Source organism: Antarcticirhabdus aurantiaca (assembly GCF_009765365.1).
Lineage (GTDB): Bacteria > Pseudomonadota > Alphaproteobacteria > Rhizobiales > Rhizobiaceae > Antarcticirhabdus > Antarcticirhabdus aurantiaca.
This window is the reverse complement of record NZ_VTOM01000011.1, coordinates 57,672-112,971: the sequence shown is the minus strand read 5'-3', so window position 1 is coordinate 112,971 and position 55,300 is coordinate 57,672. Positions and strand designations below refer to the sequence as shown.

The 55,300-nt window shown below is 69.2% G+C and carries 53 protein-coding genes and 2 pseudogenes; 31 read left to right on the top strand and 24 right to left on the bottom strand.

All coding sequences use genetic code 11. The features are described from left to right. Positions 1-150: 150 nt before the first annotated feature. Complete coding sequence (locus FZN60_RS14640) at positions 151-330, top strand: hypothetical protein (RefSeq protein WP_158874234.1); 180 nt, start codon at positions 151-153, stop codon at positions 328-330. A gap of 11 nt (positions 331-341) precedes the next feature. Here the strand turns inward: FZN60_RS14640 and FZN60_RS14635 are convergent, their stop codons facing one another. Continuing rightward, complete coding sequence (locus FZN60_RS14635; protein WP_158874233.1) at positions 342-1,058, bottom strand: SOS response-associated peptidase; 717 nt, start codon at positions 1,056-1,058, stop codon at positions 342-344. Between the two features lie 45 nt (positions 1,059-1,103). Here FZN60_RS14635 and FZN60_RS14630 point away from each other — a divergent pair, with 45 nt between their 5' ends. From FZN60_RS14630 to FZN60_RS14600, 7 genes are all read left to right on the top strand, one after another. Then, the gene (locus FZN60_RS14630) at positions 1,104-1,562 is read left to right on the top strand and encodes an NUDIX hydrolase (RefSeq protein WP_158874232.1); all 459 of its coding nucleotides are present in this window, start codon (positions 1,104-1,106) and stop codon (positions 1,560-1,562) included. A gap of 91 nt (positions 1,563-1,653) precedes the next feature. Next, on the top strand, positions 1,654-2,103 hold the full coding sequence (locus FZN60_RS14625) for a TIGR02301 family protein (protein ID WP_158874231.1): 450 nt from the start codon (positions 1,654-1,656) through the stop codon (positions 2,101-2,103). A 101-nt stretch (positions 2,104-2,204) separates the two neighbouring features. Continuing rightward, positions 2,205-2,465, top strand: coding sequence for a hypothetical protein (locus FZN60_RS14620; RefSeq protein ID WP_158874230.1), 261 nt, complete (start codon positions 2,205-2,207; stop codon positions 2,463-2,465). 78 nt (positions 2,466-2,543) lie between these two features. Beyond that, positions 2,544-3,380 carry a hypothetical protein gene (locus tag FZN60_RS14615; protein WP_158874229.1) on the top strand — a complete coding sequence of 279 codons (837 nt, stop codon included), beginning with the start codon at positions 2,544-2,546 and terminating at the stop codon, positions 3,378-3,380. Positions 3,381-3,472: 92 nt separating this feature from the next. After that, positions 3,473-4,345, top strand: coding sequence for a CAF17-like 4Fe-4S cluster assembly/insertion protein YgfZ (gene ygfZ, locus FZN60_RS14610; RefSeq protein WP_158874228.1), 873 nt, complete (start codon positions 3,473-3,475; stop codon positions 4,343-4,345). A 56-nt stretch (positions 4,346-4,401) separates the two neighbouring features. Further along, positions 4,402-4,965 carry a YfbR-like 5'-deoxynucleotidase gene (locus FZN60_RS14605; protein WP_158874301.1) on the top strand — a complete coding sequence of 188 codons (564 nt, stop codon included), beginning with the start codon at positions 4,402-4,404 and terminating at the stop codon, positions 4,963-4,965. Positions 4,966-5,062: 97 nt separating this feature from the next. After that, positions 5,063-6,316: an MFS transporter gene (locus FZN60_RS14600; RefSeq protein ID WP_158874227.1), complete on the top strand. Its 1,254-nt coding sequence runs from the start codon at positions 5,063-5,065 to the stop codon at positions 6,314-6,316. Here FZN60_RS14600 and recO read toward each other — a convergent pair. The 8 genes from recO to rpoZ form a co-directional block, all read right to left on the bottom strand. After that, positions 6,304-7,044, bottom strand: coding sequence for a DNA repair protein RecO (recO, locus tag FZN60_RS14595; RefSeq protein ID WP_158874226.1), 741 nt, complete (start codon positions 7,042-7,044; stop codon positions 6,304-6,306). The genes FZN60_RS14600 and recO overlap by 13 nt on opposite strands. Positions 7,045-7,229: 185 nt before the next feature. Next, positions 7,230-8,171, bottom strand: coding sequence for a GTPase Era (gene era, locus FZN60_RS14590; RefSeq protein ID WP_158874300.1), 942 nt, complete (start codon positions 8,169-8,171; stop codon positions 7,230-7,232). 11 nt (positions 8,172-8,182) lie between these two features. After that, complete coding sequence (gene rnc, locus FZN60_RS14585; RefSeq protein WP_158874225.1) at positions 8,183-8,890, bottom strand: ribonuclease III; 708 nt, start codon at positions 8,888-8,890, stop codon at positions 8,183-8,185. After that, positions 8,878-9,630, bottom strand: a complete 753-nt coding sequence (gene lepB / locus FZN60_RS14580) for a signal peptidase I (RefSeq protein WP_422569891.1) — start codon at positions 9,628-9,630, stop codon at positions 8,878-8,880. Before lepB ends, rnc begins: the two co-directional genes overlap by 13 nt. A 90-nt stretch (positions 9,631-9,720) precedes the next feature. Then, entirely contained in the window at positions 9,721-10,131 is a 411-nt protein-coding gene (gene acpS / locus FZN60_RS14575; RefSeq protein ID WP_158874224.1) for a holo-ACP synthase, read from the bottom strand. Continuing rightward, a complete protein-coding gene (locus FZN60_RS14570) occupies positions 10,128-10,691 on the bottom strand; it encodes a DUF2062 domain-containing protein (protein ID WP_158874223.1) in 564 nt (187 codons plus the stop codon). The genes acpS and FZN60_RS14570 overlap by 4 nt, the downstream gene beginning before the upstream one ends. 101 nt (positions 10,692-10,792) lie before the next feature. Continuing rightward, positions 10,793-13,015 (bottom strand): RelA/SpoT family protein, encoded by a 2,223-nt coding sequence (locus FZN60_RS14565; RefSeq protein ID WP_158874222.1) that lies wholly within the window; start codon positions 13,013-13,015, stop codon positions 10,793-10,795. 114 nt (positions 13,016-13,129) lie between these two features. After that, positions 13,130-13,552 (bottom strand): DNA-directed RNA polymerase subunit omega, encoded by a 423-nt coding sequence (rpoZ, locus tag FZN60_RS14560; RefSeq protein WP_158874221.1) that lies wholly within the window; start codon positions 13,550-13,552, stop codon positions 13,130-13,132. Positions 13,553-13,821: 269 nt separating this feature from the next. On the opposite strand from rpoZ, the gene FZN60_RS14555 reads away from it, so the two are divergent. Both FZN60_RS14555 and FZN60_RS14550 read left to right on the top strand, forming a co-directional pair. Next, entirely contained in the window at positions 13,822-14,463 is a 642-nt protein-coding gene (locus FZN60_RS14555; protein ID WP_158874220.1) for a LabA-like NYN domain-containing protein, read from the top strand. Further along, the gene (locus FZN60_RS14550; protein ID WP_199266567.1) at positions 14,457-15,131 is read left to right on the top strand and encodes a uracil-DNA glycosylase; all 675 of its coding nucleotides are present in this window, start codon (positions 14,457-14,459) and stop codon (positions 15,129-15,131) included. The genes FZN60_RS14555 and FZN60_RS14550 overlap by 7 nt, the downstream gene beginning before the upstream one ends. Here the strand turns inward: FZN60_RS14550 and FZN60_RS14545 are convergent. The 3 genes from FZN60_RS14545 to dapA all read right to left on the bottom strand — a co-directional run bounded on the left by FZN60_RS14545 (position 15,128) and on the right by dapA (position 17,193). Further along, on the bottom strand, positions 15,128-15,697 hold the full coding sequence (locus tag FZN60_RS14545; RefSeq protein WP_158874219.1) for a peroxiredoxin: 570 nt from the start codon (positions 15,695-15,697) through the stop codon (positions 15,128-15,130). The genes FZN60_RS14550 and FZN60_RS14545 overlap by 4 nt on opposite strands. Positions 15,698-15,769: 72 nt before the next feature. Further along, positions 15,770-16,249 (bottom strand): SsrA-binding protein SmpB, encoded by a 480-nt coding sequence (gene smpB, locus FZN60_RS14540; protein WP_158874218.1) that lies wholly within the window; start codon positions 16,247-16,249, stop codon positions 15,770-15,772. A 62-nt stretch (positions 16,250-16,311) separates the two neighbouring features. Continuing rightward, a complete protein-coding gene (gene dapA, locus FZN60_RS14535) occupies positions 16,312-17,193 on the bottom strand; it encodes a 4-hydroxy-tetrahydrodipicolinate synthase (RefSeq protein WP_158874297.1) in 882 nt (293 codons plus the stop codon). Positions 17,194-17,543: 350 nt separating this feature from the next. Here dapA and FZN60_RS14530 point away from each other — a divergent pair, with 350 nt between their 5' ends. Together FZN60_RS14530 and FZN60_RS14525 are read left to right on the top strand one after the other, a co-directional pair. Beyond that, positions 17,544-19,745, top strand: coding sequence for a lytic transglycosylase domain-containing protein (locus tag FZN60_RS14530; protein WP_158874217.1), 2,202 nt, complete (start codon positions 17,544-17,546; stop codon positions 19,743-19,745). 5 nt (positions 19,746-19,750) lie between these two features. Beyond that, positions 19,751-20,698, top strand: a complete 948-nt coding sequence (locus FZN60_RS14525; RefSeq protein ID WP_246726808.1) for an alpha/beta fold hydrolase — start codon at positions 19,751-19,753, stop codon at positions 20,696-20,698. Between the two features lie 3 nt (positions 20,699-20,701). Here FZN60_RS14525 and FZN60_RS14520 read toward each other — a convergent pair whose 3' ends face one another. From FZN60_RS14520 to FZN60_RS14505, 4 genes are all read right to left on the bottom strand, one after another. Further along, positions 20,702-21,049 carry a hypothetical protein gene (locus FZN60_RS14520; RefSeq protein ID WP_158874216.1) on the bottom strand — a complete coding sequence of 116 codons (348 nt, stop codon included), beginning with the start codon at positions 21,047-21,049 and terminating at the stop codon, positions 20,702-20,704. A gap of 164 nt (positions 21,050-21,213) precedes the next feature. After that, positions 21,214-22,455 (bottom strand): porin, encoded by a 1,242-nt coding sequence (locus FZN60_RS14515; RefSeq protein ID WP_158874215.1) that lies wholly within the window; start codon positions 22,453-22,455, stop codon positions 21,214-21,216. Positions 22,456-22,745: 290 nt separating this feature from the next. Then, positions 22,746-25,379: an AAA family ATPase gene (locus FZN60_RS14510; RefSeq protein ID WP_158874214.1), complete on the bottom strand. Its 2,634-nt coding sequence runs from the start codon at positions 25,377-25,379 to the stop codon at positions 22,746-22,748. A gap of 6 nt (positions 25,380-25,385) precedes the next feature. Then, entirely contained in the window at positions 25,386-26,510 is a 1,125-nt protein-coding gene (locus FZN60_RS14505) for a metallophosphoesterase family protein (RefSeq protein ID WP_158874213.1), read from the bottom strand. A gap of 191 nt (positions 26,511-26,701) precedes the next feature. Here FZN60_RS14505 and FZN60_RS14500 point away from each other — a divergent pair, with 191 nt between their 5' ends. After that, a complete protein-coding gene (locus tag FZN60_RS14500; RefSeq protein ID WP_158874212.1) occupies positions 26,702-27,868 on the top strand; it encodes a pyridoxal phosphate-dependent aminotransferase in 1,167 nt (388 codons plus the stop codon). On the opposite strand, the gene FZN60_RS14495 is transcribed toward FZN60_RS14500, so the two are convergent. Then, entirely contained in the window at positions 27,855-28,145 is a 291-nt protein-coding gene (locus FZN60_RS14495; RefSeq protein WP_158874211.1) for a hypothetical protein, read from the bottom strand. The genes FZN60_RS14500 and FZN60_RS14495 overlap by 14 nt on opposite strands. Positions 28,146-28,543: 398 nt before the next feature. Between FZN60_RS14495 and FZN60_RS14490 the strand changes: the two genes are divergently transcribed. The 4 genes from FZN60_RS14490 to FZN60_RS14475 all read left to right on the top strand — a co-directional run bounded on the left by FZN60_RS14490 (position 28,544) and on the right by FZN60_RS14475 (position 32,181). Continuing rightward, on the top strand, positions 28,544-28,882 hold the full coding sequence (locus tag FZN60_RS14490) for a DUF2147 domain-containing protein (RefSeq protein WP_158874210.1): 339 nt from the start codon (positions 28,544-28,546) through the stop codon (positions 28,880-28,882). 554 nt (positions 28,883-29,436) lie between these two features. Continuing rightward, positions 29,437-29,598, top strand: coding sequence for a hypothetical protein (locus tag FZN60_RS14485; protein WP_158874209.1), 162 nt, complete (start codon positions 29,437-29,439; stop codon positions 29,596-29,598). An 81-nt stretch (positions 29,599-29,679) separates the two neighbouring features. Beyond that, positions 29,680-31,182 (top strand): AMP nucleosidase, encoded by a 1,503-nt coding sequence (locus FZN60_RS14480; RefSeq protein WP_158874208.1) that lies wholly within the window; start codon positions 29,680-29,682, stop codon positions 31,180-31,182. A 9-nt stretch (positions 31,183-31,191) separates the two neighbouring features. Continuing rightward, on the top strand, positions 31,192-32,181 hold the full coding sequence (locus FZN60_RS14475) for an endonuclease/exonuclease/phosphatase family protein (protein ID WP_158874207.1): 990 nt from the start codon (positions 31,192-31,194) through the stop codon (positions 32,179-32,181). A gap of 7 nt (positions 32,182-32,188) precedes the next feature. On the opposite strand, the gene FZN60_RS14470 is transcribed toward FZN60_RS14475, so the two are convergent. Further along, positions 32,189-33,853, bottom strand: a complete 1,665-nt coding sequence (locus FZN60_RS14470; protein ID WP_158874206.1) for an electron transfer flavoprotein-ubiquinone oxidoreductase — start codon at positions 33,851-33,853, stop codon at positions 32,189-32,191. A gap of 137 nt (positions 33,854-33,990) precedes the next feature. Between FZN60_RS14470 and FZN60_RS14465 the strand changes: the two genes are divergently transcribed. The 3 genes from FZN60_RS14465 (at position 33,991) to FZN60_RS14455 (ending at position 38,876) form a co-directional block, all read left to right on the top strand. Next, entirely contained in the window at positions 33,991-34,926 is a 936-nt protein-coding gene (locus tag FZN60_RS14465) for a uracil-DNA glycosylase (protein WP_199266566.1), read from the top strand. A gap of 85 nt (positions 34,927-35,011) precedes the next feature. Continuing rightward, the gene (locus FZN60_RS14460) at positions 35,012-37,423 is read left to right on the top strand and encodes a mechanosensitive ion channel family protein (RefSeq protein ID WP_158874205.1); all 2,412 of its coding nucleotides are present in this window, start codon (positions 35,012-35,014) and stop codon (positions 37,421-37,423) included. Between the two features lie 151 nt (positions 37,424-37,574). Continuing rightward, complete coding sequence (locus tag FZN60_RS14455) at positions 37,575-38,876, top strand: MFS transporter (RefSeq protein ID WP_158874204.1); 1,302 nt, start codon at positions 37,575-37,577, stop codon at positions 38,874-38,876. 152 nt (positions 38,877-39,028) lie between these two features. On the opposite strand, the gene FZN60_RS14450 is transcribed toward FZN60_RS14455, so the two are convergent. After that, entirely contained in the window at positions 39,029-39,334 is a 306-nt protein-coding gene (locus tag FZN60_RS14450) for a hypothetical protein (protein WP_158874203.1), read from the bottom strand. 264 nt (positions 39,335-39,598) lie between these two features. Continuing rightward, positions 39,599-41,173 (bottom strand): annotated as a pseudogene (locus tag FZN60_RS14445) (PhoX family protein); the annotation flags it as partial. Between the two features lie 409 nt (positions 41,174-41,582). Between FZN60_RS14445 and FZN60_RS29290 the strand changes: the two are divergent. Next, positions 41,583-42,008 carry a hypothetical protein gene (locus FZN60_RS29290; RefSeq protein ID WP_158874202.1) on the top strand — a complete coding sequence of 142 codons (426 nt, stop codon included), beginning with the start codon at positions 41,583-41,585 and terminating at the stop codon, positions 42,006-42,008. Further along, positions 42,005-42,331 (top strand): hypothetical protein, encoded by a 327-nt coding sequence (locus FZN60_RS14435; protein WP_158874201.1) that lies wholly within the window; start codon positions 42,005-42,007, stop codon positions 42,329-42,331. The genes FZN60_RS29290 and FZN60_RS14435 overlap by 4 nt, the downstream gene beginning before the upstream one ends. Positions 42,332-42,412: 81 nt before the next feature. Here the strand turns inward: FZN60_RS14435 and FZN60_RS14430 are convergent, their stop codons facing one another. Together FZN60_RS14430 and FZN60_RS14425 are read right to left on the bottom strand one after the other, a co-directional pair. Continuing rightward, entirely contained in the window at positions 42,413-43,015 is a 603-nt protein-coding gene (locus FZN60_RS14430) for a methyltransferase family protein (protein WP_158874200.1), read from the bottom strand. Next, the gene (locus FZN60_RS14425; protein ID WP_158874199.1) at positions 43,012-45,183 is read right to left on the bottom strand and encodes a heavy metal translocating P-type ATPase; all 2,172 of its coding nucleotides are present in this window, start codon (positions 45,181-45,183) and stop codon (positions 43,012-43,014) included. Before FZN60_RS14425 ends, FZN60_RS14430 begins: the two co-directional genes overlap by 4 nt. Positions 45,184-45,250: 67 nt before the next feature. On the opposite strand from FZN60_RS14425, the gene FZN60_RS14420 reads away from it, so the two are divergent. The 9 genes and pseudogenes from FZN60_RS14420 to FZN60_RS14380 all read left to right on the top strand — a co-directional run. Next, positions 45,251-45,673 (top strand): MerR family transcriptional regulator, encoded by a 423-nt coding sequence (locus FZN60_RS14420; RefSeq protein WP_158874198.1) that lies wholly within the window; start codon positions 45,251-45,253, stop codon positions 45,671-45,673. 278 nt (positions 45,674-45,951) lie between these two features. Continuing rightward, the gene (locus FZN60_RS14415) at positions 45,952-46,755 is read left to right on the top strand and encodes a sulfite exporter TauE/SafE family protein (protein ID WP_158874197.1); all 804 of its coding nucleotides are present in this window, start codon (positions 45,952-45,954) and stop codon (positions 46,753-46,755) included. 126 nt (positions 46,756-46,881) lie between these two features. Continuing rightward, the gene (locus FZN60_RS14410; protein ID WP_158874196.1) at positions 46,882-47,232 is read left to right on the top strand and encodes an ArsR/SmtB family transcription factor; all 351 of its coding nucleotides are present in this window, start codon (positions 46,882-46,884) and stop codon (positions 47,230-47,232) included. Beyond that, complete coding sequence (locus tag FZN60_RS14405; protein WP_158874195.1) at positions 47,229-47,756, top strand: arsenate reductase ArsC; 528 nt, start codon at positions 47,229-47,231, stop codon at positions 47,754-47,756. Before FZN60_RS14410 ends, FZN60_RS14405 begins: the two co-directional genes overlap by 4 nt. A 9-nt stretch (positions 47,757-47,765) precedes the next feature. Continuing rightward, complete coding sequence (gene arsC / locus FZN60_RS14400) at positions 47,766-48,173, top strand: arsenate reductase (glutaredoxin) (RefSeq protein WP_158874194.1); 408 nt, start codon at positions 47,766-47,768, stop codon at positions 48,171-48,173. Continuing rightward, positions 48,170-48,610, top strand: a complete 441-nt coding sequence (locus FZN60_RS14395) for a GNAT family N-acetyltransferase (RefSeq protein ID WP_158874193.1) — start codon at positions 48,170-48,172, stop codon at positions 48,608-48,610. The genes arsC and FZN60_RS14395 overlap by 4 nt, the downstream gene beginning before the upstream one ends. Continuing rightward, the gene (arsH, locus tag FZN60_RS14390; RefSeq protein ID WP_158874192.1) at positions 48,610-49,335 is read left to right on the top strand and encodes an arsenical resistance protein ArsH; all 726 of its coding nucleotides are present in this window, start codon (positions 48,610-48,612) and stop codon (positions 49,333-49,335) included. The genes FZN60_RS14395 and arsH overlap by 1 nt, the downstream gene beginning before the upstream one ends. Before the next feature lie 22 nt (positions 49,336-49,357). Next, positions 49,358-50,662: an arsenic transporter gene (locus tag FZN60_RS14385; protein ID WP_158874191.1), complete on the top strand. Its 1,305-nt coding sequence runs from the start codon at positions 49,358-49,360 to the stop codon at positions 50,660-50,662. Then, positions 50,659-51,816: pseudogene (locus FZN60_RS14380) on the top strand (MFS transporter); the annotation flags it as partial. The gene FZN60_RS14385 and the pseudogene FZN60_RS14380, both read left to right, overlap by 4 nt. A 722-nt stretch (positions 51,817-52,538) precedes the next feature. Here FZN60_RS14380 and FZN60_RS14375 read toward each other — a convergent pair. Continuing rightward, the gene (locus tag FZN60_RS14375; RefSeq protein WP_158874190.1) at positions 52,539-52,994 is read right to left on the bottom strand and encodes a hypothetical protein; all 456 of its coding nucleotides are present in this window, start codon (positions 52,992-52,994) and stop codon (positions 52,539-52,541) included. Positions 52,995-53,086: 92 nt separating this feature from the next. Further along, entirely contained in the window at positions 53,087-55,063 is a 1,977-nt protein-coding gene (locus FZN60_RS14370) for a PhoX family protein (RefSeq protein WP_158874189.1), read from the bottom strand. Positions 55,064-55,300 lie beyond the last annotated feature (237 nt).

Here is a 55,300-nt window from a genome sequence, read left to right as displayed (position 1 = left end):
GGCTTTCGCTGTGCCCGCCGCGCCACCCTCGCGGCTGATGAACGGGGGATAACAATCTTGTTCAACGAAGGCTTAGGACTGGTCGCTAATCTGTCTCAATCCGGGGCGCTGAATGGTGCCTCCACGCAAACAGACGGACCTTTGAACCCCATGAGTGCCCAGTCGATCACCTTCCGCTCGCGCGCCGAACGAGAGAAGGAAGTGCTCCTCGTCCAGAACTACCGCGAGATCGGCATCGCCGCGATCGCGGCCGCTTCGCAGGCCGTGCGCTCCAAGCCCAAGGCCGACAACGACGCGGCGGCGCTGCCGGCCCTCGCCGCGGCCGAGTAAGGCGCGCGGGCTCACGCCTCGTCGCCCGGCGCCTCGGCCGGGCGCTGGACCTCCGGGCCCATGTGGGCCGGGTCGTTGACGAGGCTCGTCAGCCTGACCGTTTCAAAGGCCTCCGTCGGCGCGGGGCGCGCCAGGATGTCGGCGACGTCGCCCGGCTCGGCGGTTCCGCAGTCGAGCCAGCGCTCCTGGTCGCCGGACGACACGGCGATCGGCACGCGATCGGCGATCGAGGCGAGCGGACGCGACGCCTCGCGCGTCAGGATCAGAACGGTATCGATCTCGCTGCCGTCCGCCGCCATGAAGGTTTCGAAGAGGCCGGCCAGTGCCAGAACTCGGCCGTCGCGCGGTCGAACCAGGAAGGGCGTCGAGCGCGGCGTTCCCGCCTCGCGCCAAAGATAAAAGGCGCTCGCCGGAAGCAGGCAGCGTCGGTGGCGAAGAGCGCCGCGAAAGGCCGGCCGCTCGCCGGCCGTCTCGCACCGCGCGTTGACGAGGAGCGGCACGTCGGCCGGGTCCTTCGCCCAGCCCGGAATGAAGCCCCAGCGCGCCAGCATTGCCCGCCGCACCGGCGGCTCGGCGCGATCGTAGACGCGCGAGCGGTCCCCGAAGACGAGCAGCACCGGCTGCGTCGGCGCGATGTTGTAGCGCGGCGGGAACGGATCGAGCGCGCCGAGCCGCAGGGCGTCGGCAACGTCATGGGGCGCGTGGGTCAAGGCGAAGCGCTTGGTCATGGTGCCGGCTTGACCCGCCGCCGCGCCATGGGTCAAGCCGGCACCATGACCCATCCCCAATCGCCGCCCCGCATCGTCCTCGGCGTTTCCGCCTGCCTTCTCGCCGACGGCGAGGTGCTTCTCGTCGAGCGCGGGCGCCCGCCCTTTGCCGGCAAGCTCAGCCTGCCGGGCGGCCGCGTCGAGTTCGGCGAAAGCCTCGCCGACGCCATTCGGCGCGAGGTGCGGGAGGAAACCGGCCTCGACGTCGCCGACCTCGGCTTCCTGCGCTTTCACGAGGCGATCGACGTCGAAGCTGGCATCCACGTCGTGATCGCCGTCTTCGCCGGCCACCTGCCGGCCGGTGCCCAGCCGCTCGCCGGTGACGACGCGGCAGCGATCGCGCTGCACCCGATCGCGGTTCTCGACGGCATGCAATCCGCAGGCCGGCTGACCGACGGGCTCGCGCCGATCGTCGCAGAGGCCGCGGCGCGGATCGGGGACGTCGCCGAAATTCGCGGCACCTGACGAAGATTTGCCGTGATCGGGCGGCAAGGCTCGTTTAAAGGCGTTCGCGCCACTCCCGCTTCGCTTCGTTTCTCGGATAAGCCGCCGCCCCATGCGCCTGCCGCTGTCGGCCCTTCTGGTCGCCCTTTTTCTTGCCGGCCCCTTCGCGGCCGCGGCGCAGGAGCCGCCGGACGCGCCTGCCGTGCAGGGCGAGGAAGCGGACGGCGATGCCGCCGCGACAGCGCGTCCGCCCACGTCGAACGCCGCCTACATGGCGCCGCTCTCGCGCCTGTCCTCCATTCTCGGCTCGGTGCATTTCCTGCGCACGCTGTGCGGCGACAGCGAGGCCGGAATCTGGCGGCAGAAGATGAGCGACCTCCTGGCGGCGCAGGCTCCGAGCGAGGCGGACCGGCGCCAGCTCGTGGCGAGCTTCAACAGCGGCTACCGCGCCTTCGAGGCCACCTATCGGCGCTGCACGCCCGCCGCGCGGCTGGCGGTGGCGCGCTACCAAACCGAGGGCGCCACACTGTCGCGCGAAATCAGCACCCGTTTTGGAAATTAACGACCCGTTAGGAATTGCCGCAAAAGCGCCGCGACATTTCCCGGGATCGTGCTAGGGCTTAACAGTCTGTGAAATCGGACGCATCAATTCGGAGACAAGCGATGATCGATCTGCAAGGCGGCGAACTGGACGAGATGATCGTTGCCGAGAAGAAGCAGGTCGCCTGCGAGTACCACAACGAAGCCTGGGCCGACGGCATCTGCGACGGCATCGAGGCCGAGATCCTCGCCGAAACCGCCATCTCCACCGCTCTCACCGAACTGGTGCGCCGCCATGGCGAGGCCGACGTGATCGCACTGCTCGACACGATGCGCGAGCGCCTCAACCACGGCGAGTTCCGCCCCGACCGCAGCCTGCAGTAAGTCGAACCCGACGAGCAGGCGCCCCACCCTCCGTTCTCTGGCCGCTCGGCGGGAGGCGAGCGGAAAGGAGTGCTGCCGATGCTGGACCTCCGTTACGCCCTTCGCGTCGCCGCCGCGGCGGCCTCCCTCCTGTCCTTCGCGACCGCCGCGCTCGCCTTCTCGCAGATCGATCCCGGCGAAGGGGGCGAGCCGACGGCCAAGGAAGGCATCATCGCCGTCCCCCTGCCCCCGCTCGACGACGCGCCGGAGCGGGAAGCGCAGGGCAACGTGGAAGGCCCGCAGCCGGAGCCCGGGCCTGCCGACGAACCGGCACCCGCAGCCGCTGACCAGCCCGCCGAGGCCGTGCCGCCTGCGGGCCCCGCCGCGCCGCCCGCCGGCCCTCCGGCGCCGCCCGCACACGAGCTGCAGGAGCCTGCGAGCCCTTCCGGGGCGGCCGCAATCGGCACCGCCGAGCCCGTGCGCTACGGCGAAGACGAGCTGCCGCGGCCGGTGCGCGACCTTCGCCGCAAGCTGATGGAGATCGCCCGCACCGGCGAGGTCGAGAAGCTGCGGCCCTATCTCGAAACCGGCGCGGAGCCGACCGTCCTCACCTTCGGCGACACGCCGGACGACCCGATTGCCTACCTCAAGGAAGCGTCCGGAGACGGCGAAGGAGCCGAGCTCCTCGCCATTCTCCTCGAGATCCTCGAATCCGGCTACGCCCATGCCGAGGCCGGTTCCGACGCCGAAATCTACATCTGGCCCTATTTCGTGCAGGCGAACCTCGAAGCCCTGACCCTGTCCCAGAAGGTCGAGCTCTTCGAGCTCGTCACCGCCGGCGACTACGAAGCGATGAAGAGCTTCGGCGCCTACAACTTCTACCGGGCCGGCATCAGCCCCGAGGGACGGCTGGAGTTTTTCGTCGCGGGCGACTGAGGGATGCGCGAGCGGAACCGCGTGAGCTTGCCCTCCCCCGGTCCGCGGCTTACCTGCCGGATTGAACAGTCCGTCAGCCCGAGTCCGCTCCCATGTCCTTCGCCCGCGTTGCCGACCGATCGACCCTCGTCGTTTCCGGCGAGCCGGCCGAGGACTTCCTCCAGAACCTCGTTACCGCGGATATCGCCGGCATCCCGCCGGGCGAGGCGCGCCCCTCCGCGCTCCTGACCCCGCAGGGCAAGATCCTCTTCGACTTCCTCGTTTCGCGCGCGCAAGCCGGCTTCAGGATCGAGGTCGCGGCCAGCGCGCGGGCCGACCTCGTCAAGCGCCTGACACTGTATCGCCTGCGCACGAAGGTCGCGATCGAGCCGGAGGACGCTCCCGTCTCCGCGCTCTGGGACGAGGGCGACGCGCCCCGTCCGGGATTCGCGCGCGACCGCCGCTTTCCCGACGAACCGGTCTGGCGCGCCTATGACGAGGCCGCGATCGCCGGCCTCGTCGAAGCGCGGGCGGAGGATTTCCGCGCGCTGCGCCTGCGCTCGGGCGTCGTGGAGGCCGAAGCGGATTTTCCCGCCTCCGACGTCTTTCCGCACGACGTCCTTCTCGACCAGAACGGCGGCGTGTCCTTCAAGAAGGGCTGCTATGTCGGGCAGGAGGTCGTTTCGCGCATGCAGCACCGCGGCACGGCGCGGCGCCGGCTGATGCTGGCGAGCGGCGAGCGCCACCTGACGCCGGGCAGCGACGTTCTCGCCGACGGCCGCGCCATCGGCACGCTCTGGTCGGCGGTCGGCACCGAAGGCGTCGCCCTCGTCCGGCTCGACCGGCTGGTGGACGCGATGGGCGCCGGCGCGACGCTCGCCGTCGACGGCGTGCCCGTCGAGCTCCGCCTGCCTTCCTGGGCGGGCTTCGACCTGCCCGCCCCCGGCGAGAGCGCCGCGACCGGTCCGGAGGGACGCGAAGCGTGACGGCCGGCTCGGCGTCGAAAGCGAAGGCGACGGCCAGTGCGCGCGTCTGGCAGCGCATGCTGTCCGGGCGGCGGCTCGACCTTCTCGATCCATCGCCGCTCGACATCGAGATCGTCGACATCGCCCACGGTCTGGCCCGCGTCGCGCGATGGAACGGCCAGACGGCGGGCGCTCACGCCTTTTCCGTTGCCCAGCACTCGCTGGTCGTCGAGGAGATTGTCGCGCGAAGCATTCCCGATCCGCGCTGGCGGCTCGCGGCACTCCTCCACGACGGGCCGGAATACGTGATCGGCGACATGATCTCGCCCTTCAAGAACGTGCTCGGCACGGATTACCGGGCGGTGGAGCATCGGCTGCAGGCCGCGATCCACCTGCGCTTCTCGCTGCCGACCCGGCTTCCGGCGGAGGTGGCGGGCGCGATCAAGGCGGCGGACAAGGTCTCCGCCTTCTTCGAGGCGACGATGCTCGCCGGCTTCTCGCCCAAGGAGGCAGCCGGCTTCTTCGGACGACCGAAGGGCGAGCCGGTTCCCCCCGACCGCTTCGCGCCGCGCGCCGCCGGCGAGGTCGACGTGGCTTTCCTCCATCGCTTCAACGAAATCGACGCCGCGCTTCAGCCCTGAATCATTCATCGCGCTGATCGATCGCATCAGGCGAAGTCGTTTGCGGGACGGATCAACGATTCGTTAGGATGCCCTGTTCTTGCAGGGAGTCGCGGCCATGGGCGCGCAATCGAGAAGCCTCGGGGGCACGGCCTCATCCGCCGGGCCGTGGATCGCCATCGCGGCGGGCTGCCTGATCGCCCTCCTCACCTTCGGTCCGCGCTCGGCGATCGGATTCTTCCAGCTTCCCATGCTGACCGATCGCGAGTGGAGCCGCGAGGACTTCGCGCTCGCCATCGCCGTCCAGAACCTCTTCTGGGGCGCCGGCCAGCCGCTCTTCGGCGCCATCGCCGACCGCTGGGGCACGGCGCGCGTCCTCCTCCTGTCCGGCCTCCTCTACGCCTCCGGCCTGGCGCTGACGGCGGTCGCGCCCTCGCCCTTCTTCCTGACGATCGGCGCGGGCGTCCTCGTCGGCCTCGGCGTTGCAGCGGGCTCGTTCGGCATCGTCCTCGCGGCCTTCGCGCGGCGCGTCTCGCCTGAGCAGCGCTCCTTCGTCTTCGGCCTCGGCACCGCCGCCGGCTCGGCGGGCATGTTCGTCTTCGCGCCGCTCAGCCAGGCGCTGATCTCACGCTTCGGCTGGTCGGACGCGCTGTTGATCCTGTCGGCCACCATGCTGCTCGTGCCGCTTCTGGGCCTCGCGCTGCGCGGCGGCAAGGTCAGCCGCGCCAATGTCGAGGCCGGCATCGAGCAGACGGTCGGCGGCGCCGTGCGCCAAGCCTTCGCGACGCGCTCCTTCGTGCTCCTCACCAGCGGCTTCTTCGTATGCGGCTTCCAGGTCGCCTTCATCACCGCGCACTTTCCGGCCTATCTCGCGGACCTCGGCATCGCCCCCCGCTACGCGGTGATCGCACTCGCTCTCATCGGCTTCTTCAACATCATCGGCTCGCTCGCCTCCGGCCTGATCGGCCAGCGCTGGTCGAAGCCCTATTTCCTGGCGCTGATCTATCTCGGCCGCTCGATCACCGTGACCGTGTTCCTGCTGACGCCGGTGTCGCCGGCGACCGTGATCGCCTTCTCCGTCGTCATGGGCCTCCTCTGGCTCTCGACGGTGCCGCCGACCAACGCCCTCGTCGCGATCATGTTCGGCACGAAGCACCTCGGGCTCCTCGGCGGGGTGGTGTTCTTCTCGCACCAGATCGGCTCGTTCCTCGGCGTGTGGCTCGGCGGCTACCTCTACGCCCATTTCGGCTCCTACGACCCGGTCTGGTGGCTCGGCGTCGCGCTCGGCCTCTTCGCCGCGATCGTCCACCTGCCGATCCGCGAAGCGCCCTCCTCCGCGCCCGCGATGCCCGCCGCCGCTCAGCCCGCCTGAACCCGGGCCTCGGCGCGGGCGACCGCCTGGAGAAGCCCGGCCCGCGACAGCGGCTCGGGCAGGCCGCGCGGCTCGTAGACGTGGCGGGCGAGGAAGTAGCCGGTCAGCCGATAGCCCGCGTCCAGCGCGGCACGATCCGGCCGCCCGCCCTCGGCGGACAGGAAGGCGGGGAGCGCCAGGAGCTTGTCGGCCCAGGGCGCGCCCGGCTCGCGCCCGACGGCGCGGCCGGTCTTCGGCGAGACGTAGGCGAGATCGCCCGACGCGCCGGTCGCCGCGCAGCGCTCGAGGTCGAGGCCGAAGCCGAGTTCTTCCAGCAGCATCAGCTCGAAGCGCAGCACCAGCTCGCCCGCGGCCAGAGGCTCGGCGAGATGGTCGAGCATGGCGGCAAGTCCGTCGAAAAGGCGCGGATGCGGGTCGCGCTCGGGCAGAAGGCGCAGATGGGAAGCGAGGAGCTGCACCGCCGCGAGCGCCCCGGGCGACTCCATCAGCGTCGCGGCGCGCAGCTTCAGCGGCTCGACGTTGTAGGTGCCCATGTGCTCGTCGAGCCGTGCGCGCCAATGGATCGCGATCTCGTTGCCGGGCTGCAGCACGGGACGCTGCAGGCGCGAGCGCCCGCCGCGCACGATGCCGAGGTGCCGCCCCCGCTCGCGCGTCATGACCTCCGCGATCACGCTCGTCTCGCCGTGCCGACGCAGGCCCAGCACGATCGCGTCCTCACGCCATTCCACGGGCGATCGTTCCAGTCTGTCGAGCGGGCATCATCGCCGGAATATAGTCATACCTGCCGCACGATGCGATGGAGACCGGCGAGACCGATACGTCGTCGTTCGATGATCGGCGTGTCAGCGCTGGCGGCGGCGATCGGCGCTACACGTCGCTTCGTCGCGGCTATGAGCCCCGCCTCCGCGAGCCGTCAGCGGATGAAGTCGAGGCCCATCTCGCGGTAGCGCTCGGGGTCGTCGCCCCAGTTCTCGCGCACCTTCACGAACAGGAAGAGGTGGACCTTGGCCTCGGCGGCGTCCGCGATCTCCTTGCGGGCGGCTTGGCCGATCGCCTTGATGGTCTCGCCCTTGTGGCCGAGGACGATCGCCTTCTGGCTGTCGCGCTCGACGTAGATTGTCTGCTCGATGCGCACCGAGCCGTCGGGCTTGGTTTCCCAGAGCTCCGTCTCGACGGTCGAGGCGTAGGGCAGCTCCTGGTGGAGGCGCAGATACAGCTTCTCGCGGGTGATCTCGGCGGCGAGCTGGCGCAGCGGCAGGTCGGAGATCTGGTCTTCCGGGTAGTACCAGGGGCCGGGCGGCAGGGTCTCGGCCAGCCAGCCCATCAGGTCGTCGCAGCCCGAGCCGTTCAGCGCCGAGATCATGAAGACGCGGTCGAACTCGACGCGTGCCGCGATCTCCTGCGTCAGCGCCAGCAGCCGCTCGCGCTTCATGCGGTCGACCTTGTTGAGGAGCAGCGCCTTGGGCTGGCGAACGTCCTTCATGCGCTCCAGGATCGTCTCGACCTCCTCGTTGACGCCGCGGTCGGCATCCACGATGGCGAGGACGAGGTCGGCGTCCTTGGCGCCGCTCCAGGCGGTCTTGACCATGGCGCGGTCGAGCCGGCGCTTGGGCGCGAAGATGCCGGGCGTGTCTACGAAGACGATCTGGGTGCGGTCCCGGATCGCGATGCCGCGCACGAGGGCGCGCGTCGTCTGGACCTTATGGGTGACGATCGAGACCTTGGTGCCGACGAGCTGGTTCACGAGCGTCGACTTGCCCGCATTGGGCGCGCCGATCAGGGCGACGAAGCCCGAGCGCGTGTCGGAGGCTCCGTCCCTCGCCGTCGCTGTGGGAGTCTGCGTCTCGTTCGTCACCGTCTCGTCGCTCAAGCCTCGTCCTTCCAGATCTTTTCGCGAAGGAGAACCGCTTTGGCCGCCTCCTGTTCCGCCAGGCGCTTGGAGCGCCCCTTGCCTTCGCCGGGCTCCACGTCGGGCACGCTGACGCGCACGGTGAAGACCGGATCGTGGTCGGGCCCTTCGCGCCCGACCGTCTCGTAGCGCGGCGTCTGCGTGCCGCGGGTATGCGCCCATTCCTGAAGCGCGGTCTTGGCGTCCTGGCGGGCCTCGCCGGCTTGCACCAGACGGTCGCCCCAGACGCGCAGGATGAAGGCGCGCGTCGTCTCCAGGCCTTCGCTGAGGTAGATCGCGGCGATCAGCGCTTCCACGAGGTCGGCGCGGATGTTCTTGGTGTGCTTGCCCTTGACGCGCTTGAGATCGCCGCCGTGGCGCAGGAACTCGTGCAGGCCGAGCTCGTCGGCCACCTCAGCGCAGGCATCGGCCGAGACCAGCGTGTTGAGCCGCAGCGACAGCCCGCCCTCGTCGTCGCGGGGGAACATCTCGAAGAGCTTCTCGGCGATCACGAGGCCGAGCACCCGGTCGCCCATGAACTCCAGCCGCTCGTAGGAGCGCGCGCCCGACTGTCCCTGGCGCAGGCTCGAATGGGTCAGCGCCCGCTCCAGCCGCTCCTTGTCGCGCACCGGGACGCCGATCCGCTCCTCCAGGTCGGCGAGCGGGCGGCGCTTTACGAGAGCCATGTGAAGATGCGCGAGGGCCGCAGCTCCGAGGGCCAGTCCCACAGCGCCAAGGGCGAGGTGTCGCCGTCGATGGAGAAGAAGATCACCTGCGCCTTGCCGACGAAGTTCTCGAAGGGGACGTAGCCGACGTCGAAGCGCGAATCGAGCGAGTTGTCGCGATTGTCACCCATCATGAAGTAGTGCCCCTCGGGCACCACGAACTCGCGGGTGTTGTCGCCGCTGGAATTGGGGCTGAGATCCAGCGTCATGTAGGACACGCCGTTGGGCAGCGTTTCGCGGAACTGCGGGACGCGCGCGCCGTCGTCGGTGACGAAATCGTCGACGCGCTCGCGCGGCACCGCGACGTTGTTGATGTAGAGCACGTCGTCGCGAACCTGGACGCGGTCGCCCGGCAGGCCGATCAGCCGCTTGATGTAGTCCGTTTCCTCCTCGCCGGGCTTGCGGAAGACGACGACGTCGCCGCGCTCGGGATCGGAGGCGAAGACCCGCCCGTCCACGGGCACGTAGCCGATGTAAGGCGGGAAGGAGGGCAGCGAGTACTTGCTGTAGCCGTAGGACCACTTCGACACGAAGAGGTAGTCGCCGACGAGCAGGGTCGGCATCATCGAGCCCGACGGAATCGAGAACGGCTGGAACAGGAAGGTGCGGATCACGAGCGCCAGGAGCAGGGCCTGCACGACGACCTTGACGGTTTCGCCGAAGCCGCCGCCTTCCTTGCTGTGCGTCTGTTCGACCATCATGGTCCCTTCTGACCCCGGCGCCGCCCCGCGGCGCGTCAAGGGCTTCTATAAGCTTCAAATCCGGCGAGCAATCGGCGCCGCAGCGGCCGCTCAGCCTGTGTGATCGCCGGGCACCGCTTCGATGACGACGAAGGCCTGGGCCAGGGGGTGATCGTCGGTGATGGTGACGTGGATGCGCGCCGCCATGCCGGGCGGCACGAGCGCGTCGAGCCGCGCCCTGGCGCCGCCGGTCAGCACCATGGTGGGCGCTCCGCCGGGAAGGTTGACGACGCCCATGTCGCGCCAGAACACGCCGCGCGCAAGGCCGGTGCCGAGCGCCTTGGCGCAGGCCTCCTTGGCGGCGAAGCGCTTGGCGTAGGACGCCGCGCGGTTGGCGCGGCGCTCGGACTTCGCCGTCTCGACGTCGGTGAAGACGCGGTCGATGAAGCGCGCACCGAAGCGTTCCAGCGATCGCTCGATGCGGCGGATGTCGATGAGGTCGCTGCCGATGCCGAGGATCATCGCGCCGCCTCGCGCGTCGTGCCGAGGGGCGCGGGATCCGCGCGCCTGTCCCGCATCGAGCGGGCGGCCAGGAAGACGACGACGTAGCCGACCGCGCCGAACAGGAGGCCGAGCGGAAGCGAGCCGACCAGCATGGGTTCCACAACCGGCTTCCACATGGCGGCGAGATCGAGCTTCATCAAGGAGGCGCCGAGGCTTTCCGGCCGCGCCACGTCCACCGTCTCGTTGTGGAGGATCCAGCGTCCGGCCTCGTAGGTCGAGCCCCAGATCAGCGGAAAGGTCAGCGGGTTGCCCACCGCCGTGCCGAGCGCGGCCGCCGCCATGTTACCGCGGATCAGAAAGGCGAGCGCGAGCGCGAGAAGGATGTGGAAGCCGAGAAAGGGCGTGAAGGAGGACAGGACGCCGACGCCGAATCCGGCCGCGATGGCGTGCGGGCTCGCGCGCAGGCGAAGGACGCGCTTGCCCATGTAGCGCAGCGACCGCTTCCAGGAGCGGCGCGGCCACAGCACCCCGCGCACGCGGGAGGACAGGGGTTCCGGCTCGCGGCGTGCGAACAGCATTCAGTGCTTCCTCGAAGGACGCCGCGCGAGGGCGGCGCCGGACGCGGCCATAGGCGGGAGAATCGGCCAGATTGCGGCGCCGAGGGCCGGGAGCCCGCGCCTCACGCGTTCACCCGCGACACGTCGGACACGCAGGACTTCGCGCGCAACTGCGCCAGCGTGCGGTTGAGATGCTGGAGGTCCCAGACCTCCAGGTCGACGAGCATCTTGGTGAAGTCGGGCGCGGTCGAGAGCATCGACAGATTGTGGATGTTGGCGTCGTTGGCGGCGATCGTCTCGGCGATCACGGCGAGCGTGCCCGGCTCGTTGATCGCCGAGATCAGGATGCGCGCGGGAAAGCGCTCGGTGAGCTCCGCGTCGATGTCCCAGCGCACGTCCACCCAGCGCTCCGGCTCATCGTCGAAAGCCTGAAGCGCCGGGGACTGGATGGGATAGATCGTGATGCCGCGTCCCGGCTCCAGGATGCCGATGATCCGGTCGCCCGGCACCGCGCCGTCCGGACCGAACAGAACCGGCATGTCCTCGCCGACGCCGCGGATCGGGATCGGCCCCTTGGCGGCGCGCAGACGCGGCTCGTTGGCGCCGGGCATGCGGAACAGCATGCCGGCCGCGGTGCGCAGGTTGAACCAGCCTTCTTCCGCGACGCGCGGCACCGGCAGCTTCCGGCTCGCACGAGTGTCCTGGTAGTCGGGATGCACGGCGCGCAGGACGTCGGCCGAGGCGAGCTCGCCGCGTCCGACGGCGGCCAGGACGTCCTCGACCTCGCGATGGCCGAGGCGCGACAGGATCGGCTTCAAAACCTCGGCCGAGAAGGTCTTGCCCGAGCGCGCGAAGGTCCGCTCCAGGATCTGGCTGCCGAGCCCGGAATATTGCCGGCGCACGGACGCACGCGTCGCGCGCCGGATCGCCGAGCGCGCCTTGCCCGTCACGACGAGGCTTTCCCAGGCCTGCGGCGGGCTGGCCCCCTTCGACCGGATGATCTCGACCTCGTCGCCGTTCGACAGTTCGGTCATTAGCGGCATGACGCGGCCGTTGATCTTGGCGCCGACGCAGGTGTTGCCGACGTCGGTATGCACGGCATAGGCGAAGTCGATCGGCGTCGCCCGCCGCGGCAGCGCGATCAGCCGGCCCTTGGGCGTGAAGCAGAAGACCTGGTCCTGGAAGAGTTCGAGCTTGGTGTTCTCGAGGAACTCCTCCGGCTCGCCGTCCGCCAGCGTCTCGATGGTCCGGCGCAGCCAGCCATAGGCGTTGGAGTCCTTGGACAGCGCCACCTGCCGATCGCCAGCCTTCATGCCGTCCTTGTAGACCGAATGCGCCGCGATGCCGTACTCGGCCACCTCGTGCATCTCGCGGGTGCGGATCTGCAGCTCGACGCGCTGGCTCGACGGACCGACGATGGTCGTGTGCAACGAGCGGTAGTCGTTCTGCTTGGGGATCGAGATGTAGTCCTTGAACCGGCCCGGCACGTTCTGCCAGGTGCGGTGGACGATGCCGAGGGTGCGGTAGCACTCCTCCTCGGTGGTCACGAGGACGCGGAACCCGAAGATGTCGGACAGCTGCTCCAGCGAGAGCTGCTTGCGCTGCGTCTTGGAGAAGACCGAATAGGGCTTCTTCTGCCGGCCGTAGACCTTGGCCACGATCCCGCTCGCCTTGAGGCGCTCGGCGAGGTCCGTCTCGATCTTGGCGATGTGCCCGGCATGGCGCTCGCGCAGCTCGGCGAGGCGCGCGGTGATCATCTCGTAGGCTTCGAGGTTCACGTGCCGGAAGGCCAGGTCCTCCAGCTCCTCGCGCATGTCCTGCATGCCCATGCGCCCGGCGAGCGGGGCATAGATGTCCATGGTTTCCTGCGCGATGCGGGCGCGCTTGTCGGCGCGCATGTGCCCGAGGGTGCGCATGTTGTGCAGGCGGTCGGCGAGCTTGACGAGGAGGACGCGCACGTCGTCGGCGATGGCCAGTAGAAGCTTGCGGAGATTCTCCGCCTGCTCGGCCTTCTTGGAGACGAGGTCGAGCCGCTTGATCTTGGTCAGCCCCTCGACGAGCTGGCCGATCTTCATGCCGAAGATCTGGTCGATCTCCTTGCGGGTGGCGTCCGTGTCCTCGATCGTGTCGTGGAGGAGCGCGACGGCCACCGTCGCCTCGTCGAGGCGCATGTCGGTGAGGATCGCGGCCACTTCCAAGGGATGCGAGAAGTAGGGGTCGCCGCTGGCGCGCTTCTGCGAGCCGTGCTTCTGCATGGCGTAGACATAGGCACGGTTGAGCAGGCCTTCGTCGAGGTCGGGCTTGTAGGCGGCGACCTTCTCGACGAGTTCATACTGGCGCATCATGGAGTTGCGGCGTCTTGCCCCGAACGTGAGAAGGGGCGCCCGACCTCAGCCGGACGCCCCTCCAATATAGTCATCGCACAGCCGCCCGGAGAAGAGCGGAGCGTCCACGGCGGCTCAATAATCGTCGTTCTTCTCGGGCGCGACGAGGCCTTCGATGCCGGCGAGGAGCTCGTCCTCCGACATGCGGTCGAAGGCGATGTTGTCCTCGGCGTCGTCGTCGCTCTCGGCGGCGGGCGTCGCGGCCAGCGAGTCGGCGGCGATCGCCGGCTGCTGCGAGGCGGGTGCCGGCGCGGGCTCCGGCTCGTCCACCTCGACGTGCTTCTGCAGCGAGTGGATGAGCGCTTCCTTCAGATCGTCGGGCGAGAGCGTCTCGTCGGCGATCTCGCGCAGCGCGACGACGGGATTCTTGTCGTTGTCGCGATCAACCGTGATCGGCTGACCCTGGCTGATCTGGCGGGCACGGTGACTGGCGAGCAGCACGAGCTCGAAGCGGTTCTCGACCTTGTCGACGCAATCTTCGACGGTGACGCGGGCCATGCCTGTCTCCAAACAAACGGGAACGGACGGGGGATCAAGCTCCGCACTTAGCCCGTTACGCTCAGGCTTACAAGGGCGCTTGACGAGCCGCGCCGTTTAGACATGCGTAAGGATGACGACGCAGCCGGGGGCGCATGAAGCTCTGGGTTGATGGAAATGTTCCCTGCGCTCGCTTAATCTGAACCCGATCCGGCCGCGTTTTCGAGGCCGGCTGCGCATGCCTCGCGGCAACGCGCTCGCAGCCTTCTGATAAAACCGAAAGTTACCGGATGTTTCTGGAACGCGAGAAGATCGCTCTTTTCATCGATGGCGCCAACCTCTACGCCGCATCGCGCAATGTCGGCTTCGACATCGATTACAAGAAGCTGCTCCAGGCCTTCCAGAAGCGCGCTTATCTGCTTCGCGCCTACTATTACACGGCTCTCCTGGAAGACCAGGAATATTCCTCCATCCGCCCGCTGATCGACTGGCTGGACTACAACGGCTACCGCGTGGTGACGAAGCCGGCGAAGGAATTCACCGACCCGAGCGGCCGCCGCAAGGTCAAGGGCAACATGGACATCGAGCTGGCCGTCGACGCGATGGAGCTCGTCGACACGGTGGACCACTTCGTCCTGTTCTCCGGCGACGGCGATTTCCGCTCGCTGGTCGAGGCCCTGCAGCGCAAGGGTCGCAAGGTCTCGGTCGTCTCCACGCTGTCCACGACGCCGCCGATGATCGCCGACGACCTGCGGCGCCAGGCCGATCACTTCATCGACCTCGTCAGCCTCAAGGCCGAGATCGGGCGCAGCGCCGCCGAGCGCGAGGCCCGGCTCGCCCGCCGCGCCGAAGCCGAGCTCGCCGCGAGCGGCGGATCCACCGCCAACGCCGGCGGGACGCCCGCGGCGGACAGCGACGACGAGGAATTTTGAGCGCGATCCAAGGCAAAGCGGCCGTCGCCGAGCCGGATCGCGACTGCCCCTTGTGCCCTCGCCTGGTCGCCTTCCGCGAGGAATGGCGCGCCAGGGAACCCGCCTGGCACAACGCGCCGGTGCCGGCCTTCCTGCCGACAGGGGGGCCGGAAGCGGTCCAGCTGCTCGTCGTCGGCCTCGCGCCCGGCCTTCGCGGGGCCAACCGCACCGGTCGCCCGTTTACCGGCGATTATGCCGGCGACCTCCTCTACGCGACGCTCAACAAGTACGGCTTCGCCAATGACCGCTTCGCCGCGCGGGTCGACGATGGGCTGGAGCTCGACGGTGCGGCCATCGTCAACGGCGTGCGCTGCGTGCCGCCGGAAAACAAGCCGACGCCAGCCGAGATCAACACCTGCCGGCAATTCCTGACGCCGGTCATCGAGGGCCTGCCGAAGCTTCGCGCGATCGTCACGCTCGGTCGCATCGCGCACGACACCACCTTGCGGGCGCTCGGCACGAAGCTGAAGGACGCTCCCTTCCGCCATGGGGGCCAGTACGAGATCGGCGCCCTGTCGTTGTTCTCGAGCTATCACTGCTCGCGCTACAACACGAACACCGGGGTTCTCACGACCGAGATGTTCGAGGCGGTCTTCGCGGCCGTCGCGGAGCGGCTGAAAACCGCCTAGCCGCTTCCGCTCCGCCGCCGCAGGTGGTCGATGACGTCCCCCGCGTTCCGGTCCGGCGGAAACACCGGATAGAACACCGTCTCGATCACGCCGTCCCGCGCCACCATGGTCAGGCGCTTGAGAAGCACGTCGCCGGCAACGTCCATCACGGGCAGGTCCAGCATCTCCTGAAGCTCCAGGGCGGAGTCGGACAGGAGCGGGAACGGCAGATGAAGGCGGGCGGCCGCCTCGCGCTGATAGGCGGTCGTCTGCGTCGAGATGCCGAAGACGCTTCGCACCCCCAGCGCCCGAAGCTCGGCAAAGTGGTCGCGAAAGGCGCAGGCCTGGGGCGTGCAGCCGCGCGCGCCGGGAATGTCGTCCCAGCCCTCCGGCAGCGCGGTCCCGGGACGACCGGTCATCGGATAGCAGTAGAGCACCGTGAGACCGTCGAGGCTCCCGAGGTCGACCGTGCCGCCCGCGGTCGAGGCGAGCTGGACGATCGGCAGCGTCCGGCCTTCGAGATGGGCCGCAGCGCCGTCGTCGGCCGGATCCGGCAGGCCCTGAGGAAGGATCGTGAAGTCCTGCATGCGCGCCTCCTCGCCATGCGACACGACCGCATGGTTCGCCTGCGCGGCGGGAAAATCAAGCGCGCGATGCGATCAATCGCGCCGGGCGTCCTTCATGATGCGCTGCTTCTGGCGGTTCCAGTCGCGTTCCTTCTGGCTCTCGCGCTTGTCGGGCGCGTTCTTGCCCTTGGCGAGCGCCAGCAGCAGCTTCGCCCGGCCCTTCTCGTTGAAGTAGATGCGCAGGGGCACGAGCGTCATGCCGTCGCGCTGCACGGCGCCGGCGAGGCGGTTCAGCTGCTTGGCATGAACCAGGAGTTTGCGCCGGCGCTTGGGCTCGTGGTTGAACCGGTTGGCCTGGAGATATTCGGGAAGGTTGGAGTTGATGAGCCAGAGCTCGCCCCCCTCCTCCGTCGCGTAGGACTCGCCGATCGAGGCCTTGCCGGTGCGCAGCGACTTCACCTCCGTGCCGGTCAGGGCAAGGCCGGCCTCGATCGTGTCGATGATCTCGTAGTCGAAGCGGGCGCGGCGGTTCTCGGCGGCGACCTTCTGGTTCGGTTCGGGCTTCTTGGACATGGAACTCCGGGGGGCGCGGGGCGCGTCCCGCCCCCCTTATCTGATGCGCGGACCGGCCGCTTTCAATTCAGGAGGCCGGCGTGGCGAAGCGCGGCGTCGATGGCCTCTTCGGTCGAGCGCTCGATCGGCACGAGCGGCGAGCGCACGACGTTGCGGCCCTTGCCGATGCGCGACAGCGCGTACTTCACGCCGCACAGGCCCGGCTCGATGAAGATCGCCTTGTGGAGCGGGTAGAGACGGTCCTGGAGCGCCAGACCGCGCGCGAAGTCGCCCGCGAGGCAGGCTTCCTGGAACTCGGCGCACAGCCGCGGCGCGATGTTCGCCGTCACCGAGATGCAGCCGTGGCCGCCATGGGCGATGTGGCCGAGCGCGGTGCCGTCCTCGCCGGAAAGCTGGACGAAGTCGGGACCACAGGCGAGACGCTGGTCCGACACGCGGTCGAGCTTGGCGGTCGCGTCCTTCACGCCGATGATGGTCGGGAAGTCGGCGTGGAGGCGCGCCATGGTCTCGACGCTCATGTCGATCACCGAGCGCGGCGGGATGTTGTAGATGATGATCGGCAGGCTGACCGCCTTTGCGATCGCGGCGTAATGGCCGTAGAGGCCGCGCTGGTTGGGCTTGTTGTAATAGGGCGTGACGACGAGAAGCGCGTCGGCCCCCGCCCCTTCCGCGAAGCGGGCGAGATCGATCGCCTCGGCCGTGTTGTTGGAGCCCGCGCCCGCGATCACCGGCACGCGGCCCTTGGCCGTCTCGACGGTCAGCTCGACGACGCGCTTGTGCTCGTCGTGGGACAGCGTCGGGCTCTCGCCCGTGGTGCCGACGGGAACGAGGCCGTGGGAGCCCTCGTTGATCTGCCACTCGACAAGGGCGCGGACGCCCGCCTCGTCGAGACGGCCGTCCGCCTCGAACGGGGTGACGAGCGCCGGCATGGAGCCCTTGAAGATCGTCTTCGCTTCCACGAGTCTCTCTTGTGTTCGGTCTTTGAGCGTTGGCCCGGGACGGTCGAGGCGGGGCATCGACGAGGGTCCCGTGGGCGCGGCACCTTAGTGAAGCCGGATTCCTCGCACAAGACGAGGGACGCCACGCGGCATGGGAAAGCCGGGACGTCGCTGACGCTTCGTTGACATCATCGTCATTGGCGCCGCGACCCCGGATTAGGAGTTCTTAAGCGCGTTCGTGAGAACTTTGCGAACCATGATGCCGAAGCCCGGCCGGGGCGAGGCGAATTCGACACGCAGGCGGCGGAGGACGTCCCCCCTTCCCCGCCGCGCGACTTGAAGACCCGGAAAGAGCCATGGCCGCAACGACCACCGTCCGCCGCATCGTCCTGTCGACCGCCGTCCTGGCGCTGCTCGCCTCCTCGGCACAGGGCCAGCAGGGCTTCATCCCGACGCCCTCGTCGCGGCCCGGCGATGCGGGCCTGGGCGCCGGCGTGACCGTCGATCCCGGCCGCTTCGGCGATGCGGGCGCTCCGGCGGCGCAGCCCTTGGCCGCGATCGCCGCCACGGCCGGCGCCCCGGCGCCCTCGCGCGGCGCCCCGCCGATGCCCGACAATTCGAGCGCCTTCACCGCCTCGATCGTCGGCCTGGGCGCCCGCAACGGCGCGCTCGCCCCCATTCGCGGCGACCTGAAGAGCGGTCTCCAGGCCCTGTCCGACGGTGCGGTGCGCAAGGCCCGCGCCATGCGCGACGGCATGGCGCCCGGCTCGCTCGACCGGCACATCCTCACCTGGGCGATCGCCCTGAAGGGCGGCTCGGACGTTCCGGCCGCCGAGATCGCCGCCGCCGCGCAGGACCTGTCCGCCTGGCCGGGCCTGAAGACGCTGCGCGCCAATTCCGAGCGTGCGCTCTGGCGCGAGCAGCGCTCGCCCTCCGAGGTCATCGGCGCCTTCCGCGGCTCGCCGCCGCAGACCCCGGAAGGCGCGATGGCGCTCGCCCGCGCCTATCTCGGCGTCGGCGAGTCGCGAAAAGCGGCGCAGCTCGTGTCCTCCTTCTGGCGGATCGAGCGCATGGACCGCTCGACCGAGGCGCAGATGCTGAAGACATTCGGCACCCTGCTCACCAAGGCCGACCACAAGTACCGCATGGAGCGGCTGCTCTACGCCGACCGCGTCTCCGACGCCGAGCGCGTGGCCAAGCTCGCCAACGCCGAAACGCTGTTCCGGGCACGCGCCGCCGTGATCCGCGGCGAGAACATGAAGGCCCGCCTCGCGGCGGTGCCGGCCAACCAGCACGCCGATCCGAGCTATCAGTTCGCCCGCGCCGAATACCTGCGCAAGACCGGCAACGTGCAGGACGCGGCAGCCGTGCTCATGGCCGCGACGCGCGATCCCGGCGCCCAGATCGATCCCGACGCCTGGTGGAACGAGCGGCGCATCGTCGCCCGCGACCTGATGGAACTCGGCAAGGCGCGCGAGGCCTACCGCCTCGTCGCGTCCCATTCGGCGATCGGCCAGACCGAATCGGTGGAGGCGGAGTTCCACGCCGGCTGGTACGCCCTGCGCAGCCTGCGCGATCCCGGCACCGCCGCCAAGCACTTCGCCGCCATTGCCAAGGCCTCCAGCCGGCCGCTCAGCCAAGCCCGCGCCTATTACTGGCTGGGCCGCGCGGCGGAGGCCGGCGGACCGGGCAATTCCGGCCAGTACTACGCCCGCGCCGCCAGCCACGGCGCGACCTTCTACGGCCAGCTCGCGGCGGCCAAGCTCGGCCGCCAGCCCGGCCCGATCAGCTTCCCCAAGCCGAGCAGCGCCGAGCGCCAGCGATTCGAAAGCCGCGAGGCCGTGCGCGCGATCAAGCGCCTGGAGCAGATCGGCTCCGATTGGCGTGCCGACAGCCTCTACCGCTCGCTCGCCGACGAGCTGCAGAGCCCGGGCGAACTGGCGCTCCTGTCGGGCATGGCCGAGCGCCGCGGCGACCACCACCTCGCGCTCGCCGTCGGCAAGATCGCCTACGGCAACGGCGTCGACGCGCCCGCCCTCGCCTTCCCGACCGGCGTCATTCCGTCCGATGCCAATATCTCGGCCTCCGGCAAGGCGCTCGCCTACGCCATCGCGCGCCAGGAAAGCGCCTTCAACCCGCGCGCCAAGTCGCCCGTCGGCGCCCTCGGCCTTCTGCAGCTGATGCCCGGCACGGCGAAATCCCTCGCCCGTCAGGCCGGCCTGTCCTACTCCGAGGGTCGGCTCCTGTCGGACGTGTCCTACAACGCCTTCCTCGGATCGAAGTATCTCGGCCAGCAGATCGACCAGTTCAACGGGTCCTATGTCCTGACTTTCGCAGCCTACAATGCGGGCCCACGCCGCGCCCGCGAGTGGATCGAGCGCTTCGGCGACCCCCGCGGCAAGTCGATCGACGAGGTCGTCGACTGGATCGAGTCCATTCCCTTCACCGAAACGCGCAACTACGTTCAGCGCGTGATGGAGAACTATCAGGTCTACAAGATCCGCCTCGGCGCCGGCTTCGACATCGAGCGCGACCTGCGCTACGGCCGGCGCGGCTGAGCGGCGTGCCGACGGCCGCACCCTTTCCCGACCTGCCGCCGGATACCGGCTACAGCCCGTTCGCGTTCAACAGCGCGGACGGGCTTCGGCTTGCCGGCCGCGACTATCCCGGCCGTGCGGACGCAGGCTTGACGGGTCTGCCGCTCGTTTGTCTTCCCGGCCTCACCCGCAACTCGCGCGACTTCCACGCCTTTGCGCTGGCGATTCGCGCACTCCAGCCGCATCGCCGGGTCGTGTGCTTCGATTATCGGGGGCGCGGCGCGTCCCAACGGGCGGCGGACGCCGCGACCTACGTGCTGCCGGTGGAGGCGGGCGACGTCGTCGCGGGTCTCGATCGCCTCGGGATCGGACGGGCGATCGTCGTCGGAACCTCGCGCGGCGCGCTCATCACGCACCTTCTCGCGGCTTCGCACCCGCACCTCATCGCCGGCGCGGTCATGAACGATGCCGGGCCGAAGCTCGAGATCGAGGGGCTCCTCGCGATCAAGGCCTATGTCGGCGCGACGCCCGTCCTGCCGGACTGGGATGCGGCCCTCGCCGCGATCGACCGGATCAACGGCGCCGACTTCCCCGCCCTGACGCGGGCCGACCGCCAGCGCATGGCCTGGGCGATCTTCCGGGCGGCGCCGGACGGCACCGGCATCCTCGCCGATTACGATCCGCGCTTGGCCGACGGGCTTCGGGCGATCTCGGCGGACAACCCGCTTCCCGAACTCTGGCCGTTGTTCGATGCCTTGGGGAACGTCCCGATCCTCGCGATCCGGGGCGAACACTCGCGCCTGTTCTCGGACCACACGCTTCGCGCGATGGCCGCGCGTCACCCCGATCTCGTCGCCGTCACGGTGCCGGGCCAGGGCCACGCGCCGCTTCTCGAAACCGCCGAACTTCCGAAAGCGATCGGGCGGTTCGCGGACAAGGTCGACGCCACCCCACCTCCCCGCACCGACGCCTGAGACTCAGCCTTTGACCGGTCTGGAGCGGACGCTCCGGTCGGATTCCGGCAGCCGTACGACCTCGGCGTGGAAGGGGCCGCCGACGAAGCTCCCGAACTTAGCGACGTAAGGCTCTCCCGCCTCGCCCGGTCCGGTGGGACTCCAGTCGTCGCGCAGAAGATCCGATTGGCGGCAATGGTTGGGGAGCGGCTCGCTCGCGGCGTCCGTCGGCGACAGCTTGGCGTAGTTCACCGTGCGCCAGTTCTTGTCGAAGTGCGCGGAGCGGTGCTTTTCGGCCAGTGGATCCTGGGTCGGCCGGGGATGTCTCGGGGCTGCTCGCTTGCCGCGGCCGCCGTCCTTCGTCTGGGTCATCGTCGATCCTCCTCCTCCGAGCCCCTTCGTTCGATCGCATTGATTCGAACGTCCGGACTCGGCTCCGGTTTCCACCCGGCGATCACGATCGATCCCATCCGCACAAACGAAGAAGGCCGGGCGATACCGCCCGGCCTTCCAAGTTTCGAACCGTCGGTCGACGATTAGAAGGTGCGGAGGAACTCGACGAAACCGGTGGTCTGGTCGAAGTCCTCGACGTCGCCCGGCAGGTCGAGGTCACGGTAGGTGACTTCGCCGAGGATCGAGAAGTTGTTGGTGACTTCGTAGCCGACGTTCAGGCCGAGAGCGTAGAAGTCGGTCGAGCCGACGTTCACGACGTCCTGGGTGACGGTGTTGAAGGAGTAGACGTCGAAGGTGTTACCGATGACGCCCGACACGGCGACGCCGAACGGACCGACGGCCTGGCTGTAGCCGAGACCGATCTGCTTCTCGATCGGGATCGCGAAGCTCGGGAGGTTGTCCGAACCGTAGGCACCGAAGGTGGTGACGTAGTCGAACGCGGCGTAGCGCGACGGATCGAAGGCGTAGTGACCCTCGACCTTGAGCTCCGAACCCTCGACGAGGAGGTCCTTGAGCGAGGCGCCGGCCTTGACGACGAAAGCGCCGTCGCCGTTGTCGTCGTCCTCATCGGCGAACACGGCGCCGCCGGTGATCACGCCGTTGGTGAAGGCGACGTCGCCGAACACGTCGTTCTGCTCGTCGTAGACACCCGACACGTAGGCCGAGAACACGCCGCTCTCGTAGGCCAGCTGACCGACCACGTCCGGAGCGAAGTCGCCCGAGCCGTCGTCTTCGAGCGACAGGGCCGCCGAGAAGCCTTCCGAGGTGAAGGTGTAGGAGATGCGGTTGGCCTTGTCGTCGCCGACCGACCAGTCGGTGTCGGTGAGCAGACCGTCGCGCTCGGCCCAGAGCGAGTCGAGGTAACCGATGGTCAGACCGCCCAGCTGGATGTAGGCGAGGTCGAGGCCGACGGCGGCGTCAGCGTTGCTGCCGCTGTCAACGAGGATGCCGTCTTCGTTGATGAAGCGGGCGTCGTTGCCGAAGCGGTTGGTGGCCTGCAGGCGGACGAAGCCGCGCAGCGTGCCGTACTCGGTCTCTTCGCGGGCATCGAAGTTGATGCGGCCGCGGACGCGGGTGCCGGCGGTGTAGTCGTCGCCTTCGAAGTTCTCCTGCTCGCCGACAACCTCATAACGGAGGCGGGCGTAGCCGGAGATCTGCAGGCAGGTCTCGGTGCCGGGGATGTAGAAGAAGCCGGTGCCGTAGACGTCGCAAACGCGGACGTACTCGACCGGATCCGCCTCAACAGCGATCGGATCGGCAGCGCGGGCGCCGGTGACTGCGACGAGGGCCGCAGCAGAGCCGAGCAGAAGGCTCTTGATGTTCATGTCCTGACCTCCAGTCAATTTTCTAGGCTAGGACCGGGTGTCTCCCCGCCCCCAATCTGTCGGAAAGAGCAAAGTGTCCCCCTCGCTCTTCCTGAAACCGACAATATCCGCCGCGGTTTTTTCCGCAATCCAAGAAACGCCCGCCGGCCCGGCATGGGACGCTTTGGACACACCGCTGTTGCGGCGGCGCCACTTTTCCGTTTACGGCCCGTTAATCTTTGTGAACAAATTCCTGCCACAAGCCAGCCCGGAGGCGGTTTGTGGCCCTTTCCGGCCCCTCGGCGGACGTTTCAGAGGCGAATGATGGGGGCGCCGAGGTCGCGGAAGTCCCGCTCGCGGCAGGTCAGGACGATGATCTGCAGGCTCTCCGCCGCCTTGCGCAGAACGAGGTGCATACGCTCCAGCCGTCGTTCATCGGTGTTGACGAGCGCATCGTCGAGAATCACGGCGGCCGGATAGCCGCCCTTCTTCAGAAGTCGCGCCAGCGCGAGGCGCGTGACGACGGCGATCTGCTCGCGGGCGCCTTGAGAAAGGCGCGCGAAGCTTTCCTCGACGCCGCCGCGCCGGAGAACCCGCACGTCGAACGTCGCCTCGTCGAGCTCGACGCTGGTGCCGGGATGCAGCATGCGCAGAAAGGGCTCCACTTCGGCCCGGATCGGGGCGAGCCAATTTTCCCGCGCCTCGCGCTGCGCCTGCGTCAGCGTCGCGTGAAGGAGCCGCGAGGCTCGGGCCTGACGATCGAGCCGATCGACGCGCGGCGCGAGGGTCGCGATCTCCCCGTCGAGCCGGGCGATCTCGGCGCCAAGTTCGCTCGCACCCTGCACGCCGAGCTCGCTTTCCAGGCGGATCACCTCGCCGCGAAGCTCGTCGACGCTGGCACGCACCTGAGCGAGCGCGTCTTCGCGCCGCTTGAGGTCCAGGGTCACGACGTCCGCGTCCGCCTCGTCGAGCGTGCGCCGCCGAAGAGCGAGGAGTTCGACGCGCCGGTCGCGCTCGCCGCGCGCCGCGGCGAGCGCGTCCTCCAGCGTGGGCGTCGGCGCCGTCGCCTCGGCCGCGCGCAGTTCGGCCTCCAATCTCGCCGCCGCCTCTCCGGCGTGGACGGCGTCGGCTTCCAGCCGCGCCAACCGGGCGGCCCAGGCCGCCTCGCTCGCTCGCGCCGCTTCGAGGGCCTGCTCTGCCGCCCGCATCGCGTCCTGTGCCCGGCGCCGATCGGCCTGGGCTTCGTCGAGGTCGCCCTCGACGGAGGCGGGGTCTTCGCTGTCGGGCGAGCCGATGCCGGCCATCTCCGCCGAGAGTTCGGAGCCTTGCCGCTGCAAGGCCGCGAGTCCCTCGGGCGCCGCGGCGTCGAGCTCCTTGCGTGCGGCGGCGAGGGCGCTCGCACGCTCGCGCGTCTCGCGCTCGCGCAGGCGCGCGGCATCGATGTCGGCGACGCCGGCCGCCGAGAGCCGCCGCGCGAGTTCGGCGCGCGCCTCGTCGAAGGCGCGCTTCAGGTCCCCCGCCCCGCCGCCCGGCGTGATCGCGATGCGGCCCCAGCCATCGAGCACGATCTCCTGCCGCCCCGTGACCTTGAGCGTTCCGTGCAGACGCGCGCCGTCGGCGGCGCGTGCGCTTCGTCCGTCATCGGGCATCAGCTCGACGGCGGGCGAGGCGGCGGCGAGGCGAATCTCGGCTTCCCGCGCGTCGCGCCCCGCGACCTCGATCCGCTCCAGCGTCTTCGCGTCGAGCGAAGGACCGCGTGCGTCCCGCGCCAGCGCGTCGATCCGGGCAGCGATGGCCTGCGCTTGGGTGAGCCGCCGCTCCAGGCGCTCCGCCTCGCCGGCCAGTCTGGCAAGCCGGCGGGCTGCCTCGATCGCGCCGAGCCGGCGCTCGGCCGCCTCGGCGGCTTGGCGCGAAGCATCTCGCCGAGTTGCCGCCGCCCGAGCGTCCTCGCCCGCGCCGAGCGCCGCCGTCCGATGCTCGGCGAGCGCCGCCTCTGCGCTTCGTGCGGCTGTCGCGGCATCTGCGCTGCGCCGAACGAGATCGCGGCGGCGGGCGAGCCCCTCCTCGGCCCGCTCGAGGAGCGCTGCCGCGTGAAGAAGGGCGCGCTCGGCCTCGGCATGCTCGGCGCGCACCGACTCGACCGCCCGGGCACGAGCCTGCGCGGCGGCGAGGGCGGCTTCCGCCCGCCCGACGGCGTCGTCCTTGAGATAGGCTTCGAGGCTCGCGCGTCGCAGCGACACGCGCTCCAGCCGGTCCTCGTAGAGCCGCCGCCTTTCCTGCCGCTCGGCCAATTCCTCGCGCAAGGCCGCAAGTTCGGTGCGCGCGGCCGCGAGAGGCGAGTGCTTGGCGTCCTTCAGCGTCGTCGCGGTATAGAAGCGCTCCTGCATGGCGCGCGCGGCATCGATGAGCGCCCGGCCGTTCTCGCCGCCGATGATCGCACCGACCTCGCCCTCCAGCGCCGCGGCAACCGCGTTGCGGCCCGCGCCGAGGTCGATGCCGCCCGGCGCACGCCCCTGCTCCACCCAAAGAAGCCCGAAGGCGCCCTGATGGGCTTCGATCTTCGACTCGCCCTTGGACGGGTGGGCGAAACCGAAGAGCTCGGCGAGCTTCTCCTCCGCCGCGTCGTTCTCCAACCGGCCGCCGGTCCATTCGAGAAGCGCCGACTGCTTCTGGATGAAGGCCTTGGACAGGCGATAAGCCGTGCCCCCCGTTTCGAATTCGATGCTGATTTCGGGCCGAGCGATACGGCCATAAGGCGATAGAGCCTTGACCGCCTCGCTGGTGCCGCGGTGCTTCTGGAAGAGCGCGGCGCGCAGGGCCGTCAACAGGGTCGACTTGCCGGCCTCGTTGTCGCCGACGACGACGTTGAGCCCGGGCGCGAAGAGCGGCACCTCGCGCTCGGCGACGCCGGCGAAGTCGCGCATGCGCAGGGACTTCAGATACATGCCGCCTCAGTCCCCCGCCTTGGCGCGGCGATGCTCGACATAGAGCATGCGCAGCGCCAGCGCCGCCGTGTCACGCTCGGGATCGGCCGGGTCGAGCGCCCGGGCGCGCAGGCGGTCGACGGCGGTGCGCACGAAGCCGCCCACCTCGATCGCGTCGAGGTCCTCGGCGTCGGGCTCGTCCTGGAGGTCGCCGTCCTCGACGCGCAGGTCGAAGAGCCGCGCCTCCCAGGCGGCGAGGATGCCGTCGAGCCGCGCCCGCTCGCGCAGCGGCAAGGCGCCCGTCAGGACGAGCTGCACGATGGCGCGGTTCGGCTCGGCGACCGCGGCGAGCGCCGCGTCGACCTCGCCGGCATCCCCGAACAGCTCGGCGCGCACGATCCGCCAGTCGAAGCGCGCGACCGGCACGCGCTCGATGCGGGGCGCGAGGCCCGGCGCCTCGATCTCGACGAGCGCGACGTGGCCGGGCGCGTTGGCGGGATAGCGGTCGGGCTCGGGCGTGCCGGAATAAACGGTGCGCGGCGCGATCTCGACGAAGCCGTGCCAATCGCCGAGCGCGAGGTAATCGAGCCTCGCCCGCTCCGCCCTGTCGTCCGCGATCGGGTTGTTGCCGTCGGCCGCGGCCGGCAGCCGGTTGGCGACGGCGCCGTGGGCGAGGCCGACGCGCACGGCGCCGGCCGGCGTCTCGGCGGCGTCGAACCAGGCGGTGAGGTCGGCGGCCTCGAAGCGGCGCTTGAGCGGGGCCGGCAGGATCGCCGCGCGCCCGCCGCCGAGAAGGATCGGCTCCGCCCGATCGGCGACGCGCACGCGCTCGCCGGCCCCGAGCCGGGCGAGGCGCGACCAGACCGAGACGCTCGCCAGCGCGTCGTGATTGCCCGGCAGCATGATCCAGGGACCGGAGAAGCCCGCCATGGCGTCGAGCGTGCGGCGCACGTCACGGTCGGCCACCGTGTTGTCGTCGAAGGCATCGCCCGCCACCAGCACGGCCTCGCATCGGCGCGACTCGGCCAGCGCCGCGATCCGCGCCACGGTCTCGATGCGGGCCTCGCGCATCACGCCCCGCTTCTCGGCCTCGAAGCCGCCGAAGGGCTTTCCGATCTGCCAGTCCGCCGTGTGAAGAAACCGGAATGCCATCGCCGAGCCCGAAGCCGCCGGACGGATTTCCGGCGCGCGGCTCGACTGCTGCAGCCAAGCTCTCGGAATTGCAAGGCTTGCGCGGGGCCCGGATGGGCTGGATCAACCGCTTTCGCGCGAGCCCGCTTGACCCCTCGTCGTCATCCGACGCAGGGTCCGCGCCCATCGGAAACCCGCGACATCGAGGGCTCATGGCGGACGGGATCGACATCGGGGAACGGCTCGCGACGGCGCCGGAACTCTTCACGCCGCTCGCCCGGTCGCTGCCGGCCACCGTCCCCTTCGTCGGGCCGGAAGCGCTGGAACGCCGGATGGGCATCAGGTTCCGGGCACGGCTCGGCGCGAACGAGAGCGTCTTCGGCCCCTCGCCCCGCGCCGCCGAGGCGATGGCGCGCGCGGCCGCGGGATCCTGGGCCTATGGCGATCCGGAACTCTCCGAACTGCGCGAGGCGCTGGCGCACAAGCACGGGCTGACGCGCGCCCACATCTCGGTCGGCGAGGGCATCGACGGGCTCCTCGGTCATCTCGTGCGGCTTACCTGCGAGCCGGGCGATCGCGTCGTCACCTCGCTCGGCGCCTATCCGACCTTCAACTACCATGTCGCCGGACACGGCGCGCGGCTCGACCTCGTGCCCTACCGGAACGACCACGAGGACGTGGAGGCGCTGATCGAGCGGGCGCGGACGCTGCGCCCGAAGCTCCTCTACTTCGCCAATCCCGACAACCCGACCGGTTCCTGGGCGGAGGCAAGCACGGTGCGGCGGTTGATCGACGAAACGCCTGCCGAGACGATCCTCGTCCTCGACGAGGCCTATGGCGACTTCGCGCCGGAGGGCACGCTGCCGCCGAGCGACCTCCTGCGCCCGAACCTCCTGCGCTTCCGCACCTTCTCCAAGGCCTACGGCATGGCGGGCGTGCGGATCGGCTACGTCTTCGGGGACCCAGCCTCGGCGGTGCAGTTCGATAAGGTGCGCAACCATTTCGGCGTGTCGCGCATCGCGCAGGCCGGCGCCCTCGCGGCGCTCGGCGACGACCGGTTCCTGCGGGACACGATCGAACGGGTCGCGCGGGCGCGCGACCGGATCGGCGCGATCGCGCGGGCGAACGGGCTGGCGCCCCTGCCCTCGGCAACGAACTTCGTCGCGATCGACGCCGGGCGCGACGGCACTTATGCGCGGGCGCTGCTCGATGCCGTTCTGCGGCGCGGCGTGTTCATCCGCATGCCGGGCGTGGCGCCGCTCGACCGGCTGATCCGCGTGACGGTCGGCCGGGACGAGGATCTCGACCTCTTCGCCGAGGCGCTGGCCGGGGCGCTCGACGAGGTCGGCGGACCCGACGAACGGCTCAGTGGATCGTGATAGGGGCCTGACGGGCGACGACGGCGCGCGCGGCGCGCAACGCCCGGGCGAGGTCGGACTTCGTCATCTGCTCGGCGATGTCCTGCCGATGGGCCGCGGCGCGCTCGTCGCCGGCATGGGCGGCGAGGTTGAAGTACATGTGGGCCGAAACGAGGTCGGCCGAGCCGCCGAGGCCGGCCGCCAGCTGCAGCCCGAGATCGAACAGCGTCGCGCCGTCGAGGAAGGCGATGCCGTCGGCGGCGGGCTGGCGGGCGGTGTTGAGGTCGATGAAGGCCATGGAAGTCGCATCCCTTATCTGAGCGTTGCTGTTGTTCTTCTTGTTGAACACAGAATGCCTCGCGGCTCTGAAAGTCCGCTTAAATCTCTAGCTTAATTTGAATTGAATAACGCCTTTACAGTTCAGTGACCCTGCGGCGCCGTCCGGCGGCAAGATATTGATTTCGCTGGATCGGCGTGCCGACGTCTTCCTTTGTTAAGCCTTCGGCTTGCGGAAGCGGAAACCATCCCAGGGTTCGATCCCGAGCCCTGTCGGCCCGCCGCAGGGGTCGGCGGATGACGAGGCATCCGAGGTCGCGTGCCCGGCTTGCAAGCGTTCCTCGCTGACTTTACGCTTACGTCAAGGGAATGCGGACCGGCAGGGCCGCCCCTTGTCAGCCCGGGAGGACAGTCACCATCATGAAACGCATCGCCATCGCGGCGGGCCTCGTGCTCGCCGGCCTCGTCGCGGCGCAGGCCGCGGAACCCGTCGTCGGCAGTTGGCGGACCGCCAGCGGCGAAACGGCCCGCATCGCCCCCTGCGGCGGCGCCTACTGCATCACGCTCGCGACGGGCAAGTTCAAGGGCAAGCAGATCGGCCGCATGAGCGGCTCGGGCGGTTCCTACGAGGGCGAGATCACCGATCCCGCCGCCGACAAGACCTATGCCGGCAGCGCTGAGGTGAGCGGCGCCTCGATGAAGCTCACCGGCTGCGCGCTGCGGATCTTCTGCAAGACGCAGACCTGGGCCAAGCAGTAGACGCCTGCGGCGCGGCGTCCACTCACAAGGTGCGCCGCGCCGATGCCGGCATGAGAGGTGCCGCGGCCGTCTGAACTGTGGGTGGACGATGCCGCGCTTCGAGCCGGCCAGCAGCCCGAGAAGGCGTGGAGACGAGCGCCGGCCGCGCGCGAGGCCAAGCCGATCCGCGCTCGCAATAGGGTCCATGGACCCGGCGGCAAGAGTGTCCGACCAGCAGGGTCGTCGACGCCGATGTTCACGGCATGATCTCGCCAAGGAACGATCAGTTCATCCGATGCGATGCTGATCATCCAGCCCCTGGAAGTCAAAGGGTAGAACAATTCCAGGCGGTGCAATTCATTGCCCGTCGAGCGCGCTGATCATGCGGGGTTGCATCGTCTGCTTGAATGGGCGACAAGTACCACTTCGGAGCCGTTGCGCCAACGCCCGCAAGGTCGGCATGCCCCCTGCAAGGGGGTGCCCCATGCGGGCCTGGCGACAGCGTGCATGGGGATGCTTGACCTGAGCATGACGTGGCAGCAAGGGGATCTGACGCCATGATCTTGAGGATGGCCATGCTGACGGCGCTGATCGCGCTGTTCGGATTATCCTTCAGTTTCGTGACCAACGGGGGAACTAAGCGAGCAGGCAGCGTCTTCGCCTCGGAAACCGGCGAAAGCTGCTCCTACGAACAGGGGGTCGTTTGCCCCGTTCAAGTCGACCGTAAGGTCTACTGAGACGGACCTGCGGTCCGGTCGACCATAAAAGTTCATAGACCTCGCCTTCCCTGCGGCCCGCGCGGCGGCTAAGAAGAGGCGATGACAATTCCGATGCATCACGGCTCCAGCGCCAGGATAGAAACGCCTGAGCCGGCGCCAGCCCGCCCCTTCCACGACGCGGGCGAGGCCGTGGCCGAGCTGACGCGGCTCTACGAGCGCTCGACGGCCTTTCTGTGCTCGAGCTTCGATGACGTCCTGAAGAACGGGCGCACCGACCGGCGCTACCGCGCCTTCTATCCCGAAGTCTCGCTCGTCACCTCGACCCATGCGCGCGTCGATTCCCGTCTCGCCTTCGGTCACGTGCCCGGCCCCGGCCGCTACGCCGCGACGCTGACCCGGCCCGACCTCTTCGATCACTACCTGACCGAGCAGATCCAGCTTCTCGTGCGCAATCACGGGGCTCCGGTCTATATCGGCGACTCGACGACCCCGATCCCGCTGCACTTCGCCTTTCCCGAGGGATCCTACGTCGACGGCGTGCTGGCCGAGAAGCTCGACCGTCCCTTGCGCGACATCTTCGACGTGCCGGATCTCGAAGCGACCGACGACCGCATCGTCAACGGCAATTACGAGCCCAAGCCCGGCGAGCCGCGGCCGCTCGCCCCCTTCACCGCCCAGCGCATCGATTATTCGCTGCACCGCCTGTCGCACTACTCCGCGACGAGCCCGACGCACTTCCAGAACTTCGTCCTCTTCACGAACTACCAGTTCTACGTCGACGAATTCTGCATGCTGGCGCGCGAGCTCATGGCGCGCGGCGGCGAAGGCTACGACGCCTTCGTGGAGCCGGGCAACCTCGTGACGCGGCCGAACACGCGCGAGCCGGAAAGCGGCGCCGCGCCGCTGCGCCTGCCGCAGATGCCCGCCTACCATCTCAAGCGCTGGGACGGGAACGGCATCACGATGATCAACATCGGCGTCGGCCCGTCCAACGCCAAGACCATCACCGACCACGTCGCGGTCCTGCGCCCGCATGCCTGGCTGATGCTCGGCCACTGCGCCGGCCTTCGCAACACGCAGGAGCTCGGCGATTACGTCCTCGCCCACGCCTATGTGCGCGAGGACCACGTGCTCGACGCCGACCTGCCGGTCTGGGTGCCGATCCCGCCGCTCGCCGAAGTCCAGGTCGCGCTGGAGAAGGCGGTGGAGGAGGTGACGGGCCTCTCCGGCTACGAGCTGAAGAAGATCATGCGCACCGGCACGGTCGCGACGATCGACAACCGGAACTGGGAGCTGCGCGACCAGACCGAGCCGGTCGAGCGCTTGTCGAAGTCGCGCGCCATCGCCCTCGACATGGAATCGGCGACGATCGCGGCCAACGGCTTCCGCTTCCGCGTGCCTTACGGCACCCTGCTCTGCGTCTCCGACAAGCCGCTGCACGGCGAGCTGAAGCTGCCGGGCATGGCGACCGAGTTCTACAAGAAGCAGGTCTCGCAGCACCTGAAGATCGGCCTCAAGGCCATGCAGTCCCTCGCCGAGATGGCGCCCGAGCGGCTGCATTCGCGCAAGCTGCGCTCCTTCTTCGAAGCCGCCTTCCAGTAGGACGACCAGGTGTCGGGGCGACGGCGCGGCGGCTGGCCGCTGACGGCGCTGCGCGCCATCGCGAGCGGCTCCGCGCTGGCGGCGCTGCTCGGCCTGCTTGGCGGCGTTCATCCGGCCTTCGACAGCCTCGGCCACTTCCGCGCACACCTCGCGGTGCTCGCGATCGTCTTCGGAGCCGCGGCCTTCCTCGTTTGGACAATCGCCGGCTGGCGGGGCTTGGCCGGCGCGCGCGAAGCGGATGGTCTCGGCGCAGCCTTCGTTGGCGTCCTCCTGCTCTGGCCGATCCTCCCCTTCCTGACCCCGCTGCCGCCCGCGGCACCGCCCTTGGCGGGCGAGCGGCGCTACACGCTGCTGCAGATGAACCTGCGCTTCAACGCCAAGCCGCGGGAAGCGCTCGACCGCATCCTCCAAGCGCGGCCGGACGTCGTGACGGTCCAGGAGGTCACGGGTCCCTGGCGCCGGCACCTGCAGGGGCTGGCCGCCAGCTACCCGCATCAGTTCTACTGCCGCGCCGGATCGTCGGTCGGGAACACGGCGATCCTGTCGCGCCGGCCCTTCGCCGAACCGGCGATACCCTGCCGACCGGCCCAGGGCTTCTCGGCTCAGCCGGTCGACTTCGACGGCCGCGTCGTCACGATCGTCTCGCAGCACCTCAACTGGCCCTGGCCGCACGGGCAATGGCGCCAGATCGAGGCCCTTCGCTGGCCGCTGAACGATCTGCCCTGGCCGGTGATCGTCGGCGGCGACTTCAACGCCGCACCCTGGAGCGCGGCGGTCGGCACCTATGCCGAGGCCGGCGGGCTGGAGATCGCGGGAGGCATCGGCCCGACCTGGCTGGACCGGCGCCTGGGGCAGAGCCTGACCAGATGGATCGGCCTGCCGATCGACAACATCCTTCATTCGCCGGAGATCGACGTGCTGGCGGTGGAGCGCCTCGCCCCCACCGCCTCCGACCACCTGCCCGTGCTCGTCACCTTCTCGGTGGCGGCGCCGCGATGAAGCTGCCTCACATCACCTGATAGACCGGCCCCTCGCCTCCCTGCGGGGGCGTCCAGTCGATGTTCTGGTTGGGATCCTTGATGTCGCAGGTCTTGCAGTGGACGCAGTTCTGCCCGTTGATGACGTACGTCTCCTTGCCGTCGTCCCCGACCACCCACTCGTAGACGCCGGCCGGGCAGTAGCGCTCGGACGGACCGCCATAGATCTTGAACTCCGAGGAATGCTGAAGCGCCGGATCCTTCACCCGCAGGTGGACCGGCTGGTCCTCCTCGTGGTTGGTGTTCGAGAGGTAGACCGAGGAGACCTTGTCGAAGGTCAGCACGCCGTCGGGCTTGGGGTACTCGATCGGCTTCTGGGTGGCCGCCGGCTCCAGGCAGGCATAGTCCGGCTTGCCGTGGGGGCGCGTGCCGAAGAAGGACACGCCGAAGAGCTGCTGGGTCCACATGTCGAGGCCGCCGAGGCCGATGCCGAGGAGCCCGAGCTTCGACCAGAGCGGCTTGACGTTGCGAACGGGCTTCAGGTCCCGCCCGATCGGCGAGGCGCGCCACTCCGCCTCATAGGCTTCCAGCGTGTCGTGGCTCCGGCCGGCCTTCAGCGCGTCCACCGCCTTCTCGGCGGCGAGCATGCCCGACCACATGGCGTTGTGCGCTCCCTTGATGCGCGGCACGTTGACGAAGCCGGCCGAACAGCCGATCAGCGCGCCGCCGGGGAAGACGAGGCGCGGCACCGACTGGAAGCCGCCTTCCGTGATGGCGCGCGCGCCGTAGGCGATGCGCTTGCCCCCTTCGAGGAGGCTCGCCACGTCCGGATGCGTCTTGAAGCGCTGGAACTCGCCGTAGGGCGACAGGTGCGGGTTCTTGTAGTTGAGGTGGACGACGAAGCCGACAAAGACCTGGTTGCCGCCCAGATGGTAGATGAAGGAGCCGCCACCGGTGCCGCTCTTCAGCGGCCAGCCGAAGGAGTGCTGAACGAGGCCGGGCTGGGCCCGGCCGGGTGGCAGCTCCCACAGCTCCTTCATGCCGAGGCCGAACTTGCCCGGCTCGCGGCCCTCCGACAGGCCATAGTCGCGGATCAGCTCCTTGGCGAGCGAGCCGCGCACGCCCTCGCCGATGAGGACGTACTTGCCCATGAGCGCCATGCCGCGCTGGTAGGCCGGCCCCTGCTCGCCTTCCCGGGTGATCCCCATGTCGCCGGTGGCGACGCCGACGATGCGGTTGGCGTCGTCGCGGATGAGGTGGGCGGCGGAGAAACCGGGATAGATCTCGACGCCGAGGGCTTCCGCCTTCTCGGCGAGGTACTTGCAGACGAGGCCGAGCGAGACGATGAAGTTGCCGTGATTGCTCATGAGCTTGGGCATGAGCGCGTTGGGCAGGCGCACCGAGCCGGAGGCGCCGAGGAGATAGAAGCGGTCGTCCGTGACCGGCTGCTTGATCGGCGTGTCCTCGCTCCGCCACTCCGGCAGGAGGGCGTCGAGGGCGCTGGGATCGAGGACGTTGCCGGACAGGATGTGGGCGCCGACCTCCGAGCCCTTCTCCAGGACGACGACGGAGAGCTCGGGGTCGAGCTGCTTCAGCCGGATCGCGGCGGCAAGGCCCGCCGGCCCCGCGCCGACGATGACGACGTCGAACTCCATGCTCTCGCGTTCGGGTAGGTCGGCGGTGTCGAGGCTCATGAGAAATCCTGGGCGATCGGCGAAGCTGTCTGGAACCGTCCTAAACGGTAGCGCAGCCTCGATCAAAGGTCGCTTCGACGCGGCTTCGCGTGCGAAGGCGAATGTCGCGCCTGGACACGATGCGCTATGACGGAGCCATGAGCGAGCGGAACGCAAACGAGGCTGTGGCACTGGAGGGGGTGGCGAACCTCCTCGAATGGTATCTCGACTCCGGCGTCGACGCCTTCGTGTCCGAAGCGCCGCGCGACCGTTTCGCCGAAACGCGCGCCGAGGAGGAGCGGCGGGCCGGCGCTGCGGGCGTGCGCCCGCCGCCACCGCCCGCATCGGGTCCAGCCGCCCCGCGCGTTTCGAGAGAGCCCGGCGGCCCCCTCGGCCGCGAGCCTGCTCCGCCCGGCGCCTTCGCGCCGTTCGCGGAAGCGCCCGATGCGCCACCGGCCGAAATCGTTCGCCGTCCCGCCCTGCTCGAGGGCGAGGCCGTGTCGGAAGCGCGCGCCCGCGCGGCGGAAGCCGGCAGCCTGGACGAGTTGGAAGCGGCGCTGCGGCGCTTCGAGGGATCGAGCCTGCGCCTGTCGGCACGGTCCTGCGTCTTCGGCGACGGCGCGGCCGACGCCGATCTCATGCTGATCGGCGAGGCGCCGGGCCGAGACGAGGACATGGCCGGCCGCCCCTTCGTCGGGCGCTCGGGGCAGCTCCTCAACCGCATGCTGAAATCCATCGGCGTCGAGCGCGACGCCGTGCGCGTGACGAACACCGTGCCCTGGCGCCCGCCGGGCAACCGAACCCCGACGCCGGCCGAGACGGAGATCTTCCTGCCCTTTCTCCACCGCCACGTCGAGCTGGTGGCGCCGAGGGTCGTGGTCTGCCTCGGCAATGCCGCGGCGAAAAGCGTGTTCTCCACCGAAGAGGGCATCCTGCGCCTGCGCGGGCGCTGGCTGGAACTGAGCGTCGGGGAGCGCACCATGCCGGCCATGGCCATGCTGCACCCGGCCTATCTCCTGCGCCAGCCCGCGCAGAAGAAGCTCGCCTGGCGCGACCTCCTCGCGCTGAAGGGCCGGCTCGACACGCTCGGCTGACACGCCGGCCGCGGGCGCCGTCACGATATCGACAACGTCGCCGTGCTCAAGGCAGCCTACGGCAATCCAGACAACCAGGGACCGTATGATCCGCAACCTTTCGGCGCTCGCGCCGGCTCTCGCGTTCTGGCTCCTCGCAGCCCTGCCCTCCTTCGCGCAGACCCCGTCCTCCCCCACCACGGCCCCCCCGCCGGCCGCTTCGGTCCCCGCGACGACGGCCGCGGATCTCCAGGCCGTGCGCGATCTGATCGGGCTTCTGCAGGACGACACGCGGCGCGCCGGGCTCGTCGAGGAGCTCCGCTCGCTGGAAGCGGCGATGGCCAGGGGTGGCGCGGATCCCTCGGCTGCGGCTCCCGCTGCGGGCGCGGGCGCGGGCGACGCGCCAGCGGAAGCCTCGGGCGATGCGCCGGCGGCGGCGGGAGACGCCCAGTCGGCCGAGACCGCGGCTCCGACTGATGGCGAAGCGGGTGCCGAGACCCCGGCCGAGGCGGTTCTGTCGGAAGACGGGCTGATCAGCGTCCTGTCGTCGAGCCTCGCCGACACGGGCCGCGACCTGCGCGATGCCGTGGTCGAGGGCGATGTCGAGAAGCGGCTCGTGGATGCAGTCGGCGAGATCGGCGACCGGGCCGGCCGCAGCTTCGGCGGGCAGGCGACGCTCAACTTCCTCGGCTGGGCGCTGCCCGGCATCGCGATCGTCACCGGCCTTCTCGTCCTTCTCTTCAAGAACGGCTGGCTGCGCGAGCGGCGGCGGTTGCGCGAGCCGCCGAAGAAGACCGGCCTCGGCATCGCCGCGGCGGTCGGCCGCAAGGCGCTCTTCGGCTTCCTGCCGGTGATCCTGGCGATCGGTCTCGCGTCGAGCTGGGCCGGTCTCTTCGCGCCGACCTTCCGTGAGGGCCAGCTTTTCCTGGCGCTGTTCTCGCCCCTCTTTGCCGCGCTGATCGTTCGGCAGGTCGGCACCTACCTTCTCCTCAGCCTCGGCCCGTCCCGCGGCTGGCGGCTGATCAGCTATGCCGAGAAGCGGCTTCTGCCCTGGCTCGCCTCGCTGGCGGCGGTCGCCGCGCTGTCGAGCATGCTTCGCGAGTTTCCGGTTCGCGCCGCCATCGGCTTCAACGTCACCGCGGTCGCCGCCTTTCTGGTCGACGTAGCGCTGGCGGGCTTCACCTGCGCCTTCGTCCTGCGCCACCGGCTGACGGTGCGCAGCCTTCTCGTCCACCGGCGCACCCGCCGGCAGAAATACGCCGAGGACGGGTCCAAGGGCTCGGGCATCCTCGACTCGACGCTGCGCTTCTTCGGCGACTACTGGCACGTCCTGGCGCTCGCCTTCATCCTCGCCAACCTCGCCGCGCGCCTGCTCGGCCTCGGCGGCAACGACTTCATCCTGCAGAGCACGACGGCGCTGGCCTGGGTCGTGGCAGGCGTGGCGACGCTGGCGCTCGTCAACGCGCTCTTCCGGCGCGCTGCGCTCAACCAGAAGAAGCGCCCGTCGCTGCGCCGCGCCCTGATCGGCCGCTACCTCGACATCCTGCACGTCGTCCTGCAGATCACCGTCGCGGTCTACGTCGCGCTCCAGGCGATCGACGTCTGGGGTTTCGACCTGTCGGCCTGGCTCGCCTCGGAGAACGGCCAGCGGATCGTCCGGCCGGCGACCTCGCTCGTCCTCATCCCCGCCGTGATCTACGCGATCTGGGTGACCATCGACACGATCATCGAGCACGCCATCAGCCCGACGGACAGCCGCGGGCGCGTGCGGGCCCATTCGGGCCGGGTGCGCACGCTCCTGCCGCTGATCCGCAACCTCGTCTTCGTGGTGCTCTCGGTGATCGCTGTGATCGCGATCCTCGCCAATATCGGCGTCGACGTGACCCCGCTGCTCGCCGGTGCCGGTGTCGTCGGCCTCGCCTTCTCCTTCGGCGCGCAGCAGCTCGTCCAGGACGTCATCACGGGCTTCTTCATCATCTTCGAGGACACCATCGCCATCGGCGACACGGTGACCGCTGGCGACAAGAGCGGCGTCGTCGAGGGCATGACGATCCGCACGCTTCGTCTGCGCGACGGCAACGGCGCCCTGCACTCGATCCCCTTCAGCCAGATCAAGGCGCTGCAGAACTCCTCGCGCGGCTACGGCGTCTTCGGCATCACCGTCGCGATCGCCTACGGCGCCGACGCCGACAAGACGATGGACATCATGCGCGAGGTCGGCGCGGAGCTGCAGAGCGATCCGCGCTTCGGCCGCGAGATGCTGGCGCCCATCGAGATCTGGGGCGTCGACGGCTTCTCGGCCGACGGCGTGACGATCAAGGGCGCGCTACGCTGCCTGCCGCTGCAGCAATGGGGGGTCGGGCGCGAGTTCAACCGGCGCCTGAAGAAGCGCCTGGACGCGGCCGGCATCGAGTTCCAGAACGCCGAGCAGCGCCTCCGAATCGACGGCGCCGCCCAGCGCCTGGGGCCACCCGCCAACAATCCGGGACCCGTGGCGGCGGCGCAGCCGGCGGAGTAACGGCGCGTCATCAAAATTGTCCCGTCCGGTCGCAATTCGGCCGGACGGCGACGGCATGGCGGCGGTATGGACCGAGGCAGACGGGCAGAGGCGCGATGGGAGGTCGCGGAGCTGCCGCCCCCTTGCTCTTCGCCTCGAAGGATTGTCGGTCATGCCGATGTCGCGGACGCTCCTGCCGATCTTCGCGCTGCTGCTTTCGACCTATTTCCTCATGGCCGGGGCGGGTCTGCAGGGCATCCTCCTTCCCGTGCGCGGCTCCATCGAGGGCTGGTCGCCCTATCAGATCGGCTGGATGGGCACGGGCTACGCCGTCGCCTTCACGGTGGGCTGCCTCGTCGTGCCGCGCATGGTGCGGCAGGCGGGCCACGTGCGCACCTTCGCGAGCCTGGCGGCGCTCCTGGCGATCGGCATCTTGCTCGCGGGCATCATCGTGCACCCGCTCGCCTGGATCCTGTTCCGCGCCCTGTCCGGCTTCTGCCTCGCGGGCTGCTACACGATCGTCGAGAGCTGGCTGAACGAGCGCGTCACCAACGAATCGCGCGGGCTCGTCTTCTCCGTCTACATGGTGGTGACCATGGCAGGCATGATGGCGGGTCAGTACGTCATGCCGCTCGCCCGGCCGGAGGTCGAGCTGCCCTTCATGCTCTGCGCGATCCTGTTCGCGCTCGCGGTGATCCCGACGGCGCTCTCGCGCGCCCAGACCCCGGCGCCGATCGCGACCGTGAAGCTCGACATCGGCATGCTCCGGCGCAACTCGCCGGTGGCGGTGGCGGGCGTCGTCCTGTCGGGCGTGCTGTCGGGCGCCTGGGGCAACATGGCGCCGGTGCTCGGCCGCGAGGTGGGGCTCACGACGACGCAGATCGCCACCCTCCTCGTCGTCACCATGGCCGGCGGCATCGTCTTCCAGATCCCGCTCGGGCGCATGTCGGACCGCATGGACCGCCGCTACGTGCTCACCGCCGCCGGCCTTCTAGGCCTCGCCGGCGCCATCGCCGGCACCATGGCGGAAGGGCGCGGCGCGCTCTTTCTCTTCGGCGTCGCCTTCGTTCTGGGCGGGATCATCTATCCCATCTATTCGATCGCCGTCGCCCACGCCAACGACCACGCCCGCTCACAGGATTTCGTGAAGGTCGCCGGCGGCCTCCTGATCCTTTACGGCTTCGGCACCATGGGCGGGCCGCTGCTGGCCGCCGAACTGATGGAGCGCGGCGGTCCGGCCGGCCTCTTCCAGCTCATGGGCGTGGCGAGCGGGGTTCTGGCACTCTACGCCTTTTATCGGACCTTCCGCCGGCAGGCCCCGCCGGCGGAAGCCCGCGCCGACTTCAAGGTCGCGCCGCTCGCCAAGGAGCAGACGCCGACCTCCGCGACGCTCGATCCGCGCGCGGCCGACGCGCTGGCGGAGAACGAGGCGGCCGCGGCGAGCGAAGCGGAAGCGGTGCGGCAGCTCGCCTGAGACGGCGGAGCGCCCGGAAAAACCCAGGCCACTCGCCTGCTTGCGGAGACGGGTGGCGCCGCGCCCTGGCCGATGCTGCGTCACGCTCCTCGAGAGGATCGGCCGCCACTCGTCAGGCGCCCTCGTTCGCGCCCCCGACGCGTGTCACGCGGTCAGGGCCGGCAGATCGTCGTGTTGTCGGGATTGCGCAGCAACTCCCGGTAGACGCGCCCGTCGGGACCGATGCCCTGGTAGATCGCGCAGTTCCGGGCGTCGTATTCGATCCGCGCGTCGCGATATCGCAGATGGGCATCGACGGCCTGGAACGCCGTGACCTCGGCGCTGGCCAGCATGTCGTTCCCGTAAGACTGCGAGGCTCCTCCGGCCGGGAGCATGTCGTTGCCGTAGGGCCGCTCGATGCGGGTCTGTGTGCAGGCCGACAGCGCGATGCCGACGACCAGGATGCATATCGCTCGCAAGAGTTGTCTCCGTTGTCCGTTTCGGCGACGTATCTGGGCGGCCCGCTCCGGAAGTGAAGCCGGGAAACGATCTGCCACGGCTCGCGGCGAAGCAGGCTGCGCAGCGGCGAAGGATGGCGGCGTCCGTCGCGGCCTCGCCGTTCAGAGCGGGAGCCTCCTTTGCGGCGTGGCTCGCCGAGACTGGATCCCACCGGTCGCTTCAGAACGAAGCGGGCGGCCCTTTCGGACCGCCCGCTTCTTACCCTGAAATCGTCGATCCTGGCCTCAGGCCTCGCCGATGCGACCGCCACCCTGGCGGGTGATGGCGATCACCGAGGGGCGGGTCGGCAAGGCGTCGTCGAAGTCCGGCCAGCGCGTGGAGAGGTCCTCGTAGTAGGACAGGCGGCCGAAGCCCTCCCAGTCGTCGCCGCCGTCGCCGGGGTGCTGGACCGCGACGAAGGCGGTGGCCATGTCGTCGAGGATCAGGGGACCGCACATCTCGGCGCCGACCGGCACGCGGAAGAAGAGCTTGGATGTGCCGCGCGCCTCGCCGTCCGTGTCCACCGCCCAGAGGCCGTCGGTGCGACCCGTGCCAGAGGGCGAGTTGCCGTCGGTGGAGACCCAGAGGCGGCCTTCGGCGTCGACGGCGCAGTTGTCGGGCATGCCGAACCAGCCGTTCTTCGTCGTTTCCGTCGAGAAGGTCGCGCCGACCTCGGCCACCGAGGGGTCGCCGCACTTCAGCAGCACTTCCCACTTGCCCGTCGTGGCGGTGAAGTCGCCGTCGTTCTCGGCGATCTCGATGATGTGGCCGAAGGCGTTCTTGGCGCGCGGGTTGGCCGCGTCGACCTGCTCGTCCTTGCGGCGTGTATTGTTGGTCAGCATGACGTAGACGCGGCCGTTGCTGCCGTTCGGCTCGATGTCCTCCGGGCGGTCCATCGGCGTCGCCTCGAGGAGATCGCCGGCGCGGCGCGTCTCGATGAGGACGTCGGCCTGCGAGTTGAAGCCGTTGGCGGCGGTCAGCGGGCCCTCGCCGTGGACGAGCGGCAGCCAATCGACCGTGCCGTCCTCCTCGAACTTCGCGACGTAGAGCGTGCCCTCGTCGAGGAGGTCCATGTTGGCGGCGCGGTCGTTCGGGTTGTAGGTCTTGGCTGTCACGAACTTATAGACGTAGTCGAAGCGCTCGTCGTCGCCGAGATAGAAGACGACGCGGCCGTCCTTCGCGACGATCGATTCGGCGCCCTCGTGCTTGAAGCGGCCGAGCGCGGTGCGCTTCTTCGGAACCGAGTTCGGGTCCATCACGTCGACTTCGACGATCCAGCCGAAGCGGTTGGCCTCGTTCGGCTCCTTGGCGACGTCGAACCGGTCGTGGAAGTTGCCCCAGGCATAGGTGCCCTCGGGGATGCCGAGCCGCTTGTAGTTGGCGGCTTCCGGATGATCGGCGGGCAGCTCGCCCATGAAGTAGCCGTGGATGTTCTCCTCGGCCATGATGTAGGTGCCCCAGGGCGTGACGCCGCCGGCGCAGTTGTTGATCGTGCCGAAGACCTTGGTGCCGCTGGGGTCGGCGTTCGTCTTCAGGCGGTCGTGACCGGCGGCCGGGCCGCGCAGTTCCATCTCGGTGCCGGCGGTGATGCGGCGGTTGAGCTTGCCGTCGGTGACGACCTGCCACTTGCCGGCCTCGTCCTTGCGGATCTCGACCACCGTGCCGCCATGCGCGGCCATCTCGATGTCGACGCGCTTCTGGTCGGCCGGAGCGATCTGCAGCTCCTTGACCATCTTGGTCGCGTCGTCCTCGTCCGGCTTCTCGACCACCTGGACGATCCCCGGGAACATCAGGTGCTCGTTGGTATACTCGTGGTTTATATTACTTCAAAATGTGTCCGCCAGCTTACGCCCCCCTCTGAAACCGAAGCTTAGCAGGGGTGCCAGCGCCTTCGCCGTTCGCGTTTTCAGGCCATGATGTCCGCGGACACTTTTTTCGGACTGTCGAAGCGGACATGCACCGATACGGGGAAATCGGCACCGAAGCATCAACCTCAAGGTTTGAGATCGAGGGGTAGTAGAACTCAAATTCCACTATATACAACGGTGCAGCCGACGCTGGCATTTAGGTGACATAGGACGGTAGCAGCGCGGGGCCGCATCACTTCTGGACCATGTGCAGCCTTCTTGCCTTTTCGCAGTTACGACCTGCCTTGCCTCCGCGGCCGTCGCGCAGGTCACGACGATCTACCCGCTCGACCGCACCACGCTACTTGTCGGCTCGCCCTTCGTGATCTTCATTGGCGCCGGGCCTGGATCGTCGATCGGCCACGCGACCGGCGGGCAGGTCGACCTCTTCGCCGGGATCGGCTTCGTCGTTGTTTTCGCGGGCGCCTCCACCATCATGGGCATCGAGCTCTTCGGCTCCGGCAAGGCCGTCTACATCGCGACCGGCTGCTTCCTCGCCAACGTCTTCAGCGGCCAGTCCGGCATCTGCCTGTCTCAGCGTGTCGGCGTGCCCAAGATCGACCACGGATTGGTGCCCCTCGCAAGCGCGTCCCGCGTGGGCGGCCCGCAGTCAATTCAGTTCGGCAAGAGCGGCGACCGGCCGGCTTGCCCTCTCCGGGATGCCCGGCTGCGGCGTCGAAGGTTTTGGCGGATCATCGGGAGACCCTGCATTGTCCCCAGCGATCGAAACACACGGAGAGACCCATGAGGAACCTCGTCTTCGCCGCGGCCGCGTTCACGGCCATCGGCACCTTCCCGGCGGCTGCGGCCGGATGCGGCATGATGGAACAGGCGTCGGCAACGGGGACGGCGCAGGCCACGTCCGCCGCCGACGGCATGATGTGCGGCGGCGCGTCCAAGGCGGCGGCGTCCCAGTCCATGCCCGGGCAGACGACGCCGGGGCAGTCGGCGGATGCGGCGGGCGGGTGCCCCTGCTGCGCGAAGATGGCGTCGATGAAGATGCCCGAACCGAAAGACGGCGCGATGCCCGGCATGGAGATGCCCGCAAGTCCGCCGGCGTCCGGCCAGTAAGCCGCCCGGGCGCCGCGTTCCCGACGCGGCGCTCCCTCGCTCGCAGGGGCGCACGCAGCCTGTTGCGTCATCCCGCCGCCCTTAGATCCAACGCCGGACGGCGCTTCGGTAGGCGGCATATGCGGGCCCGAACGAGCGTTCGAGGAGGCGTTCCTCGTCCCGTACCTGGACCTCGCAGGCGATCCAGAAGGCGAGCGCGCAGGCGACCACCGCCAGGCACGGCACGGCCACCGCCAAGCCAGCCGCCATCGCGAGCATCCCGAGGAACACTGGGTTGCGGGACAGCCCGAACAGGCCCGTCGTGACCAGGTGGTCGGGGGCTTTCTCCGGCACGCCCACACGCCAGCGCCGTCCCATGCTTCCCCGCGCGGCCAGCGTCAGGACCTGCCCGCCGACGGCCAGCGCTAGCCCCGCCAGGCGGACGGCGGAAGCCTCACCCGCCAGCGGCTCGAAAAGCCTCGACGTGCTTCCCGCGGCGTGGAGACCGAGGGCGAGGGCGGCCCCGGCGATCGAGGCGCCGAACAGGACGCGTGCCAGCCGCTGCCGGAGGCTCCTTCCGAAGCCGTGGGCACGTCCCCCGATCTCCCGGGACGTGCGGCGGGTGGCGAGCACGAGCCACGCCACGGCGACGGCGAGGACGATCGCCGGACCGAAGCGCAGGACGTCCTCGACCGCGGCGCTCATCGTGGCTTCCAGGCGAGCAGCCGCATGGCGTTGGCGGTGACGAGGACGGTCGCGCCCGTGTCGGCGAGGATCGCCGGCCAGAGACCGGTGATGCCGAGGACGGTGGTGACGAGGAACACCGCCTTCAGCCCGAGAGCGATCGCGATGTTTGCGCGGATGTTGCCCATGGTGGCCCTGGACAGGGCGATCATGTCGGGCACGTCCCGCACGCGACCGTGGAGCACCGCCGCGTCCGCGGTCTCCAGCGCCACATCGGCGCCGCCGCCCATGGCGATGCCGATGTCGGCCGCGGCGAGCGCCGGGGCGTCGTTGATGCCGTCGCCGACCTTGGCGACCACGAGGCCCTCGGCCTGGAGCTCGCGCACGATGCGCTGCTTGTCCTGCGGCAGGAGCTCGGCCCGCGCCTCGATGCCGAGGCCGCCTGTCACCGCCTCCGCCGTCGTGCGGTTGTCCCCGGTCAGCATGACGGTGCGGATGCCGGCGGCCTTCATGGACGCGAGAGCTCCCCTCGCGTCCGGCCGCGCCTCGTCACGCATGGCGATGTAGCCCGCGACCGCGTCCCGCGCGAGCACGACCGACACGGTTTTGCCGCTGGCGTTCAGCGTGGCGATCGCGGCAAGGTGCTCCTCGCCGAGCGGAGCGAGGCGTCCGGCCGCCTGCGGCGATCCGAGGAACACCGCCTCGCCGCCGACCTTGCCCTCGACACCTTCTCCGAGGACGGCGTTCGCGTCGAAGGCGGGCGGCACCGGAGCCTTGTCGGCCTTCGCCCGGTCGAGGATCGCCAGCGCCAGCGGATGGCTCGATCCCTTCTCCAGCGCCGACGCGAGCGACAGGACGTCCCGCGCCGGGCGACCGACCGCCACGACGTCGGTCACGACGGGCTTGCCCACCGTGAGCGTCCCCGTCTTGTCGAAGGCGATCGCCGTGACCTTGCCGAGGGTCTCCAGCACCACGCCGCCCTTCATCAGGAGGCCGCGCCGGGCGCCCGCCGACAGGCCGGCCGCGATGGCGGCGGGCGTCGAGATGACGAGCGCGCACGGGCAGCCGATCAGGAGGATGGCGAGGCCCTTGTAGATCCATTCGTTCCAGTCCGCGCCGACGGCCAGCGGAGGCACCACGGCGACGAGGAAGCCGACCGCGAGGACGGCGGGCGTGTAGACCTTGGAGAAGCGGTCGATGAAGCGCTCCGTCGGCGACTTCGGCTCCTGCGCCTCCTCCACGAGGCGGACGACGCGGGCGATCGTGTTGTCGGCAGCCGCGGCGGTCACGCGCACCCTGAGGACGGAGCCCGCGTTGACGGTGCCCGCGTAGACGGAGTCACCGACACCCTTGCGCTTTGGCACGCTCTCGCCCGTCACCGGCGCCTCGTCGACCTCGCCGGAGCCTTCGACGACCGAGCCGTCGGCCGGGATGCGGTCGCCGGGACGCACGAGGATGGTGGCGCCGACCGCAAGGCTCTCGGCGGGCACCTCGGTGGTCTGGCCGTCCTTCTCGACGAGCGCCATCTTCGGCACGAGGGCGGTGAGGCCCTGGATGCTCGCCCGGGCGCGGCTCGCCGCCAGCCCCTCCAGCATCTCGCCGACGAGGAACAGGAGCACGACCGTCGCCGCTTCCTCCTCGGCCCCGATGAAGACGGCGCCGATGGCGGCGATCGACATCAGCGTCTCGATCGAGAACGGGGTGCCGAACCGGGCCGCCGTGATCGCCCGCCAGGCAACGGGGACGAGGCCGACGGCGAGCGCGGCGAGGAACGCCGGACGCTCCAGCGAGGGCGCGAGGTGCCCGAGGACGTAGGCGGTGAGCAGAGCGGCGCCGCAAGCAGCCGTCAGCCGTGCCTTGCCCGTTCGCCACCAGGGCACGCCGACCTCGACGGGGTCGTCGTGCGAGTGGCCCGCATGGTCGTGGCCGTCATGGTCGTGCTGCTTGTCCGGCGCCGGGTTCGCTCCGACCGCGGTCTCGGCACCGTAGCCGAGGTTCCGCACCTTCCGCGTGACCGCGGCAGTGTCGAGGTCCTCCGCGTGGCGGACCTTCACCGTGCCCGTCGACACGGAGACGGTGACATCCTCGACACCCGGCAGCCGTCGGATTGCAGTGTCGACCTTGTTGCCGCAGGCCGCGCAGTCCATGCCTGTGACCCTGAAGCGGCTCTCGCCCGTCACCGTGCTCATGGCGCTCTCCTTGCATCGTTTCCAGGAGAGGCCTACTTTCTCTAGTGGCTAGAGGAGCAAGCGGAAAATGACGGGCGGCGTTCCGATCGGCGAGGCCTCGCGGGCGAGCGGCATCAAGGTGCCGACGACCCGCTACTACGAGCAGATCGGCCTCCTGCCGTCCCCACCGAGGACGGAAGGCAACCGCCGCCTCTACGATGCGGCCGACCTGCAACGCCTGCGCTTCATCCGGCACGCACGCGAGCTAGGCTTCGAGATCGAGCCGATCCGCGAACTCCTGACGCTGGCCGGGGAACCGGACCACCCCTGCGAGAGCGCGGACCGAATTGCGGCGGCGCACCTCGCGGACATCGACCATAAGATCTCCCGGCTGACAGCGCTGCGCGCCGAGGTCGCCCGCATGACGGACTGCTCGAACCACTCGGTCGCCGAGTGCCGGGTGATCGAGGTGCTCGGCGACCATGGCGAATGCCTGCACGAGAGGCACTGATCCGCCGCTCGCGGCCCCGCCCCTCTCGCCTTGTTAAGACCGGAGACTACGCGGGCGTCATGTGCCGTTTGGCGCGTCCCGCGAAATGGCACAGGCCCAGCGCCGACGGCGGGAGCTGTGCCGCTCGCGCTGAAGGAAGCCCAGGCGGAACTCCCCGTCCTCGCTGCCCGGTTGGCGGCCGCACCGCGTGTCGTCGCCTTCCTGCGCGAAGGCGTGGCACCGCTCGCGAGGGCAAGACGTAGCTCGACAGGGATTATGGTTCGTCGGATACATCGCCCATGGACACGACCGTCCCCTGGACCGCACGCAGCCGCCCTGCCGCCTTCGGGAGCGGTGCCCTGATCGGCGCCCTCGGGGGGCTGATCGGGCTCGGCGGGGCCGAGTTCCGGCTCCCGCTGCTCATCGGTCTGTTCCGCTTCGCGGCGCTGGAGGCCGTGATCCTGAACAAGGCCATGAGCCTTGTCGTCGTTGCCACGGCCTTGCCGTTCCGAGCCGGGACGGTGCCCTTCGGCCAGATCACCACGCACTGGCCCGTGGTTGTGAACCTCCTCGCCGGGAGCCTCGTCGGGGCGTGGCTCGGGGCGGGCTGGGCGACCCGTCTCCGATCGGAGACCCTGTACCGGGTGATCGCCGTCCTGCTGATAGCAATCGCTGGCGTGCTCCTCATCGGGCACGAGATAACCGCGGAGCAGCCGCTGTTCACGGGGACGGCCCAGGTGGTGGCGGGCGTGGTCGCCGGGTTCGGGATCGGGGTGGTCGCATCGCTCCTCGGCGTCGCCGGCGGCGAGCTTCTGATCCCGACGCTGGTCCTCCTGTTCGGCGCCGACATCAAGCTCGCCGGGAGCCTGTCGCTGGCCGTGAGCCTGCCGACGATGGTCGTCGGCTTCACCCGCTACAGCCGCGACCAGAGCTTCGCCGTGCTCGGGCGGAACCGGGCGTTCCTGCTCGTCATGGCCGCCGGCTCGATCGTCGGGGCGTTCATCGGGGGACGACTGCTCGGCATCGTCCCGGACGCGGTCCTGCTGCCCGCGCTTGCGGCCATCCTCCTGGTGTCGGCGTGGAAGGTCTGGCGGCATAAGTGAGGTTGCGTTCACTGCGAGAACGGACGCGGCGCATGTCCCGCGGCACCCGGTCGGCCAGCGGGAACTTCAGCCGACGACGACACCAGCACGCTTGAATATTACAACGATGTTTGCAATACAGCAGGGATGAACGACGACTCAGCCGTTGCCGCCTTGTCCGCCCTTGCCCATGCCGACCGCCTCGCGGCCTTCCGGATGCTCGTCCGTGCCGGCCCGAACGGCATGGCGTCGGGGGAGATCGCCGAGGCGCTGTCGATCCCACCGACCCGGATGAGCTTCCACCTCGCTTCGCTTGAGCGCGCCCATCTCCTGCGCTCGTGGCGGGACGGACGCCGCATCCTCTACGCCGCGAGCTACGACGACATGCGTCAGCTCCTCGCCTTCCTCACCGAGGACTGCTGCTCCGGCAACCCGGAGATCTGCGGAAACCTCGGCGACGCCTTCGCTTCCACCTGCGCCCCGGAGACCTGCCGATGAGTGCCCAGCCCTTCAACGTCCTGTTTCTCTGCACGGGCAACTCCGCCCGCTCGATCCTAGCCGAGAGCATCCTGCGCAAGGACGGCGCCGGACGCTTCAACGCGTTCTCCGCGGGAAGCCAGCCCAAGGGAGAGGTGAACCCCATGGCGCTGGAGGTGCTGCGCGAGTTCGGCTACCCGACCGACGGCATGCGCTCGAAGGCCTGGGACGAGTTCGCGACGCCCAGCGCGCCGATCATGGATTTCGTCTTCACCGTCTGCGACCAGGCAGCGGGCGAGGCCTGTCCAGTCTGGCCGGGCCAGCCGATGACGGCCCATTGGGGCATCGAAGACCCGAGCAATGAAGACCGCGGCGAGATATGGAGCCGGGCCGCCTTCACGCAGGCCTTCCGCTACATGAAGAATCGCATCTCCGCCTTCACTGCCTTGCCCGTCGAGAGCCTGGAGCGGACCCGTCTAGTCACGCAGGTGCGAGCGATCGGCCAGCTTGAGGGCGCCTCGTTCCGCCCGTCAGATGTAGCCTGAGGCACCACGATGACCGTCACGATCTACCACAACCCCGCCTGCGGCACGTCCCGCAACACGCTGGAGATGATCCGCCGGTCCGGCGAGGAGCCGCAGGTCATCGAGTACCTGAAAACGCCTCCCTCCCGCGAGACGCTGACCGAGCTCCTCGACTCCATGGATCTGCGACCGCGCGACATCCTTCGCGAGAAGGGCACGCCCTACGCCGAGCTCGGCCTCGACGATCCACACCTCTCCGACGAGGAGCTGCTCGACGCGATGATGGCCCATCCGATCCTGATCAACCGCCCGATCGTCGTCACGGACAAGGGTGTGGCCCTCTGCCGCCCCTCCGAGAAGGTACTGCCGCTCCTCGACAACCCGGTCGCCACCTTCACGAAGGAGGACGGGGAGACCGTCGGAGGCTCGCAGGCATGACGCTGCGGCTCGTCGCGGACGCCGTTGCCGATCCCGTCGACCTTCTCGGCCTCCTGTCCGACGCGGGTTTGCCGACGGAGGACGTGACGGAGCCCGGCCGGGTGTTCCTGCGCTACTCCAACGAGGGCGGCGAGTTCGTGGGGATCGGGGGCTTCGAACCCCTCGGTGCCGCCGTCCTCCTGCGATCCATCGCCGTCGTTCCCGAGCACCGCGGGCACGGCGTCGGCGGCGCAATTACGACGGACCTGATGGAGCGCGGCCGCGAGCAGGGCGCGGCCGACGCGTTCGCCTTCACGACCGGGGAACGGACCTTCCTGGCGGCGATCGGCTTCCGGCGCGTCGAACGGACGGAGGCACCAGCCGCGGTGCTGGCAACCCGGCAGGCGTCGGGCCTGTGTTCGGCCTCGGCCGTCCTGTGGCGAAAGGACATCGCCTGATGACGGATCCCACCGCCTTCAACCTGCCGAGCGCCGATTTCGACCAGCTTCGCCCGATCGATGGGGAAGCGCTCGCCGGCCCCGGCGCCCCGACGCACCCGCCGCGCATCCTCGTCCTCTACGGCTCCATCCGCGAGCGGTCCTATTCCCGTCTCCTGTCCGAGGAGGCCGGTCGCCTGCTGCGCTGGTTCGGCTGCGAGGTGCGCACCTTCGACCCCCGCGGCCTGCCACTCCCTGACGGGGCGGAACCCGACCACCCGAAGGTGAAGGAACTGCGCGACCTCGCCGACTGGTCCGAGGGCATGGTCTGGGTCAGCCCGGAGCGCCACGGGGCCATGACCGGGATCATGAAGGCGCAGATCGACTGGATACCGCTGGCCCTCGGCGCCAAGCGTCCGACGCAGGGAAAGACCCTCGCCGTCATGGAGGTGTCCGGCGGCTCGCAGTCCTTCAACGCCGTGAACCAGATGCGCATCCTCGGCCGCTGGATGCGCATGGTCACGATCCCCAACCAGTCGTCGGTGCCGAAGGCGTTCCTCGAGTTCGACGAGGCGGGGCGCATGAAGCCGTCGGCCCTCTACAGCCGCGTCGTCGACGTCTGCGAGGAACTGGTGAAGTTCACCCACCTCGTGCGCGGTCGCTCGGACTACCTCACGGACCGCTACTCCGAGCGGGTCGAGAGCGCCGAGCAGCTCTCGACCCGCGTCAACCAGCGCACCCTCTGATCCTCCTGTCCCCGGACCGTCCATGCTCGCCCTCGCGATCTTCATCGCTACCCTCGTTCTCGTCATCTGGCAGCCCCGGGGCCTCGGCATCGGGTGGTCGGCACTCATCGGCGCCGCGGTCGCGCTGGCGACCGGCGTCGTCGGTTGGGGCGACGTCGGGACGGTCTGGGAGATCGTGTGGGACGCGACGTTCACCTTCGTCGCGCTGATCGTCATCTCGCTCGTCCTCGACGAGGCCGGGTTCTTCGCCTGGGCGGCGCTCCACGTCGCCCGCTGGGGCGGGGGCAACGGGCGGCGGCTGTTCCCGCTCGTCGTCCTGCTGGGCGCGACGATTGCCGCCGTCTTCGCCAACGACGGGGCCGCGCTGCTCCTCACCCCGATCGTGCTCGCCATCCTCCTGCGCCTCGACTTCCCGCCCTCCGGGGCGCTAGCCTTCGTCGTCGCCTGCGGGTTCGTCGCCGACACGACCAGCCTGCCGCTCGTCGTGTCGAACCTCGTGAACATCGTCACCGCGAATTTCTTCGACGTGTCCTTCGGTCGCTACGCCGCGGTGATGGTGCCGGTGAACCTCGTCTCGCTGGCGGCGACGATCCTCGTCCTGTGGGCATACTTTCGGAAGGACATCCCGGCGACCTACGATGTTGGACGGCTCGAGGTGCCCGGCAGCGCGATCCGTGACCCGGCCGTGTTCCGCGCCGCGTTCCCACTCCTTGGTCTTCTGCTCGTCGCCTACTTCGTGACGGGGCCGCTCGGCGTGCCGATCGCGTTTGTCACCGGAGCCGCCGCCCTCGTCCTCATGGCGGTCGCGGGACGGTGGTTCTCCGGCGGTCGCGGTGCGGTGGTCGACCTGCCGAAGGTCCTGCGCGGGGCGCCGTGGCAGATCGTCCTGTTCTCGATCGGCATGTACCTCGTGGTCTACGGCCTCGGGAACGCCGGGCTGACCGACATCGCGGCGGGTGTCCTGCGGTGGCTTGGCGAGCAGGGCACGTTCATCGCCACCGTCGGCACGGGCTTCGTGGTGGCGGCGCTCGCCTCCGTCATGAACAACATGCCCGCGACCCTCGTCGGCGCTCTCGCCATCGACCGGGCGGACGTCGCGCCTCTGACTCGCGAGCTGATGGTCTACGCCAACGTCGTCGGCAACGACCTCGGGCCGAAGCTCACGCCTATCGGATCGCTCGCGACCCTGCTTTGGCTTCACGTCCTCGCGGGCAAGGGACAGCGGATCACGTGGGGCCAGTACATGCGGGTCGGCCTCGTTTTGACCCCGCCCGTGTTGCTGGCGACGCTCATCGCGCTGTGGATCTGGCTTCCGGTCGTCTCGTGAAGCCACGTTGGCAGGTCATCTCGGCGCTAGGGGTCTTCCAGATCCTGGCTTGGGGATCATCGGTCTACCTTCCAGCCGTGCTGGCGCTTCCGATCTCGCAGGACACAGGCTGGCCCCTGCCATGGGTTGTCGGCGGCGTCAGCGTCGGCCTCCTCGTCTCGGCCGCGGCCTCTCCCCAAGTCGGCGCAACCATCGCCGCGCGCGGCGGGCGTCCGGTTCTGGCGCTGGGGGCCGTGCTGCTGGCGCTCGGACTCGCCGTCCTCGGCCTGTCACCGAACCTGCCCATTTTCCTCATGGGATGGATTGTCGTCGGTTCAGGCATGGGCATGGGCCTCTACGACCCGGCCTTCGCCACGCTCGGCCGCCTGTACGGGTCCGATGCCCGGTCAGCCATCACGACCCTGACACTATGGGGCGGGTTCGCCAGTACGGTCTGCTGGCCGCTGTCTGCCTTCATGGTGGATCACGTGGGCTGGCGCGGCGCATGCCTCGCCTACGCCGTACTCCACGTCTGCGTCACACTTCCGTTGGCCCTGCTCTTCATCCCCAACGGCTCGGATCCGGCCGCCACATTCGGGCGGCGTGACGCGCCCCTCGCGCCCCTCGCGCCGTTGGCCGGAGAACGCCGCGACTTCCTGCTGCTCGTCGGGGTCCTCGTCCTGTGCAGCACGATCTTCGGGCTGGTCTCCGTTCACCTCTTGACGCTCCTCCAGGCCCGCGGAGAGACGCTGGCAGCGGCGGTGGCGTTCGGCGCGATGGTCGGCCCTTCGCAGGTCGGCGCTCGCGTCCTCGAGATGGCTGGGCGCGGGCGACACCACCCGCTGTGGACGATGCGGGCTGCCGTAGCGCTCACAGCCGTCGGCGTCTGCGCCCTCGCCTTCGACATCCTCCCGGTCGCCGCGGCCATGGTGTTCTACGGGGCGGGTAACGGCATCCTGTCCATCGCCCGCGGAACCGTGCCGCTGGCCCTGTTCGGACCCGGCGGCTACGCGAGCGTCATGGGAAGGCTGGCGCGCCCGGCGCAGGTCGCGCAGGCGCTGGCGCCAACCGTCGGGGCGGTGCTTCTTGCCCACATGGGGTCCAACGCGACGCTTCTGTTCCTCGCCGCCCTGTCGGCGGCCGCGATCGGGGTGGTGTCGTTCCTTCGCGAGCGAAGGTCGGCCGCGGCAGCCGGAGGGGAGCTGGTTCAGGCGGCATCTAACGGAACTATGACAGCCAGGCTTAGCTTGATTTCCGTAAACACTGAGACTGGAGAAGCAAGCATGCCCCCAACCGAAACGGCGCCGATACCGCCTCAGACAACGGACCAGAACGACCTCAAGGAGGCACGCGAGCGCCTCTTCCAAGACAGTAACCTATCGGACGACGAGTCGACCAAGCAACGTGAGATCGGGGACGAGCCCAACGAGAAGCAGCCAATCAGCTCCACGATCCCTCCCGTCAGAACGGATTGATCTGCCGGTCGTTCACGAATCGAGTTGCCCCGTGAGGTTTCCACCACGGTCTCGTCCGGGCTCCCACGCCAGGGATGAAGCTCCAGGGGCTTTGCATGACGTGCGGGCAGACGGCTGTCATGCGGGGTCGGCGCGAGCCGCAACACCCTCAGGTGGATAGCAAAGCCCGAACATGGCTGGAACTCACATACCTCCTGGGTGACGAATATGCGCGACCAGTCGTGCTGAAAGCTCAGTAAGGCGCTGAGCGGGCACAGTCTGCTTTGATCTCCGGCAGCCTGTGCCCTCACTGTCTCTTCGAAGTAGGCTTAGTTAATGGCCTCCGAACAGGCCTCTAAGTCCAGCAGGAGCGGAGTTCGGGAGGAATGTCGTGATACGAGCCACCTGCGCGTCGAGGCCTGCCCGTTCAAGCTGAACGACGCTCAGTCCGTGACGATCTCGTTCGCCTGTGGAACTCCAAGACGAGCAGCCGTCTCGACGGTGATCTGGCAGACGGCCAACGCCAGCATCTGGCCTCCCGGCGCGGAGGTCGAGGGATCGGCCGTGCCCTGGGAGGTGGTCACCGTCTCATTGCTCTTGTCCGGGGCGGCCGTAGTGCCCTCGGCCGCTGCTTCGGAAGCCGCCATGTTTCCCCGGGATTTGGGATCGAGGCCGCTCTCCTCCATCTTTGCAGCGGACATCTCGACGACAGCGGCCTGATCGAGTTCGCAAGCCTCGGCCGCGAGGGCGGTATCCACCTGCACAGCGGCGCCGTCCACGTCGATATAGACCTGATCCTCCGTGACCATGGCGGGCGCGGAGGCCTTCTCCTGAGCGCCGAGGGCCATCGTTGATACCAGCAGGATCGCCGTGACCGCAGCGAGGTTCGCGATGCGCATGAGTGTTCCTTTGTCCGGGGTCGGCCGAGAGAGTTCGGGCATTAGGGAGGTCCAGGCGCCTCTCGGCGCCCGGACTGTTGATGTTGCCGGAATCACGCGATGACTGCGCTGTCCTCACGGCGGATCGCAACGATGGCCGACCGAGGCAGGCCTTGACCGTCCGGCCAGGAGCCGCCCGGGTGCTGGATGCCGACGAAGATCGAGCGACGGTCGGCAGAGAAGGTCATGCCCGTCACTTCGCACCCTTTCGGACCGGTAAGGAAACGCGCGATCTCCCCGGTGGCCGGGTCGCCGACGAGCATCTGGTTGTTGCCTTGGCCGGCGAAGTCCTCCTCGTTGCTGTCATCCCCGTCCGTCTGGATCCACAGGAGGCCCTTGGAGTCGAAGATCATGCCATCGGGCGAGTTGAACATGTTGCCCTCGGTGACGTTCGGAGATCCACGATACGGTCCCTCGGCATTGACCGCGGGGTTCCCGGCCATGACGTAGAGGTCCCAGGTGAACGTCGGGTCTGCGTGGTCCTGGTTGGCCGGATACCAGCGCACGATCTGGCCATAGCCGTTCTTTGCGCGCGGGTTGGGGCTGCCCTCGATGGGCACCATGGTATCGCCGCCCGCGTTGGTTGCCTCTGCCGCGCGACGTGAGTTGTTGGTCAGCGCGCAGAATGCCTGGATCGCGTGAGGGTGGATCGCAACCCATTCGGGCCGGTCCATGGTCGTGGCACCGACGGCCGAGGCGGCCTGCCGGGTGTGGATGTGGATCATCGCCTGGTCCATGCCGGTGGCCGTGGGCGTGAGCGCCAGCCATTCGCCGGACCCGTCCGGATCAAAGCGGGCCACGTAGAGCTGGCCGTTATCCAGCAGCGTGTCGGTGTTCTCACCGGGGATGTAGCGGTCGTTCGAGACGTATTTGTAGAGGAACTCGCCCCTTTCATCGTCGCCGAGGTACACGACAACGCGGCCATCGGGCGCGAGCGTAACGGCAGCGTTCTCGTGCTTGAAGCGGCCGAGCGCCGTGCGCTTCACCGGAGTCGAGTTGGGGTCGAGCGGATCGATCTCGACCACATAGCCGTGTCGGTTGGGCTCATTGGGTTCGGAGGCGAAGTCGAAGCGCTTGTCGAACTTCTCGTAGGCGTAACCCGACTCGAGTGCGATGCCGTAGCGGTCGAAGCCCTCGGGCAAACCCAGCTCGGGGTTGGTCGAGCCGAAGTAGCCGTTGAAGTTCTCTTCGCAGGTCAGGTAGGTGCCCCACGGCGTGCGGCCGGCGCCGCAATTGTTGATCGTGCCGAGAACCTGGACCCCGGCCGGGTCCGCGGAGGTTTGGAGCAGCGCATGACCCGCGGCCGGGCCCGAGATCCGCATCGGCGTGTTGTGGTCGATGCGACGGTTGTACTCGCTGTCGACCGCGATCGCCCACTCGCCCGAGGCATCTTGGATAAGCTCGGCGATGGTGACGCCCTGAGCGGCTTGGGCGAGTTGCACCTCCTCGAGAGAGGTGGGCAGCACCTCGTAATCCATCGCCGCGGCCTTCTCCTCCTCGGTGGTCGCAACGGCGGCCGCGGCCTCGGCCTCGGCGGCCATGCGCTGCGCGACTTGGGGGAGCAGCACGTCGAGGTTGGTATATTCGTTGTTCACCGCAAGGATGTTGCGGTTGCCCGCGAAGAACATCTCCATGCCGTCGGTGTTGTCGCCCGCGGCACGACGCTGTGCGTCAAGCGTGGTGCCGTTGGTCGCGTCGAAGGCAGCCGCATTAGAGAAGAGCGGATCGCCCCAACGAAGCAGGACCTGCTTGGTGAATCCTTCGGGAACGTGGACTTCGAAGTCGGTCGCCGTAGGGATCGGGGCGAAGCCGAAGCGCGAGGTCGCGGCCGCAGTCTGCGCAATGGCTGAGGCCGTGTTCAGGAGACCCATCGCTGCCGCACCGGAGCCCACCGCCAGCACGCCACCAAGGAAGGCCCGGCGGGACATTGCGGCCTCGACGACACGGTCGAAGTCCACTGTTTCGGCGGCGGGACGGTTGCGCTCGTCGAGCGCGTCCCAGTTCATCGGCCTGCGGTTGAAGATGTGCATGGCTGACTCCATTGTCGGCGGCTGGCTGGTCTGTTGTCAGGGTTCACTTAAGGAAGCTGGATGACGGCCACGTGACAGATCTCTCGGCAAAGATCCGCCGCCGTTGCTCGGACGATCAGAATGCCAGGCAGGAGCGACTTCAGGTCGCGATTGGCGCCCCACGCAGGAGGGGCCTCCGAGAAGGCGTCATCAGGATCACAGCCCTTGTCACCTTCAAAGCTGTTCGCCGCCCAGTCC

What these genes read in the sequence shown, in the direction of transcription:
- FZN60_RS14630 (WP_158874232.1), top strand. Translation starts at nt 1,104, where the DNA reads ATGACCCATCCCCAATCGCCGCCCCGCATCGTCCTCGGCGTTTCCGCC.
- FZN60_RS14570 (WP_158874223.1), bottom strand. Translation starts at nt 10,691, where the DNA reads ATGCTGTTCGCACGCCGCGAGCCGGAACCCCTGTCCTCCCGCGTGCGC.
- FZN60_RS14435 (WP_158874201.1), top strand. Translation starts at nt 42,005, where the DNA reads ATGAGGAACCTCGTCTTCGCCGCGGCCGCGTTCACGGCCATCGGCACC.
- FZN60_RS14485 (WP_158874209.1), top strand. Translation starts at nt 29,437, where the DNA reads ATGCTGACGGCGCTGATCGCGCTGTTCGGATTATCCTTCAGTTTCGTG.
- FZN60_RS14495 (WP_158874211.1), bottom strand. Translation starts at nt 28,145, where the DNA reads ATGGCCTTCATCGACCTCAACACCGCCCGCCAGCCCGCCGCCGACGGC.
- FZN60_RS14455 (WP_158874204.1), top strand. Translation starts at nt 37,575, where the DNA reads ATGCCGATGTCGCGGACGCTCCTGCCGATCTTCGCGCTGCTGCTTTCG.
- rnc (WP_158874225.1), bottom strand. Translation starts at nt 8,890, where the DNA reads ATGGCTCTCGTAAAGCGCCGCCCGCTCGCCGACCTGGAGGAGCGGATC.
- FZN60_RS14615 (WP_158874229.1), top strand. Translation starts at nt 2,544, where the DNA reads ATGCTGGACCTCCGTTACGCCCTTCGCGTCGCCGCCGCGGCGGCCTCC.
- acpS (WP_158874224.1), bottom strand. Translation starts at nt 10,131, where the DNA reads ATGATCCTCGGCATCGGCAGCGACCTCATCGACATCCGCCGCATCGAG.
- FZN60_RS14425 (WP_158874199.1), bottom strand. Translation starts at nt 45,183, where the DNA reads ATGAGCACGGTGACGGGCGAGAGCCGCTTCAGGGTCACAGGCATGGAC.
- FZN60_RS14480 (WP_158874208.1), top strand. Translation starts at nt 29,680, where the DNA reads ATGACAATTCCGATGCATCACGGCTCCAGCGCCAGGATAGAAACGCCT.
- FZN60_RS14405 (WP_158874195.1), top strand. Translation starts at nt 47,229, where the DNA reads ATGAGTGCCCAGCCCTTCAACGTCCTGTTTCTCTGCACGGGCAACTCC.
- FZN60_RS14415 (WP_158874197.1), top strand. Translation starts at nt 45,952, where the DNA reads ATGGACACGACCGTCCCCTGGACCGCACGCAGCCGCCCTGCCGCCTTC.
- FZN60_RS14600 (WP_158874227.1), top strand. Translation starts at nt 5,063, where the DNA reads ATGGGCGCGCAATCGAGAAGCCTCGGGGGCACGGCCTCATCCGCCGGG.
- FZN60_RS14505 (WP_158874213.1), bottom strand. Translation starts at nt 26,510, where the DNA reads ATGGCATTCCGGTTTCTTCACACGGCGGACTGGCAGATCGGAAAGCCC.
- FZN60_RS14625 (WP_158874231.1), top strand. Translation starts at nt 1,654, where the DNA reads ATGCGCCTGCCGCTGTCGGCCCTTCTGGTCGCCCTTTTTCTTGCCGGC.
- FZN60_RS14510 (WP_158874214.1), bottom strand. Translation starts at nt 25,379, where the DNA reads ATGTATCTGAAGTCCCTGCGCATGCGCGACTTCGCCGGCGTCGCCGAG.
- FZN60_RS14470 (WP_158874206.1), bottom strand. Translation starts at nt 33,853, where the DNA reads ATGAGCCTCGACACCGCCGACCTACCCGAACGCGAGAGCATGGAGTTC.
- smpB (WP_158874218.1), bottom strand. Translation starts at nt 16,249, where the DNA reads ATGTCCAAGAAGCCCGAACCGAACCAGAAGGTCGCCGCCGAGAACCGC.
- FZN60_RS14465 (WP_199266566.1), top strand. Translation starts at nt 33,991, where the DNA reads ATGAGCGAGCGGAACGCAAACGAGGCTGTGGCACTGGAGGGGGTGGCG.
- FZN60_RS14605 (WP_158874301.1), top strand. Translation starts at nt 4,402, where the DNA reads ATGCTGTCCGGGCGGCGGCTCGACCTTCTCGATCCATCGCCGCTCGAC.
- FZN60_RS14430 (WP_158874200.1), bottom strand. Translation starts at nt 43,015, where the DNA reads ATGAGCGCCGCGGTCGAGGACGTCCTGCGCTTCGGTCCGGCGATCGTC.
- FZN60_RS14565 (WP_158874222.1), bottom strand. Translation starts at nt 13,015, where the DNA reads ATGATGCGCCAGTATGAACTCGTCGAGAAGGTCGCCGCCTACAAGCCC.
- FZN60_RS14420 (WP_158874198.1), top strand. Translation starts at nt 45,251, where the DNA reads ATGACGGGCGGCGTTCCGATCGGCGAGGCCTCGCGGGCGAGCGGCATC.
- FZN60_RS14375 (WP_158874190.1), bottom strand. Translation starts at nt 52,994, where the DNA reads ATGCGCATCGCGAACCTCGCTGCGGTCACGGCGATCCTGCTGGTATCA.
- rpoZ (WP_158874221.1), bottom strand. Translation starts at nt 13,552, where the DNA reads ATGGCCCGCGTCACCGTCGAAGATTGCGTCGACAAGGTCGAGAACCGC.
- lepB (WP_422569891.1), bottom strand. Translation starts at nt 9,630, where the DNA reads ATGATGGTCGAACAGACGCACAGCAAGGAAGGCGGCGGCTTCGGCGAA.
- FZN60_RS14530 (WP_158874217.1), top strand. Translation starts at nt 17,544, where the DNA reads ATGGCCGCAACGACCACCGTCCGCCGCATCGTCCTGTCGACCGCCGTC.
- FZN60_RS14620 (WP_158874230.1), top strand. Translation starts at nt 2,205, where the DNA reads ATGATCGATCTGCAAGGCGGCGAACTGGACGAGATGATCGTTGCCGAG.
- FZN60_RS14410 (WP_158874196.1), top strand. Translation starts at nt 46,882, where the DNA reads ATGAACGACGACTCAGCCGTTGCCGCCTTGTCCGCCCTTGCCCATGCC.
- FZN60_RS14640 (WP_158874234.1), top strand. Translation starts at nt 151, where the DNA reads ATGAGTGCCCAGTCGATCACCTTCCGCTCGCGCGCCGAACGAGAGAAG.
- ygfZ (WP_158874228.1), top strand. Translation starts at nt 3,473, where the DNA reads ATGTCCTTCGCCCGCGTTGCCGACCGATCGACCCTCGTCGTTTCCGGC.
- FZN60_RS14520 (WP_158874216.1), bottom strand. Translation starts at nt 21,049, where the DNA reads ATGACCCAGACGAAGGACGGCGGCCGCGGCAAGCGAGCAGCCCCGAGA.
- FZN60_RS14395 (WP_158874193.1), top strand. Translation starts at nt 48,170, where the DNA reads ATGACGCTGCGGCTCGTCGCGGACGCCGTTGCCGATCCCGTCGACCTT.
- FZN60_RS14545 (WP_158874219.1), bottom strand. Translation starts at nt 15,697, where the DNA reads ATGCAGGACTTCACGATCCTTCCTCAGGGCCTGCCGGATCCGGCCGAC.
- FZN60_RS14385 (WP_158874191.1), top strand. Translation starts at nt 49,358, where the DNA reads ATGCTCGCCCTCGCGATCTTCATCGCTACCCTCGTTCTCGTCATCTGG.
- FZN60_RS14370 (WP_158874189.1), bottom strand. Translation starts at nt 55,063, where the DNA reads ATGCACATCTTCAACCGCAGGCCGATGAACTGGGACGCGCTCGACGAG.
- FZN60_RS14555 (WP_158874220.1), top strand. Translation starts at nt 13,822, where the DNA reads ATGTTTCTGGAACGCGAGAAGATCGCTCTTTTCATCGATGGCGCCAAC.
- FZN60_RS14635 (WP_158874233.1), bottom strand. Translation starts at nt 1,058, where the DNA reads ATGACCAAGCGCTTCGCCTTGACCCACGCGCCCCATGACGTTGCCGAC.
- FZN60_RS14490 (WP_158874210.1), top strand. Translation starts at nt 28,544, where the DNA reads ATGAAACGCATCGCCATCGCGGCGGGCCTCGTGCTCGCCGGCCTCGTC.
- FZN60_RS14500 (WP_158874212.1), top strand. Translation starts at nt 26,702, where the DNA reads ATGGCGGACGGGATCGACATCGGGGAACGGCTCGCGACGGCGCCGGAA.
- FZN60_RS14515 (WP_158874215.1), bottom strand. Translation starts at nt 22,455, where the DNA reads ATGAACATCAAGAGCCTTCTGCTCGGCTCTGCTGCGGCCCTCGTCGCA.
- FZN60_RS14460 (WP_158874205.1), top strand. Translation starts at nt 35,012, where the DNA reads ATGATCCGCAACCTTTCGGCGCTCGCGCCGGCTCTCGCGTTCTGGCTC.
- arsH (WP_158874192.1), top strand. Translation starts at nt 48,610, where the DNA reads ATGACGGATCCCACCGCCTTCAACCTGCCGAGCGCCGATTTCGACCAG.
- arsC (WP_158874194.1), top strand. Translation starts at nt 47,766, where the DNA reads ATGACCGTCACGATCTACCACAACCCCGCCTGCGGCACGTCCCGCAAC.